The following is a 56241-nucleotide window of genomic DNA, read 5'->3' as shown; positions in this document are numbered from 1 at the left end:
AAGAAGCTCGCGCAGGCCAATCGGCAGCGCGCCGAGGCCGCGTTCGCGGAAGGCCACATGGCGAGCGCGCAGCGCAACTGGCTGCGCGCCATGAACTACTACGGTGCGGCGGCGATGCCGCTCGACCCGGCCGACGAGCGCCGCTGGGTCGCGGTGCTCGCGATGCAGGAATGTGCCCGCCGCTACCTCGCGGCGCGCGGCCCGGCCGGCGAAGTCGTGACGATCCCCTGGCTCGACGGACATGCGTTGCAGGGCTATTTCCTTCCCGCGCCGTCGGAAAGCGGACGGGCTCCGACCGTGATCTGCATCGGCGAGCCCGGCCATCGCAAGGAGGAATTCCTGTTCAAGCTCGTGCCGCATGCGCGCGAGCGTGGATTCTCGATGCTGGCGCTCGACCTGTTCGGCGACCAGCGCGACGACTATCTCGACGCGCTGTTGCGGCGCCGGGATCTCGAGAGCGCGATTCCCGGCGTCATGGACTATCTGGAGACGCGCGGCGACATCGATTTCGCCCGGGTCGGGATCATCGCCGACGGCTGGGGCTCGTCCTTCGTGGCGCGCGCGGTGTTGCAGGAGCCGCGGCTTGCCGCCGCCGTCTGCGACGGCGGCCTGTGGGACCTGCACGAGCGGGCCTTCTTTGCCAGCCGATTTGCGATGAGCGACGTCAGCATCGTGCCGGTGCCGCATGCGCCGCTGATGGCCTCCAGCGCCGACTGTCCGGTGCTGATCACGCTCGGCGAGGACGGCTGGCTCAAGGCCGACCGGGCGCGTCAGATCGTTGAGAGCTCCCGGCTCGCCACCTCGGATGTCATGCTGAAGGTGTTCACCGCGGCCGAAACCGGCGCGGCGCAGGCCCATGCGGACAATCCGAGCCTTGCCAACGAATACATCTTCGACTGGCTCGAATCGCGGCTCGGCACCGCCGCGCGGCGGATCTGAGCGCGGGGCCCTAGGACCCTAGAAGTCGAGCGAGATCCGGACGCAGGCTTTCTGAAGGCGGTTCTTCAACGTCGCGAGCTTGCCGGTGAATTCCGTCAATTCGTTCTCGTCGAACTCCTGGAAGACGAACTCGCGGATCGTCTTGTACTGCTCATTGAGGCTTGCGATGTGCTTCTGGGTCTTGTCGGTCAGGGACAGCCGGACCACCCTGGCGTCGGTCGGCGAGGGGCGACGGCGCAGCAGGCCCTTCTTTTCGAGCAGCTTGGACTGGGTGGTGACGAAGGACGGATCGACGTGGAGGAGCTTGGAGACGACGTTGACCGGGATGCCATCGTCCTTGTCGAGATCGGAGATGGCCATCAGGATCAGCCATTGCGGGCCGCTGATGCCGAGCGTCTTCGCCCAGAACTGACGCAGCTCCTCCAGATACATGTTGATCGACGATATCTCCCAGGTGAAGCGCCTGATGATATCCAGATTGCCGATCGAGCGCAGGCGCGCTCCTTCTTTCCTCGTCGCGGACACAGCGTCACTCCCGTGAACCGATTGTTCAGGCCGGTGTTCGTGGAGGGCCATAGTCCACGCAAGCCTGCTCTGACGCAAGTGCAGGGCAGGGTAATTTCGTCACTAAAACTACAAAGATGATCAGGTCAGCGATTGGCCCGGCCCCGGTGTTGCGCGCGGGGCACAGGCTTAGCGAAAACCGGAAAGCTGACTTAATAAAGTATTTTGATTAGTGAACGACGCAGGCATATTGGTCCGTGACGGTGGGGGGTTCTCGATCGTCCCGTTGCAGGTGGTTCGCTCACGTTGCTCGCGTCGAAAGCGGGTGTGTCCGAAAGCGGCCGAGCGGATTGATGGAGACGGGGATCTTGGGGGGCCTCACGGTCCGGTCTCCGTAAAATGAGCAACTTGGAGGTTTTTGAGATGAAAGTGGTGAAGAGCCTTTTGCTCGGCACTGCGGCGGGTCTGATCGCCGTCGCTGGAGCCCAGGCGGCCGATCTTCCGGTCAAGGCCAAGGCAGTCGAGTACGTCAAGATCTGCACGCTGTACGGCGCGGGTTTCTACTACATCCCGGGCAGCGACACCTGCATCAAGCTCGGCGGCTATGTGCGTGCCGAAGTGGCGCTCAACGCCGGCGGCAATTACAGCGCCCAGTACAACGGCGTGTTCGCGGCCAACAACCGCCTCACCAACTACTACTCGATGCGCGCTCGTGAAGATCTCAACATCGACACGCGCACCGCGACCGAGTACGGCGTGGTCCGCACCTATTTCGACGCGGTCTTCACCTGGACGACCGGCAGCTATGGCGGGACCGGTTCGGGCACGGGTGCGACCCAGTACAGCGGCACGATCGGCCTCAACGCGGCCGGCACCGGCCTTACCGGCTCGAGCGGCGGCAACATCAACGGCACCGACGGCAATCTCTCCGGCGGCGCGCTCGGCGTCTACTACGCCTTCGTCCAGTTCGCCGGCTTCACCATGGGTAAGGCCGTGTCGCAGTTCGACGCGCCCTGGATCAACTATCCCGGCAACAATTTCGACCAGCTCGTCGGCGGCAGCGGCACCACCAACGGCGTGACCCAGTTCACCTACACCGCCGATTTCGGCCAGGGTGTGACGGCGGCGTTCTCGGCGCAGGACCAGACGCAGGTGTTTCAGACCAACATCTGGAACACCGCGGGCATGTCCACCACCGGCGTTCTCGGCGGTGCCTACGGCTCCAACGACCTCGGCGGCACCCGCTCGCCCGACCTCGTCGCCATGGTTCGCGTCGACCAGGCCTGGGGCCTGTTCCAGGCGTCGGTCGCCGCGCATGACAACCATGTCGGCTATTACGGTGCGACCGAAGCCACCGGTCATCCCGAAGACAAATGGGGCTGGGCCGTTCAGCTCGCGTTGGGCATCAAGAACATCCCGACCGGCGCCGGCGACGTGATCAACATCTCGGGCGTCTACACCGAAGGCGCGAGCCGCTACAACTTCCAGGAGCTGGCCGCGACCAGCTACTCGATGTTCGGCAGCTCGAACGCCGCCTATCAGAGCATCGGCTTCGCCGGCGTGTCCGACGCGGTGTTCGGACCGGGCGGCCAGCTCGAGCTGACCAAGACCTACGGCTTCCGGGGTGCCTTCACCCACAACTGGAGCCCGTACTGGAACACGGCGCTGTACGGCGCGTGGGCTGCGGTCAATTACAGCGGCACGGCGAAGAGCATGATCTGCGGCAGCGCGGCGTTCGCAACCCTGACCGGCTCCTGCAACCCGGACTTCAACATCGGCCAGGTCGGTGTCATCACCCGCTGGACGCCGGTGAAGAACCTGACCTTCTCGGCTGACTTCACCTACAGCCATCTCGACCAGAAGTACTCGGGCGTGATCACGACCGGAGCACTGACGGGCGTCGCCAAGCCGGCGGCGACCTACGAGCTGAAGGACCAGGACACCTACAGCATGCTGCTGCGCGCCCAGCGCAACTGGTAAGCTTGACGTCCCTCGATGCGACAGGGCCCCGGCGGGAGACCGCCGGGGCTTTTTATTTGCGGAGATCTTCGCAATCTGACCGTCCGTGCGGCGGACGAAGACGAGCTATGCGATTCAATCGCCTCAGATTTATTTACTTACATGAGTTACTAAGCTATATATCTCCAAGCCAAATACGAAAGTTGCGGCTCTTAGCTTCACGCTAAGCCTCCAGAAACCTCCGGCGATGCCCCGCCGGAGGTTTTTCGTTTTTGGGAGGCACAGCGTTTTCGAGCAAAGTGGATACCAGTTCGCGTCAAGAAAACGCGTCAAGCAGATGCTAACTGCGCATCACGCGGGCGCGTCCGTTCGGTCGGTAGGCGAGGCGGCTGTGGCCGGCGCAATAGGGCTGAGCGTCGGGCGCGGCATTGCCGCAGAAGCAGAAATCCTCGGCGCCCGGCGTCGAGATCGGCCAACGGCAGCGGTTCTCGGCCAGCTCCATCAGCGAGCAGCGATTGGCGTCGTCGATCGGACCTGCGGCCACGGGTGCGTCGGTGTCGCCATAGATCGTGGCGAGCATCTCATATTGCAGCCGCGGCACGGCTCTCGGCGCCCGCGCCGGCCGGTCCTGAACCTTGCGCTCGTCGATGGTGCGGCCGCGCGTGAGATTGAGGCGGGACAGCTTGCCGATCACCGCGTTGCGGCTGACGCCGATATCGGCGGCGATCTCGCGGCAGGAGAGGCCGGCCTCGAAATGCCGCTTCAGAAGTTCGATGCGATCGTCGGTCCAGGTGGGTGAAAGAACAGGCATGTGTCACGGTCCCAGGTTGCAGATGTAGCCATCCGCCTTCCGAGATCCGTCCGCCTCACGTTCGGCGCGCGCTCACGTCCTGCCATTGTCGCGAATCGACAAAAGCCCGTCCTTGATGGCGAGACGGATGCCTTCCTCGATCAGGGTACGTGCGACGCCGGGAACGCTGGTGCCGTGGGTGCCCTGTCTCACCAGCTTCTCCAAATAGGTGATGGTCGAGAGCGCCAAGGTTACGGGAATACGGTCAGTCTCGGCTTTTTCGGTGGCCATGGCCCGAACGCTAGCCTCTTACTCGGGTACATAAAAGTAACGATTAAGACTCTATTTAGGTTCGGGGGTGGAAGTCAAATGCGGGCTGAGCTTGATGCTCAGCATGTTGGAATCGCACGGGAAATTAGACGCGACGAGGCGCGCCGCGCGAGAGTCCCGGCGGCGGCGTGGCGTCGATAGGTCGGGAGGAGCGGGCCGGCTCAGCCGTGCACGATCGCCTTTTCGATCATGCAGTGGATGCCCTTGGCGCCGTTGACGGTCTGGGTTACGCGCAGATCGGCCGCCAGGCTGCACAGCGTGTAGGCATCCTCGCGCGACAGGTTTCGCGTCTCGCCGAGCAGCGCGATCATGTCCCGCAGCGCGCGCACGACGCACTGGTCGAGGTCGGGATCCATCGCCATGGTCATGTAGTGGGTCGCCGTCTCGGCGCGGGGATAGTCGAACTTCAGGTCCTTGCGCAGCGTCAGGCGGAAGCGGCCCTGCAGCGCGGTCTCGATCGCGGTGACGCAGACCTCGCCGTCGCCCTGCACGCCGTGGCCGTCGCCGCAGGAGAACATCGCGCCCGGCACGAACACCGGCAAATAGAGCGTCGCGCCGGCGCCGAGCTCCTTGTTGTCGAGATTGCCGCCCATGGCGCGCGGGATCAGCGAGGAGATGCGGCCCCAGCCAGGTGGCGGCGACACGCCCATCACGCCGAAGAACGGCTTCAGCGGCAGATCGAGGCCCCACGGCATGCGGCCGACCATCCGCGCCCGGTCGAGCGGGATGTTGAGGATGCGGGTCTCGTGGAAATCGTCGGGGAGAGTGCCGGACAGCGGCTTGATCATGTTCCAGCCCCAATCCTGCCGGAGCTGGACATCGAGGATCTCGACCGCGAGCACGTCGCCGGGCTGGGCGCCTTCGACCGCGATCGGGCCGGTGAGAATGTGGCCGGGCAGCATGCGCTCGTTATTGGCATGAACCTCGAACATCTCCGGCGGAATGTGAAACTTGTCGCGATCGGGCAGCATGTCGGCGCCGCCGCTGATGGTGTCGACCGTCACCTCGTCGCCGCTTTTGATCGTCAGCACGGGCTTGAGCGCCGCTTCGAAGAAGCCCCAATGGCAGGTTTTGGGGCTGGAATGCAGGTGGTGATGGGTCATTTGCCGCGTCCGGTCGCTTTCATCAGGCCGGGCTTGACCCGGCGATCGATCCTCTTTCAAGAAGATTTCTGAAGATCGCCGGGCAGGTCAAGCCCCGCGCGGACCGGCCAGTTCATTCCAGCGAGGCTCCCCTGTTTTTCGTGCTTTCCAAGACGCTTGGCACCGCGCTGCTGCCGATCAACTTCATGGTCGAGCTCGGTATCCTGTCGCTGGTGCTGATGGCGACGCGCTTTGCCGCGCTCGGCCGCAAGCTTGCGGTGACCACGCTGGTGCTGCTGGCGCTGGCGGCGTTCTCGCCGCTCGGCAATCTCCTGATCTACCCGCTGGAGTCGCGCTTTCCGGCGTGGGATCCCTCGCGTGGCGCGCCCGACGGCATCATCGTGCTGGGCGGCTCGGTCGACACCGATCTGTCGGCGGCGCATCGCGCGCCGGTGGTCGCGCACGCCGCCGATCGTCTGTTTGCGCCGGCCGAGCTCGCGCGCCGCTATCCGAATGCGCGCATCGTCTTTACCGGGGGGACCGCGAACCTGGTCGCGACCGACGCGCGGGAGGCCGACTACTCCGCGCCGATCATGGAAAATCTCGGCATACCGAAGCAGCGCCTCATCCTGGAGCGCAGCTCCCGCAACACCTGGGAGAATGCGATCTTCACGAAAGAGCTGGTGGCGCCGAAGCCGGGCGAGCGCTGGCTGCTGGTGACGTCGGCCTTTCATATGCCGCGCTCGATGGGAATCTTCCGCAAGGCCGGATTTGACGTCGAGGCCTATCCCGTGGACTGGCGGATGGGCGGCCGTGACGATCTCTTCTCCTTCACCAATATGGGCGCGGACGGGCTGGGCCGAACCGAAGTTGCTGTGCGCGAGTGGATCGGCCTGGTGGCCTACCGTCTGATGGGCCGGACCGGCGAGTTGCTTCCGGGACCCGGCAAGGACTAGAACGAGAGCCGTAAAACAAGAACACACGGCGCACGATCGCCGGGCCGGAGGAAGCCATGCAAAAGCAGAGTGCAGACAGCATCGATCTTGGTGGCCTTGTCGCCGATCTCAACAGCCTGCTGCGGCTGAAGACGAATGTGATCGGCATGAAGCTGTTCGCCCGCGCCGCAGACATGGAGGCGATCCCGAAAATCCGGCGGCCGAATGCGATCCACACCACCGACCAGATCGTCAGCATGGCCGCCCGGCTCGGCTGGACCGTCGGCATCACCGCTGTCGACCTTGTCGGCGCACAGTGCCGCGCGGTGATCGGCCTTGCGCCGCAGGACGACAAATGGCTCGCCGGCGAGAACTATGTCGGGGTCTGGCACGGCACCGCGGAGGACGCGCGCAAGCGCCAGGAGGCGCTGGACGTGGTTCCGTTCGGACACTATGAGGCGCTTGCCGTCAGTCCGCTCGCGAGCGGACGGCTCGATCCGCCGGACATCTGCCTCGTCTATGCGACCCCCGGTCAGATGATCATCCTGATCAACGGGCTGCAATATACCGGCTACAAGAAGTTCGAATGGGGCGTCGTCGGCGAGACAGCCTGCGCGGATTCCTGGGGCCGGGCGCTCAAGACCGGGGAGCCCAGCCTGTCCTTGCCATGCTATGCCGAACGGCGCTATGGCGGCGTGCCGGACGAGGAGATGCTGATGGCCTTGAAGCCTTCGCATCTCGCCAAGGCAATTGAAGGCATGAAGGCGCTGGCCAAGAACGGCCTGCGCTATCCGATCCCGCCCTATGGCATTCAAAGCGACGTCCGTGCCGGCATGGGCGTAAGTTACGCGAAAAAGTAAAGGCCAGTCATGAGCTCTGCGAAATTCGACATCGTCGTCTACGGTGCGACCGGTTTCACCGGCCAGCTCGTCGCCGAGTATCTGGCGGCGAATTACAAGGACGACAAGGCGCTGACATGGGCGATGGCAGGCCGTAGCCTCGACAAGCTCAAATCGGTGCGCGACGCGATCGGTGCGCCCGCGGATACGCCGCTGATCGTGGCGGATGCATCGGACGCGGCCTCGCTGAAGGCGATGGTGGCGCAGACCAGATCGGTGATCACGACGGTCGGTCCGTACCAATTCTATGGCGAGGACCTGCTCGCGGCCTGCATCGCTGCGGGCACAGACTATTTCGATCTCTGCGGCGAGCCGGTCTGGATGCGGCAGATGATCGACAAGTACGATGCGGCGGCCAAGGCGAGCGGCGCGCGCATCGTGTTTTCCTGCGGCTATGATTCCGTGCCGTTCGAGCTCGGCACGTTCTTCGTGCAGGAAGAGGCCAGGCGCGTGTTCGGTGCGCCGGCTGCGCGCGTCAAGGGCCGCGTGCGCGACATGCGCGGCACCCTGTCGGGCGGCACCGCGGCGAGCGCGAAAGCGACCTTCGATGCCGTCGCCAAGGATCTCAGCCTCGTCGCCATTCTCAACGACCATTTTGCGTTGACCCCCGGATTTACCGGTCCGAAGCAGCCGAAAGGCAACAGAGCGGCCTACGAGGAGGATCTGCAATCCTGGGCCGCGCCGTTCATGATGGCACTGATCAACACGCGCAACGTCCATCGCTCCAACATGCTGATGGGCTTTCCCTACGGCCAGGACTTCGTCTACGACGAGATGGTTCTGACCGGTCCCGGCGAGAAGGGCGAGGCCAACGCCAAGCGCGTGATGGCGGTCAATGCCGAGAAGACCGGCCCGAACGCGCCGAAGCCGGGCGAGGGGCCGTCGAAGGAAGAGCGCGACAACGGACTCTTCAATTTGCTTTATGTCGCGATCGCGCCGGACGGCCGCCAGGTCCGCGCCGGCGTCACCGGCGACCGCGATCCCGGCTACGGCTCGACCTCGAAGATGATTTCCGAATGCGCGATCTGCCTGCTCCGCGACGCCGCGGACGTTCCGGCCGGGTTCTGGACCCCGGGCGCAGCGATGCAGCACAAGCTGATCAAGCGGCTGCAGGACAATGCGGGGCTGACGTTCACTGTGGAGAGCTAGCTGGGCTCTCATAGGGTGGGCAAAGCGAAGCGTGCCCACCATTGTCGCGATTAGGACGAGATCGTGGGCACGGCGCTTTGCGCCTTTGCCCACCCTACGGCAGCGTTCGTGCCGCTACGCTGCCCGCGCGTCATATGCGTACATGAAATCCATGCTCTTTGATCCCAACGGCAACAACAATTTGATCATCTGATTCCTGATCCACGCGCTGGTGGCGCTGAGTTCGCGCTTGCTGTTGCCGTTGCGGCGCGCCATGGCGACGATCTTCTCGGTGCGCGGACGACGCTCGGCCTCGAAGGCCTGGAAGGTGGCGCCGAGCTCCTGGCCCTCCTGCATCAGGCGGGCAAGCCGCATCGCGTCCTCAAGCGCCAGCGAGGCGCCCTGGCCGGCATGGGGGCTGGTCGCATGCGCGGCGTCGCCGATCAGTAGCGAGCGCTTGCGCGACCAGGTCGGAAGGGTCGCGACGTCGAGCGTGTCGGTGACCACGATGTTCTCGGCGGCCTCGATGATATCAGGGATCGGATCGTGCCAGCCGCGGTGGAAGCCGCGCAGATGCTGCTTCAGCGTCGACGGGTCGAGCGCGCGGAACATAGCCGCGTCCATGCCCTGCGCGGGCTGCGTGCTCCACCACATCACGCCGTCCGTGGGATCTGGGCTGCAATAGCCATAGCCGAAGAAGCCGCTCTGGCCGAACGTGGTCTCGACGTGCCGGCCGATCGGCCTGCCGTCGAGCACGGCGTGCGGCACGAAGCCGCCGAAGCCGATCAGTCCGGTATTGAACGGCTGCGGTCCGTCCGGCACCACCTGCCGACGTGTGATCGAGTGCACGCCGTCGGCGCCGATCAGGAAGTCACCCTCGGCCGTGGTGCCGTCGGCGAAATAGGCGATGATCGGCTGGTCGCCGCGGTCCTCGATCTTGATCAAGCGCTTCTCGAAATAGAGCGAAACGCAGGCGCACCAGGCCTTGTCGATCAGGATCTCGTTCAGCGTGGCGCGGCAGACGTTCACCGCGGGCTGCCCGAAGCGCCGCTCCATGTCGCGGTTGATCGAGCCGAGCCTCGCGCCGCCCTGCGAATAGAAGTCGAAGGATTCGGCGATCGAGCCTCGGCTGATCAATTCATTCGCCAGCCCGATCTCGTCCAGCACATGCATGCCGTTCGGCGCGATCTGCAGCCCGCCGCCGATGCCCTTGGAATAGGGCCAGGCCTCGTAGATCGCGGACTCGATGCCGGCGCGGCGCAGCAGGATCGCGGCCACGGGGCCGGCAATGCCGGCGCCGATGATCAGGGCCTTGCGGGGACGATAGGACATGGCTTGCTCCCGACGTTTCCGTGGTGCTAGGAGGAATTACGGTCGCTAAATCTCTTAGTGACTAAGATATATATCGCCTAAGATATGAGGTCGGCCTTGTCAAGGACGAAGGCGCGCAACGCGCTGCTGCAGGAGCTCGAGGAAGCGATGCGCCGGTCGTCGGCGCAGGGCGTGCTCTATGGGCAAACCGTTGCCAACGTTGCCGGAATTGCCAATTCCGATCTCGAATGCATGGACATCCTGTATCTCGAGGGACGCGTCACCGCAGGAAGGCTCGCCGAGGTCACGGGCCTGACGACGGGCGCCATCACCGGCGTGGTCGACCGGCTCGAAAAGGCCGGCCTAGTGCGCCGTGAGCGGGATGAGAAAGACCGCCGCAAGGTCTTCATCGCCGTCGTGCCGGACGCGGCGATGAAGATCGGCCAATTCTACGTGCCGATGCAGCAGGCGATGGAGAAGGTATTCGGCGGCTATTCCGACGAGGAATTGCGGCTGCTGCTGCGTTTCGCCAACGAAGGCTACAAGGGTGTGCTCGCAGCGACCGAGGCGCTGAAGGGCCTGCTCGACACGCCACCGGAAAAGCGTCCGGCTCTCAAGTTGAAGAAGCGTCGTCCCTGATCTTGTAGATCTGCGCGGCGGCGATCATGCCCCACATCGCGCCCAGCATCATCCAGAAGTGCCGCCAGTGGTCGGTGTCGATCACGAAGCTCTCGCCGACGGTGCCGACGAAGGCGGAGAACACTGCGAGATAAGCGCGCTGCCAGGGCACCGGGACGAAGATGTGCCTGAAGCCCATGATGACGGTGGTGAAGACCAGCGCGGGATAGCACACGCCGGAGAGCCAGCCGCCAGACATGAAGGCGTTGAGATAGGAATTGTGGGTGTCCTCGGGGAAGAAGCGGTGGAATTGCAGCGGGCCGATGCCGAACGGCAGGTCGAGCGCCATCTCCGCACCCAGGATGTGGCGGCCGAACCGGCCGAAGCGGCCCTCGTCGTAGCTCTGGTCGAAGCTCGCGCGCTGCTTGAACATCTCGGCGGTGGAATCGAACGACAGCAGCACCGCGATCAGCGCGAGCCCCAGCACCGCGGCCACGATCGCCATGATGATGATGCGCGAGCGCTGCGCGTTGGTGCGGCTGGTCAGCACCATCAGCGCCAGCATGAAGGCGGAGGTCAGCACCAGGCCGCCCCAGGCGGCGCGTGAGAAGGCGAGCAGGATCGCCAGCGACATGATGCCGAAGGCGATGACGTTGCGGAACGCCTTCCCCAGTCTGTCCGAAACCACGCTCTGCAGCGCAAACAGCGCGGGCAGGATCAGGAAGGCGCCGAGCACGTTCGGGTCCTTGAACGTGCCGCGCGCGCGGCCGTAGAGTGTGAGAAGGTCGTTGCCGCCGGGCACCAGGTGGAAATAGCCGGCGACCGCCAGCAGCGAGGCGATCATTCCGCCGACCACGAGGCCTCGGCGGAGCATGTCGAGCCGGGCTGCGGTATCCTCGGACGTGACCATGGCGAAGAACACCACGGTCACCGCCATGTACCAGGAGGTCGCGATCCAGCTCACCACCTCGGACTGCTCGAACAGCGGGATGGCGCTGATCGTGTAGCCGACATTGAGCAGGACCAGCATCAGCACCAGCGGCATCAGCGCGAGCCGCAGCCGCAGGCCGGTGGCGAAGAACGTGACCGCCGCGAGCAGCGTCATGATCTCGTAGGGGCTCGGCTCGATGAAGACGACCGCGCCGGAGGCGCCGACCAGCCACACCAGCGCACGCTGCAGCGCCAGCACGCCGGGCGCAGCCGGTACGGCAACGTTCACTCCACAGGCTGTCGCCGCATACGCCATCACATGCTCATACGCTTACGCTACTCACACGCCACAAACACCGCTGTCATCGCCCGGCTCGACCGGGCGATCCAGTACTCCGCGGCGGCGCTGCGGCGTACTGGATGCCCCGTTCCAGTGCGCAAGCGCGCACAAGCCGGGGCATGACGGAAGCTCAATACGCGTTCTCGTTCTTGGTCAGCAGCGAGATCGGCGTCTTCAGGAGAATGTAGAGGTCGAACAGCACCGACCAGTTCTCGATGTAATAGAGGTCGAACTCGACGCGCTTCTGGATCTTCTCTTCGTTGTCGATCTCGCCGCGCCAGCCGTTGATCTGGGCCCAGCCGGTGATACCGGGCTTGACGCGATGGCGGGCGAAATAGCCGTCGACGGCTTCGTCGAACAGCCGGCTCTGCAGCTTGCCCTGCACCGCATGCGGGCGCGGGCCGACCAGGGAGAGGTTGCCGGAGAACACCACGTTGAAGAGCTGCGGCAGCTCGTCGAGGCTGGTCTTGCGGATGAAGCGGCCGACGCGGGTGACGCGCGGATCGTTCTTGGTCACGACCTTGGAGGCGGTCGGATCGGCCTGATGGTGGTACATCGAGCGGAATTTGTAGACGTCGATGCGCTCGTTGTTGAAGCCGAAGCGCTTCTGGCGGAATAGCGCCGGACCGGGGCTGTCGAGCTTCACCGCCAGCGCCACCAGGCCCATCACCGGCAGGGCCGCGAGCAGCGCGAGGCTGCCGACGACGCGGTCGAACAGCCATTTCATCACCAGATCCCAGTCGGTGATCGGCGCCTCGAACACGTCGAGCGTCGGCACCTCGCCGAGGTAGGAATAGGAGCGGGGCCGGAAGCGCAGCTTGTTGGTGTGCGCGGAGAGGCGGATGTCGACCGGCAGCACCCAGAGCTTCTTCAGCATTTCCAGGATGCGCGTTTCCGCCGAGATCGGCAGCGCGAACAGCACGAGATCGACGCGGGTGCGGCGGGCGAATTCGACGATGTCGTCGACCTTGCCGAGCTTGCGCGCGCCGGCGCAGGTGTCGAGCGCGCGGCTGTCGTTGCGGTCGTCGAACACGCCGAGCACGTGGATGTCGGAATCCTCCTGCGCCTTCAGCGCTTCGACCAGCTGCTCGCCATTGCTGTCGGAGCCAACGATGATGGTGCGGCGGTCGAGCCGGCCCTGGCGCGCCCAGCCACGCACCAGCGAGCGCAGCACCAGGCGTTCGGCGAGCAGCGCGGCGAGACCGAGGAAGTAAAAGGCGGCAAGCCACAGCCGCGAGATTTCGCTGCCGTATTTGGCGAAGAAGGAGATGCCGATGAACAGCAGGAAGACGAACGACCAGGACGAGATCATCCGTGTCATCTGCCGGAGCTGACCGCGGAACAGCTGCACCTGATAGATGTCGGCGGCCTGGAAGCAGACTACGGCGGCGATCGATACGGCGATGACCTCCGCGGGATAGACCCAGCTGAAGCCGGAGAGCGGCATGACATAGCCGACATAGAGCGCGATACCGACGAGGCTGAGCAGCGCGAAGTCGGCCACGCGCACGAAGCCGGCGATCACGATCGGCGAATAGGCGCGAGCGACCTTCTGGTTGACGACGTCGAGGGCTGCGGGTGAGAGCCGGCGGCGGCGCTCTACAAAGGGTTGGTCAGCGGGTTTAGCCGCGGCGCTGGTCGCGGCATCGAGCATCGAGCGTGCGTTGAGCGGTTCCACGGGCTTCCACGTCCATTTCAAGCACCCGCGGGCCAATAGCGTTGGCGCCCCGGGCGGCATCCCCTGGTCCTTCGATTATCGAACAAATCGGAAGATTTTCTAAAGCGGGCTTAAGGATGGTTAATGATTGGCAAATGCGTCGCGATAGCCGGCGATCACGCCGTCGACCATGGCGGCTTGCGAGAAATGCGCCGAGATGCGTTCGCGCAAGGACACGGCGCGCTGCGCGGTGGTCTGGGGATCATCGAGCGCCGCGGCGATCGCCTCGGCCATCGCCTCGGAATTGCTCGGCGCGAACAGGGCCGGACTGTCGGAGCCGAAGATCTCGGGAATGCCGCCGATGCGGGAAGCGATCATGGGAATGCCGGCGGCGCCGGCCTCGATCACGACATAGGGCATGGAATCGCCGCGCGAGGGGACGACCAGCAGCCGCCCCTTGGAGAAGCCGTAGCGCGCCTTGACGTGACCGATGAAGCGGATCGCATGGGTGAGGCCGAGCTTCTCGACCTGCGCCTTCAGCGCCGCGGTTTCCTCGCCGTCGCCGCCAAGCGTCAGCGTGATCTTCTTGCCGCCCTCGTGCAGGCGCGCCACGGCATCGACCAGGAGATCGGCGCCCTTGATGTGCCTGAACTCGCCGACATAGGCGAGGTCGGTGGCATCGTCGGTGGTCACGACGGGCTCGAACTCCTCGGGCGTGACGCCGTTGAAGACGCAATGCACCACGCCCTTGGGCGTGCCGACGATGCGTTGATAGGTGTCGCGGGCGAACGCGCTCTCGAACAGGAACAGATCGGTCGCGTCCATCAGCGCCCGTTCCAGCCGCGCGTAAAACTCGCCTTTGAAGGTGTTGAGGGGATAGTGCAGCGAGCCACCATGCGGCGTGTAGATGCGGATAGTGTCGTCGGAGCGTCGCCGCATGCGGATGAAGGCGCCGGCCTTGGCACCGTGGCCATGCATGACGTCGGGCTTGAGCGTGGCGATCAGGCGCCGCATGCGCAACCACACAAGAACGTCGTCCGGCGACGGTTCGCGGCGGATCGCGAGCCGGTGCACGCCGAGCTTCAGCCGCGGCGCGAGCTCGGCAAGGGCCTTGTCGGCGCGCTCGCCGCCGGTGAGACTGTCGGCGAGAATGCCGACATGATGGCCGCGGTCGACCTGGCCGTTGGCGACGTCGAGGATGTGGCGGAAGATGCCGCCGACCGGAGCACGCACGGCGTGCAGGATACGAAGCGGCCGGTCAGGAGAGGGGGGCATGAGTCAAAACCAGCGCGCGACGGCGAATGCCGAACAAATCCTAGGAAAATATCGAGACGGATTAAGGGGCCTCGTGGTTAACAAACGGTGACGAGTGCGCCTGCGCACGTCGCCGCATGCCGCGATTAACCCAGCGGCAACCTTAATGGAGTGTAATCGCCACGGTTGAGGTAGCTTAGTGGCGTTGCCCCTGCGGGAGTGTTCGATGCGTTTAGCGTTCTGGCGTGCCGGCAAGGACAAGGCCGTGGTTGCGCGAGCCGTCTCTAAGGCCAAACCCGAAGTCGCGCCCAAGGCTGAGACCAAGCCTGAGACCAAGGTCGAGACCAAGACTGAAGTCAGGCTGGAAGCAAAGCCTGCGCCGATCGTCACCAAGCAGGCACAAGTCGAATCCGGCGATATCGATCTGCACGCGCTCGGCGCGGCATTGGCGCGCAAGCGCGGCTGGATCATCGTGCCGACGGTGCTGGCGCTCGTCGCCTCCGTTGCCGTCGTCAATCTCGTCACGCCGCGCTACAAGTCCGAATCGCGCATCCTGATCGATGGCCGCGAGAACGTGTTCCTGCGTCCGAGCAGCGACCGCACCGAGGAGCGGCAGGCGCTCGACGCCGAGGCCGTCACCAGCCAGGTGCAGCTGGTGCTGTCGCGCGATCTGGCCCGGGAAATCATCAAGAAGAACAAGCTCGCCGAACGCCCCGAATTCGATCCCGTGCTGCAAGGCATCTCGCCGCTGAAGTCGCTGGCCGCGATGATCGGTATCGGCCGCGATCCGTTCTCGATGACGCCGGAAGAGCGCGTGCTCGATGCCTATTACGATCGTCTCCAGGCCTACGCCGTCGACAAGTCGCGCGTGATCGTGGTCGAATTCCAGTCCGCCGATCCGGACCTTGCCGCGCGCGTCGCCAATTCGATCGCCGACGGCTATCTCGTGCTCCAGCAGGGCGCCCGCCAGGAGCAGGCCAAGAACGCCAGCCAGTGGCTCGCCGGCGAGATCGAGAGCCTGCGCAAGAAGGTCTCCGACGCCGAGGCCAGGGTCGAGGACTTCCGCTCCAAGTCGAGCCTGTTCGTCGGTACCAACAACACCACGCTGTCGAACCAGCAGATGGGCGAGGTCAACACCCAGCTCAACAATGCGCGCGCGCTGAAGGCAGACGCGGAATCCAAGGCGCGCCTGATCCGCGAGATGCTCCAGAGCGGCAAGCCGATCGAGGCCTCCGAGGTCGTGAACTCCGAATTAATGCGGCGGTTGTCCGAGCAGCGCGTCACGCTGCGTGCGCAGCTCGCCGAGCAGTCGTCGACCCTGCTTGGCAATCACCCGCGGATCAAGGAGCTGAAGGCGCAGCTGGGCGATCTCGACAATCAAATCCGCGACGAGGCGGCCAAAATCTCCCGCTCGCTCGAAAGCGACGCGCGGATCGCCGGCGGCCGGGTCGATGGCCTGACCGTGAGCCTCGAGCAGCTCAAGAAGCAGGCGACCTCGACCAACGGCCAGGACGTCCAGCTCCGCGCGCTGGAGCGCGAGGCCAAGGCGCAGCGCGATCTGCTCGAGACCTATCTGGCCAAGTACCGCGAGGCCAATACCCGCGAGACCATCGACACGGCGCCGACCGACGGCCGCATCATCTCGCGCGCCATCGTCTCGAACACGCCGGCCTATCCGAAGAAGCTGCCGATCGTGCTGATCGCGACGATCGCCACGCTGCTGCTCTCGTCCGGCGTCGTCGTCACCGGCGAGCTGTTGCGCCAGACCGCGCCCCGCACGGTGGCCGCGTTCAGCCCGGTGCAAACGCAGGCACCGGTGCGCCAGGAACCGGCTGTCCAGCCGGTCGTCCAGCCGGTTGTCCGGCCCGAGGTCGAGCCGATCACCGATGCGGTCATGGCAGAGCCCGCGCCGCTTCAGCCGGAGATGCCTGATGATGCCGACGTCACAGAATTCACCGAGATCGAACATCTGGCCGGCAGCCTGCGCGCCGCGGGCGCTGCGGCGAGGAAGGTCACGGTGCTCGGCACCGCTTCCGGTGAAGCCATCACGCTGTCGACGCTGACGCTCGCCCGGCATCTGGCCCGCGAGACGCGCGTCGTCGTGGTCGATCTCGCCGCGTCCTCGCCGACGATTGCCGCGGTGTCGGTCGACGCTTCGGCGCCCGGCCTTGCCGAGCTGATGCAGGGCGAGGCGTCGTTCGCGCAAATCATCACCCGGGACAAGCTATCGCGGCTGCATCTCGTCATGGCCGGCCGTCCCGGCTTCGACCGCAGCGTGCTGCAATCGCCGCGGGTGACGCTGGCCATCGACGCGCTGCTGCGCGCCTATGATCACGTGCTGATCGACGCCGGCAGCGCCTCCGACCTTCCGGCCGAGCTGCTGACGGCGCATGCCCGCGCCGTCGTGGTGCCCGATGCGTCGATGACGGCGGACGCGCGTACGTTGATGTGCGAGCAGCTGAGGGCGGTCGGCTTCAGCGAGGTGACGATGCTGAGCAAGCCGGTGCAGGCTTCGGATGCGGTGGATGCGCCCCGCGTGGTGGCGGCGTAGGCTTCTTCTTTCTCTCTCCGCACACGCGAAATCGTAGGGTGGGCAAAGGCGCACTTGCGCCGTGCCCACGGCGTGTCCAAGACAGCCGCAAAAGACGTGGGCACGCTTCGCTTTGCCCACCCTACGATATCGGCGTTCGCGGAGAGATATTACCCGAACGCCTGCCGCAGCCGCCTGGCCAGATCAAACAGCATCTGGTTCTGCTTCACCAGGCGCTTGCCATGGCTGAGCGATGACATCGCCATCGCCGCGAGCTTGCCGCGCGAGGTCAGCGGAACAAAACTGTCGAAGATATCTTCGTCGTCCTTGCAGAACATCCGCTTGTAGTCGTCCGAACCGATGCCGAGGTCGAGCGAGCGGTAGCCGCGCTCGCCGTAGCGATCGATGATGTAGCGCATCAGGATCAGGCCGGGGCTGTAGCGGGCGTGCTCGGACATCGTGTAGGTGTTGAACATCATCGAGAAGCGCTCGCCGTCGGCGACGCCGGCATAGATCGCGATCACCTCGTCGTCGCATTCGAGCGCGTGGATATCGATGACGCGGCCTTCGCCGCGCGGCGCGAGGCAGGCGCTGCGGATGAACTGTTCGACCCCGGGCTCGGCGAAGACGTTCGGGAGCTTCTGTTCGGCCATCCGCGCCGGCTTGACGCGGAAGAACCAGTCGAGCAGGCGGGTGACGTCGGCATCGGACGTCGCCAGATGATAGCGATAGCCGGCGAGGTGCTGGAGCTTCTTTTCCTTGCTCTTGAGGCGGCGGCGGAACGAATTGCTGATCCGCGATGGCGGCGGGCCGCCGGGCTCCATCACCAGCTGCGGGCAGCCGTTGATCGCGCTCTGTCGCGGCAGCAGCGCAAACGGGTTCCGCTGGTCGCGCCAGCGCAGCGGTTGCTGTGTCAGCGCGAGCACGTCGGCATGTTCGCGCAGCGGCGCCAGCAGTGCTTCGAGATCGGCGGCGCTGGTCTGTGCGGCGCACGCGGCATCCCACAGGCCCATGTTGAAGGTCGTGTGCTTGCCGCCCATGAAAGCGGCCGTGCGCACGCCGTGGCTCTGGCGCAGCGAGAGCGGCAGCAGCAGCACCGGCTTGCGATCGGCGTCGCGACCGATCACGACGAAGGGCCGCGCGCCCTCGCGCTCGCCGACCAGTCGCTGCCAGGGGCTCAGCAGATCAAACCGCTGATAGGGCGTGAAGAGATGGCCGGGCTCCTCGAAGGCGCGCCAGACCGCCTCGGCGGCGCCGAGATCGGTGACGATATCGACATGCGCGATACGGCTCGCTTTCGACCGCGCTGGCGCTTCTGCCGTCCGGCTTTGCATCGCCGCAGCCATGGTCATTCGCGAAACCTGTCGAGAAATCAAAATAGACGTAATTCGGCCTGTGGCCGACCTTTGCAAAGAAATGTCAACAAAGGGTAAGGACAATGGAGAGGGAACGGCGCCCTGGGGGCGCGAAGGTGGGATCTTGGCATCCGACGACAGATGGCTGGAACGGCTGCGCCTCGAGCTGGCCTGGTTCACCGGCCAGGCCGCGCTGCGCAGCCGAGGTGCCGGCGCCATCCTGCGCTTCGCGCGGGTGCGGCCACGGCGGGGCGGCGGGTTTCAGCCGCTGCGCGCGAACGAGATCACGCCGCAATTTCTCGACCGTGCCATTCGCGCGTTGAAGCGCTGGAACTACGATTTTCTCGGCATGGACGAGGTCTGCCGGCGCGCGGTGACACTGCCGGAGAAACGGCGTTTCGTGGCGCTGTCCTTCGATGGTGCCAACAAGGATCTCATCGACTTCGCCTATCCGGTGCTGACGCACCATGCCGTGCCCTTCACGGTCTACGTGCCCACCGCGTTTCCCGATGGTGTCGGGGAGGCCTGGTGGCTCGGGCTCGAACAGGTGATCGCGCGCGAGAGCCGCATCAGCCTGATGATGGGCGAGAGGGAGCAGCGCTTCACCGTCACCGGCAATGCCGAGAAGCAGGCGCTGTTCTCGCATCTCGAGAGCTGGCTGCGCTCGCTGTCACCGGCGGATCTATCGGCCGCGATCGCCGATCTCTGTACGCGCTACCGCATTGATCTTGCCACGCTCTCGCGCGAGGCGTCGATGGATTGGGAGGATCTGGCGAAGCTGGCTGCCGATCCACTCGTCACGATCGGCAGCGCGACCGTGAACTATCCCGTTCTCGCCAACATGAAGGACAGTGCGGCGCTGCGCGAGATGGCGATGGGCAGGGCCGTTGCCGAAGCCGCTTTCGGCCGCGATGTCAGGCATCTCGCCTTTCCGTTCGGCGACCGCACCTCGTTCCGGCGCAGCCACGTCGTGATGGCGGAGGAGGCCGGCTTTGCCAGCGCGGTGTCGACGATCCCGGGCATCGTGGACGCGGAGGGGCGGACCAATCTGCGCGCGCTGCCGCGGATTTCCTGGGATGGCCGCGTGCGCTCGCTGCGCATGTTGCGCGTACTGGTGTCGGGTGTTGCGTTTGCGCCGGTGAGGCCGACCGCTACAAGCCAGACTTAACGCGATCAGGTCGCTGCATCCAGCTCACGATCGGCATCGCCGGCAGCACCCAGCCCATGCCCACGACCACGTAGTAGATCGCCTGCCGCCAGCCGGACTCGGCGATCCACGGAATCTGCGCCGCCGCCATGCCGAGCAGGGCCCAGACGGTGGCCAGCACGAGGAGCAGGATGGCGCCGAGGAACTTGCGGGTGCGGATCGTCATGACGGACTACTAGCGGCTTTCGCGTAACTTGCGCTGCGGGAGCGGGGGACTATAAGGGGCACGCAGTCCGGTTCAAGCCCTGGTTTTAACCTCTGAAATGACGACGAATTTTGTCCCAACCAACCCGCATCGCGCCGTGCGCTGGTGGCTGATCTCGGTCGCCGCACTGATCGCGCTGATGGTGCTGGTCGGCGGCGCGACGCGGCTGACGGAATCCGGCCTTTCGATCGTCGAATGGAAGCCGGTTACGGGCAGCGTGCCGCCACTGTCGCAGGCGCAGTGGACCGAGGCGTTCGAGGCCTACAAGAAGATCCCGCAATATCGCGAGCTCAATGCGGGGATGAGCCTGTCCGAGTTCAAGCAGATCTTCTGGTGGGAGTGGAGCCATCGGCTGCTCGGTCGTTTCATCGGCGTCGCCTATCTCTTGCCGTTCCTGTTCTTCCTGTGGCGCGGTGGCCTGTCCGGTGAATTGAAGCGCAGGCTATGGCTGCTGTTCGCGCTTGGCGGGCTCCAGGGCGCGGTCGGCTGGTGGATGGTGGCCTCGGGCCTGACGGGACGGGTCGAGGTGTCGCAATATCGGCTGGCGACGCATCTCGTGCTCGCGCTGCTGATCTTCGCCGGCATTGTCTGGACGGTGCGGCGGCTCAAGGAGCGGCCGCAGATCGCAGCACCGGCGCGGCTGCGCTTCACGAGCGCGCTGCTGCTCGTCGTGACGTTCGTGCAGATCTATTTCGGCGCACTGGTTGCGGGCCTGCGCGCGGGGCGCGCCTACAACACCTGGCCCCAGATCGACGGCGCGTTCATTCCCTCGGCCGAGCGGCTGTGGTTCGAGACGCCGTGGTGGCGCAACATGTTCGACAATGTGCTGACGGTGCAGTTCGAGCACCGCATGACCGCCTATGCGCTGTTCGCGCTGGCCGCGCTCCACGCGTTCGACGCGGTGCGCTCGCGCGCAGGTGCGGCGGCAAGCGGCGCGCTCTGGCTGCTCGCGGCGGTGAGCCTGCAGGCGGTGCTCGGCATTCTCACGCTGCTCAACCAGGTGCCGATTGATCTCGCGCTGTCGCACCAGGCGGTCGCAATCGTCGTGCTGACGCTTGCGGTGATGCAGGTGGAGCGGCTCGCTTCGCGGCGACCTGCGGAGGCGCAGCCGCGCGCGGTTCCAGTTGGCCAGCCCGGCTGATCAGCAATAGCCGTAGATGCCGCACGAATAGGGCAGGCGCCAGAAATAATCGACCTGCTTCCCGCCGTAATACGCACCCTGATAGTCGTAGCTCCAGGGCCGGCCGTAATAGCCCGGCAGGGTGTGCGAGCCCGGCAGCAGCGGTGTGCCCGGCAGGTTGCGGATGTAGCTGCCGACGCCATAGGCCGGCGAGATCAGCGCATCCGGATCGGTATCGACATAGACCTGCGGCGGCTCCTGCGGGGGAGCTGCGGCCCGCCGCTTCGGCGTGGCCGGCAAGTCGGCGGCAACGGCGGCTGAAACCGTCAGCATCGCCGCAAGGGCAGGCACCATCCAGCGCAGCATCGTCGGCTCCGAATCAAAAGGGCGATCCAAAGACGATGTATGGGGTAGATATGGTTAATGATCGTTAACTGACGGTCGCCAAAGCGACCGTCATTCGGGGGCGGTGCAAAGCACCGAACCGGGCGTCGAGAATCCGGGCTCGCGCTGCCGCGCGCCCCGGAATGACGGCGGTGACTACGCCCCCAGCGCCTGTTCCAGATCGGCGATCAGGTCTTCCTTGTCCTCGATGCCGATCGAGAGCCGCACCACGTCGGGGCCGGCGCCGGACTTCACCTTGGCGGCGTCGTCGAGCTGGCTGTGCGTGGTCGAGGCCGGATGGATCACCAGTGAGCGGGTGTCGCCGACATTGGCCAGGTGCGAGAACAGCTGCAGTTTCGACACCAGGCTGACGCCGGCGTCATAGCCGCCCTTCAGGCTGAAGGTGAACACGGCGCCCGCGCCCTTCGGCGCGTATTTGCGCGCGAGCTGGTTGTACTTGTCGCTCGCAAGGCCGGCATAGCTGACCGACGCCACCGCCGGATGGCCGGCGAGGAATTCGGCGATCGCTTTCGCATTGTCGCATTGCTTCTGCATGCGCAGCGGCAGCGTCTCGATGCCGGTCAGGATCATGAAGGCGTTGAACGGCGACAGCGCGGGGCCGAGGTCGCGCAAGCCCAGCACGCGGCAGGCGATCGCGAAGGCGAAATTGCCAAAGGTCTCCTGCAGCCGGATGCCGTGATATTCCGGTCGCGGCTCCGACAGCATCGGATATTTGCCGCCGGTCGACCAGTCGAAGGTGCCGGCATCGACGATGATGCCGCCGAGCGAATTGCCGTGACCGCCCAGAAACTTCGTCAGCGAGTGCACGACGATGTCGGCGCCGTGGTCGATCGGGCGGATCAGGTAGGGCGAGGCCAGCGTGTTGTCCACGATCAGCGGCACGCCCGCCTTCCGGGCCACCGTCGAGATTGCCTCGATGTCGGTGATGCTGCCGGCGGGATTGGCAATAGACTCGATGAAGATCGCCTTGGTGCGCGGCGTCACCGCGCGCTCGAAGCTCGCGACGTCGTCGGGATCGGCCCACACCACGTTCCAGCCGAAGCTCTTGAAGGCGTGCGTGAACTGGTTGATCGAGCCGCCATAGAGTTTTCGCGCAGCGATGAACTCGTCGCCGGGCTGCATCAATTGCTGCAACACCACGACCTGCGCGGCATGGCCCGAGGCCACCGCAAGCGCGGCCGTGCCGCCTTCGAGCGCGGCGACGCGCTCTTCCAGCACGGCGTTGGTGGGATTGCCGATACGGGTATAAATGTTGCCGAACGCCTGCAGACCGAACAGCGAGGCGGCGTGGTCGGCATCGTTGAACACGAACGAGGTGGTTTGATAAATCGGCGTCGCGCGCGCACCGGTGGTGGGGTCGGGCTGTGCACCGGCATGCACGGCGAGGGTTGAAAATCCCGGAAGGCGATCGCTCATTGAGGGCGTCCTGTTCTCTTGGTCTGAAATCGCGCGGCATGCTGATGGGCGCCGCGCTCGCCGTCAAGGCGCCGCTTCACGTCAAGATCATTTGGGAATGATCTTGCTACGCATTGTCGCGTTGGCAAAATGAACCCCTCGCAATTGCGTCAGCTTTGCTCGGTCTTGTTTTTGGCCGCGCGATCGGAGGCCGCAGTGTCGCCGCCGCCGACACTCATCCGATTGAGGGATAGCCGCATGCCTTGCGTCGGTGCCGGCGCGCGCTTGGAGCTGAGCGTGCGCGAATTCACGCCCATCCAGGAGATCTCGGATGACAGGCGGCCATATTCGATCTTGGGGCAGCGATTCATCACCACCTTGATACCGACCGATTCCGCCTTCGCCGCCGCTACGTCATCGCGCGCGCCGAGCTGCATCCAGATCACCTTCGGCAGCGGGTCGAGCGTGAGCGCCTCTTCGACGACAGGCATGATGTGGCTGGAATTGCGGAAGATGTCGATCATGTCGATGGGACGGCCGATGTCGGAGAGCGAGGCGATAAAGGGTTTGCCGAGCAACTCCTTGCCGACATGGCCGGGATTGACCGGGATCATGTCGTAGCCGCGCTGCGCCAGATATTTGAACGCGAAATAGCTCGGTCGCACGTTGACCGGCGAGGCGCCGACCATCGCGATCGACTTCACGCTGTTGAGGATGGCGCGGATGTAATTGTCGGAATAGGTGTCGTGGTTCATCTTTTTCTTTCTCTGACCCTCATGGTGAGGAGCGCGGCACGCGCGTCTCGAACCATCAAGCCACAGTCGGGCCTCTATCCTTCGAGACGCCGCGTTCCGCGGCTCCTCAGGATGAGGAGTTGACTATTCGTCCCGCCATGTCGGCGCGCGCTTCTCGATGAAGGCGCCGATGCCTTCCTCGGCGTCGCGCGCCATCATGTTCTCGGTCATCACCTCTGCGGCATAGCGATAGGCATCCGCAAGGCTCATCTCGGCCTGGCGGTAGAATGCTTCCTTGCCGAGCTTGACGGTGTAGGCGGATTTCAGCGCGACCTGTTGCGCGAGCTCGATCGCGGCGTCGCGTTCAGTGCCGGCGGGCACCACGCGGTTGATGAGCCCGATCTCGCGGGCGCGGGTCGCCGGGATCGGCTCGCCCGTCAGCAACATCTCCATCGCCTGCTTGCGCGGCACGTTGCGCGACAGTGCCACCATTGGTGTCGAGCAGAACAGGCCGATGTCGACGCCGGGCGTGGCGAAGTGTGCTGCCTCCGAGGCGATGGCGAGATCGCAGCTTGCCACGAGCTGGCAGCCAGCCGCGGTCGCGATGCCCTGGACGGCAGCGACCACAGGCTTTGGCAGGTGCACGACCGCCTGCATCATCGCGCTGCAGGCGGTCATCATCTCGGCAAAGAAGGCGCGGCCGCGATCGGCGTCAGTGCGGCGCGCGGTCAGCTCCTTCATGTCGTGGCCGGCGGAGAAGGCCGGACCGTTGGCCGCGATCACGACGCCGCGGACGGCCTTGTCATCGCGGATCTCGTTGAGCTCCGCATGCAGGCTGGCGATCATCGCCGCCGACAGGCTGTTGCGCGCGGCGGGGCGGTTCAGCGTCAGCACGGCGATCGGGCCTACGGTCTCGCGCAGCAGGATCGGCGGTTGCGGGGAGGGGGCGCGGGCAGCCTGGGCGGACATCGAAGCGTTTCCGTTGGATTATTGCATTTGAATGACGCAGATAACTTAATGTAACAGGGCAAGTGAAGCGAGGGTGGGGAACAGCATGGCGTCAGCGAAAATGAGCGTGGCAGAGGTCGAGCAGTTCCTCCGTCACGAGTTTCCCCAGGCCTTCAGCGGCGACGACATCACGATCGAAAGCGCGGACGGCCAGACCTGCCTTTTGCGCCAGCGCTACAGTGAAAGGATGCTGCGGCCGGGCGGAACCGTGTCCGGCCCGACGCTAATGGCACTGGCCGATTTCGCGATGTACGTGGTGCTGCTGTCCGCGATCGGGCCGGTCGGGCTCGCCGTGACCACCAATCTCAACATCAACTTCCTGCGCAAGGGCCAGCCCGGTCAGGACGTGCTGGCGGAGGCTCGGCTGCTCAAGCTCGGCAAGCGGCTGGCGGTCGGGGAGGTGAAACTGCTGTCCGGCAGCTCGCCCGATCCGATCGCCCATGTCACCTCGACCTATTCCATTCCAAATGTTTGAGCTTTTCGTAGGTAATATAGCACCATATTTTCAAGCCATTGATATTGCGATGCTAATTTCGGTCCATGGGCATTGACCGTTGCGCGTCTCTTCTCTAGAAAACCGCGCAGTCCGGCGCGGTGTTCGCGCCGATGCTCCCCGTCCACGGAAACTCTGACATGAAAACCTTTTCGGCAAAGCCGGCTGAGGTGACGAAGAAGTGGGTGCTGATCGACGCCAAGGGTCTGGTCGTCGGCCGCCTCGCCACCATCGTCGCCATGCGCCTGCGCGGCAAGCACCTCCCGACCTACACCCCGCACGTTGATTGCGGCGACAACGTCATCATCATCAATGCGCAGCATGCGGTCCTCACGGGGCGCAAGCGCGAGCAGAAGACCTATTACAAGCACACCGGCTATGTCGGCCACGTCAAGGAGCGCACCGCGCGCCAGATCCTCGAGGGCAAGCATCCCGAGCGCGTGCTCGAGAAGGCCGTCGAGCGCATGATCCCGCGTGGCCCGCTCGGTCGCGTGCAGATGGGCAACCTCCGTGTCTACGGCGGCGCCGATCATCCGCACGAGGCGCAGCAGCCCGAGAAGATCGACATCGCCAAGTTGAACCGCAAGAACACGAGGGCCGCATAACATGGCCGAATCCATCCAGTCGCTCGACCAGCTCTCGCAGCTCAAGACGGCGGCGGCGCCCGATGCGCCCAAGCACGAGAAGAAGGTCGACAAGTTCAACCGCGCCTATGCCACCGGCAAGCGCAAGGACGCGGTCGCCCGCGTCTGGATCAAGCCGGGCGCCGGCAAGGTCACCGTCAATTCGCGCGAGGTCGAGGTCTATTTCGCCCGTCCCGTGCTGCGCATGATGATCGAGCAGCCGTTCTCGGTGGCCCAGCGTTCCGGCCAGTACGACGTGATCTGCACGGTTGCCGGCGGCGGCCTGTCCGGCCAGGCCGGCGCGGTCCGTCACGGCATCTCGAAGGCGCTGACCTATTTCGAGCCGGAGCTGCGCTCCGTGCTCAAGAAGGGCGGCTTCCTGACCCGCGACTCCCGCGTGGTCGAGCGCAAGAAGTACGGCAAGGCCAAGGCCCGCCGGTCCTTCCAGTTCTCGAAGCGTTAATCGCTTCGGTCACATTCGCCGCGAAAGCGGCTTCAATGAGATGCAAAAGGGCGCTGATTTCAGCGCCCTTTTTGTTGTTCGTTTGTATGCAAATTGATGGCGTGTTTCCCGAAAACTTGGCCTCCCGCGAAAACCTGAATGGAACCCGCGCGACCTAGCGTCGCATTCGGAAGGGCGCGCAAACGGCTGGGGCCGGTCGCGTAACTGCTATGTCTTAAAGGGGGCCGACATGATGTCGCTCGATAGCATCACGCTCTATTTGGTCGCCACCATGGTTGCCGCACTGCTCGGCGCCATGATGGTGTTTTTCGGCAGGCAGGAGAACAGCCCTGCACTGAAATGGTGGGGCACCGCGTATCTGCTCGGTGCCGCCTCCGTCGCGCTGTGGACCGCAGCCGGCGACAGGCTGGGCCCGCATCTTTACCTTGCGCTGAACGCGGTCGGCTTCGTCGCCTGCGGCATGGTGTGGAATGCGGCGCGCGTCTTCCACGGCCGCAAGCCGAACTGGCCGGGCCTCGTGCTCGGTGCGCTCGCCTGGGTCGCCGCCGTCACGCTGCTCGCCCCCGAGGCATCCATGTTGCGGATGATCGTCGGCGCCGGCATCGTCTCGGTTTATGCGGCACTGACCGCCAGCGAGCTCTGGACCGAACGGCGCAAGAGCCTGCAGCGGCGCTGGCCCGCCTTCGTGATGCCGGTGATGCATGGCTGCGTGTTGATGCTGCCGGTCCTGATCGGCAGCTTCCTGCGTCCGCACGATGCCGGATTCTCCCAGAGCATCTGGGTCAAGGTGTTCGCGGTCGAACTGATCCTCTATGCCGTCGGCACCGTGTTCGTGATCTTCATGCTGGTGTCCGAGCGCACCGTGACTGCGCACCGCACCGCCGCGTCGACCGATCCCCTGACCGGCATGCTCAACCGCCGCGGCTTCTCGGAAGCCTGCGGCCGCGTGATCGAGCGCGAGGCCAAGGCCGGACGTCCCGTGACCGTGATGATCTTCGACATCGACCACTTCAAGTCGATCAACGACCGCTTCGGCCACCCCGCCGGCGACGAGATGCTGAAACTGTTCTCGACCGTCGTCGTCAGCAATTTGCGCATCACCGACATGTCGGGCCGCATCGGCGGCGAGGAATTCGCAGCGCTGCTGCCGTGTTCGCTGGAGGAGGGCGTGCTGGTCGCCGAGCGCGTGCGCGAGGCGTTCGAGACTTCCGGCGTCGTGGTCGACGAAGGCCCGGTCGACACCACCGTCAGCATCGGCGTCGCCGGCGGACCTGCCGGCACCGAGCTCGAGGTGCTGCTGGCATCCGCCGACACCGCGCTCTACCAGGCCAAGCGCGGCGGCCGTAACCGCGTCGAGGCGGCGGAGGAGCTGCCGCTGTCGCTGGAGAACTGGCGCCGCCAGAGCGCCGCGCGGATCAGTGCGCCGCAGCCGCGGCCGGCCACCGCCTGAGACGCAGGGCAGCATCGCGGTAATCCTCTGTTTACCATTCGATCCCTACCATTGCGGTCATGGAATCGATCCGTCGACAGAATCCGCAAGCTGCCCTGATGTCGCTCGAAGCGGCTGCGGCCTCGGCACGCAGCGGTTTCGCCTGTCTGTTCTCCACTGCGGATGAATACGAGAGCGCGCTGATCACCGAGCGCCGCGCGCAGGGGCGTTACACGCAAGGCCGCCGCAGTTACTGGCCGCTCGCGCTGTTCATCGGCTGCGCCCTGATCGTGGCGGGCAGCGTTCTGCTGCTCATCTGAGAGACCTGCATTTTTGGACCGACCAGGGCGCCGTTTCGGCGCCTTTTTCTTTTTCGCCGGCTGCGCTAGACACGCCTATCGAACAAAAAACGGGTGGAAACCGATGATCACCGAGATCGCGCAAATCGATGTCAAGCCGGGCAGCGAGAAGGACTTTGAGGCCGCCGTCGCCAAGGCCAAGGCCGCCTTCGGCCGCTCCAAGGGCTTTCACGGCTTCGAGCTGCACAAATCGATCGAAAAGCCGCAGCGCTACCGGCTGATGGTGAAATGGGCGACGCTGGAAAACCACACCGTCGATTTCCGCGGCTCTGAGAATTTCACCGAATGGCGCGGCCTCGTTGGCCTGTACTTTGCCTCGCCGCCCGAGGTCGAGCACACCGAGACTGTGCTCACGACCTGAGGGCTTATTTCTGGAGCATGATCTTATCGGAAAACCGCTGCACACTTTTCCGGATCATGCTCTAGGCCGCTTCTGCCAGAGGCGCCGCCTCATAGGTCTTGAAATGGTCGATCATGACCTTGGCGATGGCCACTAGCGGCAGTGCCAGCGCCAGGCCCCAGATGCCGAACACGACGCCGAGCAGGATCTGGAACGCGAACAGGGTGGCCGGCGGGATGTCCAGCGCCTGCCGCTGCAGGATCGGCGTCAGCACGTAACTCTCCATGGCGTGCACGCCCATGAAGAGCAGAAAGGCCGATAGCGCCGGGATCCAGCCCGAGGCGAGGCTCGCCAGCACCACGACGACGCCGGCGATGATGGCCCCGATGGTCGGGATGAAGGCGAGCAGGCCGGCCTGAATTCCCAGGATGAACGAGCTGGGGATGCCGATGACGGCAAGCCCGATCCAGGTCACCACGCCGACCGCGAGCATGACGATGATCTGCGCGATCAGCCAGCGCTCCAGCGTCTCGGCTGTGCGGTCGATGATCAGGGCGACGCGAGTGCGGTGCCTCGCCGGCGCCAGGAACAGCAGACCATCGTGATAGACGGCCGGCTGGGCGGCGAAGGCGAAGCCCAGGAACAGCACGATGAAGATGTTGCCGACACCGTGGATGGTGCCGAGCAGCAGCTTGAAGGTCTGGCTCACGATCGCGCCACCGCTGGAGGCCAGCGCGCCGGCGCCGGGCAGGGGACCGCGCGAGGGCGCTGCTGGTGCGGGCGCCGTCTCCGAGGGCGCAGTGGCCGAGGCGTCGGTCGCGCCGTTGCCGAAATCGAAGAAGCTGGTGTCGATGCCGTGGTTGTCCAGGAACGACTTCACGTTCCCGATCTGCGACTTGATGGTCTTGCTCAGCAGCGAAGCCTGTTCGGCGATGGTGGCGCCGCCGAGATAGGCGATGCCGGCGAGCATCAAAGCGAGCGCGGTGCAGACGATCGCGAGCCGCACCGGATGCGGCAGGGGCACGCGGCGGCCGAGCGCGCCCGTCAGCGCGTTGAGGCCGAGACCGAGCAGCATGCCGGTGAAGATCAGCAGCAGGGTGGCGGCGAAATACCAGGTGAAGGCGAGCAGCGCGGTGAACAGCACGACGCCGATGCCCCCGACCGAGATCGCCCAAGCGAGGTCGCCGCGGGTCCGGGAGCGTTCATCTTTGGACGACATGGTCACATCGGGTCCTTTTCAGCGCAATGCGCGCTGCACTCTCTCGACAAACGCGCTTCGGATCAAGACCGCGTCAACGCGCTGGTTTGACGTCGACGCGCCGACGGTGCAGAGCGATGAGGAAAGAACAATGGGGGCGGTTTGAGCTTCATCAGCAAATGGGCCGGTCTGCTCGGGCTTCTGGCCGTGATCGTGGTCGGCGACCAGATCCGGATCAACCGGCCCGGCCACAAATTTCGTCTCACGGTCGAGGTCACGACACCTGACGGCATCAAGACCGGATCCGGCGTTCTGGCCGTCGTGCCCGACCGCAACTATAACCGCGGCGGCCGCACCACCACGCGCGGGGAGGCCGTGTTCGTCGACCTCGGCCAGGCCGGCGCCAAAGGCAAGAATCTGGTGGCATTGTTGGCACACCGGCAGGACGCGAAGCTGGACTTCGACGACATCAATTATAATTATGTCGCGCTCCGTGCCTATGGCGCCGCGCGCGGCAACCGCGTCTCGTTCAACGATATCCACCGGCAGGCCGGCGTTGTCCCGGTGCAGGGAGACCTCGTGCCGGTGCTCGTCAGCTTTGGCGATCCCAAGGATCCCAAGACGGCGCGCCTTGTCGCCGCCGACCACGCGGAGGCGGTTCTGGGCGAGGGTTATGCGATCCGTGGCATCACGGTCGAAGTCGTGCCCAACGGGTTCTGGCCGGTTGATTTCGGTGGGGCGCTCGGAGAGCCCGTGACGCGCGGCATCGACGCGAAACTGCCATGGCTGGCCGCGCCGGGCGATCCGGCGGCAACTGCACTGCAGGCCGCCGGGCTGCCCGCCGGGGGCGAGGCCCGGGAGGCATTTGCGCGAAAATAGCATTGCCGTCCCGCGATCCCTTCTGTTGAATTTGTTCCAGGCCAAGGGCATGTTTGGAGAATCTTCTTATCGGAGAGGCGCGGAACGACAGATGAGAAAGCCGGTCGTCGGCGTGATCGGGAATGCCCATCGCGTCGAAAATCGATTTCAGGTCCAGATGGTCGGCGAGCGCAATTTGCGCGCCGTGGCCGAGGTTTCCGGTGGCCTGCCGATGATGTTCGCAGGTGCGCCCGATATCACCGATATCGGCGCGCTGCTCGACGTGGTCGACGGGATCGTGCTCACCGGCGCCCGCGCCAATGTCCATCCGACCCGCTTCAATGTCGACCCGTGTGAGCGGCACGAGCCGTACGATATCCATCGCGACGAGGTGGCGCTGGCGCTTTCGGTCGCCTGCGTCGCCCGCGGTGTGCCGCTGTTCGGCATCTGCCGCGGCCTGCAGGAGATGAACGTCGCCTTCGGCGGCTCGCTGCATCCGGAGATCCGCGAAATTCCCGGCCGCATGAACCATCGCATGCCCCGGCTCGAGAACGGCGAGATCCACCCCGATCCGACCGTGGTGTTCGCCGACCGTCACGACGTCGAGCTGACGCCGGGCGGGGCGTTCGCAAAACTGCTCGGCTGCGAGAAGATCAGGGTCAATTCGCTGCACGGCCAGGGCATCCTCGAGCCTGGCAAGCGCGTGCTGGTCGAGGGCGTCGCCGAGGACGGCACCATCGAGGCGATCCGCATCGCGGAAGCCCCGACCTTCGCGCTCGGCGTGCAATGGCACGCCGAATACGATCCGCAGCACAATCCGATCAACCGCAAGCTGTTCGAAGCCTTCGGTGAAGCGCTGGCCGCGCGGCAGCGCGCGGCGGCGTAGGGCACGAGAGCGAAATCTGGCGCACAGCTGCGTTAAGCTCGTCATTGCGAGTGCAGCGACTTGTCCGCCGAAGCATTGGCGAAGGCGGAAGCAATCCAGAGTCTTTCCGCGGAGACGGTCTGGATTGCTTCGTCGCAAGAGCTCCTCGCAATGACAGAGAGTGGGCCGGCAGTGTGCTTCTCCAAATGACACTGTCATTCCCCGCCTTGTGCGCATTTGCGCACTGGGGCGGGGAATCCAGTACGCTGCGGCTTCTCGGTTCAATCACGATGGCCTCTGGAATACTGGATCGCCCGCCTGCGCGGGCGATGACAGGGAGTGTGTGGTGGCAGACGCGCGCTCGCATTCTCGCGGCGCGTCTCGCCCGAGGCTTGCTGTCGTTCGCGCTCCTTGAAAGCCAAAGGGCGCAGGGAAGGCCGGGCGCCGGCGGCACCCGCAAGTCCGTGCGCGACGAAGATGCACACGGGGTGGACCACAGGTGATGCCGGTCGCCCGGCCTTCCCTGCGCGGCTGGTTTTAACGGTGTCCTTCGTGCTCTCCTCGGGGAGCGATGCACTATTGCCCCCGTCGCCTTGCGGGAATGATCGATGCACGTGCCCGGTCGGACCGCCGCATCACCGCAAGCCTTGACGCACAGACCCCGGGCGTCAGGACCACACGACTTCTCCGTCCGCGGACGATCCCGCCGGAATATCCGGAGGCTTGCGTGTGCTCGCCCCCAGGCATCGACGAAACCGCTGTGACCGCGCCGGGTCGTATCGCGTCGCCTGAGGACTCACGGTTGCCCGCCCTGTCATCAGGCTGATCGCGCCGGCGCTACCGCGTCCACCGCCACCCGGCCCGCATTTCGTGACGATCGCGAAGCGCCCCTTTGGCAGGGCCGGGATGAGGCGTCTATGCCACAAATCCGAAATTCGGGAAAGAGGAATATTTTTCCGCGGAGGGCTTGACCGGGTGTTTTGCCCGACGCCTCTCGGGAGGGGCCCTGGCAGGGACGCATTGCGCTATCCCAATGCCGGGAGCCGCTTTATCGGAAAGACTTGCTTGGTGGGTTTGGCAGATACACCTTAAGTTCTGTCCCGGGACGGAGGATGACTTTCATGAGCAGACCTGTGAAGACTGAAAGCGAGCTGATCGCCATGGCCAAGGCCGAGTTGAAGGTTCATGCCGATTGTCCCGATGGAATGACGATTTCGATCCTCCGTGATGGCAATTCCTGGGAGTTTCGAGCCAGCGCAGACCGGGCCACCTCGGATCGGCCCGGCTACCCCGAATGCGTCGCCATGCTTGTCCAGATCGGCGATCATCTCTGCAAGCAGTACGACGTCGAGGGTTAGGCGGGTCCGAGAGCCGGATTGCCGGCTGCCCCGTGCATCGACCAAATTAGGCACAGTGACCCATTTTTGCGATCGCTGCGGCAAACTGTCCATTTTCCAGTTGACCACGAAATTGCTGACGGTAAAGGTGCCGTGCTTCACGCGCGGCCGAGACCCGAACACATCTCGGCGAAAACCGACAACAAGAACGAGCGGAAGCATCAGGAGGGTGAACTAGCTCCCGCGCAGACCTGGACGGTCGCTGATACAGCGCCATGGTCCTGCGCGTTCGGGGGTAGCACTCAGCGAGGGGGACCAGGCATCGATGCGCCCATTGTTGGCGGTGAGTACGGCTATCGACTGGCTGAACGAAAAGGTCGGTAGCGTCTGCAATATTCTGGTGCTCGCGGCCTGCGTGGTCAGCGCCGCAAATGCGATGATCCGGTATGCCTTCAGCTACAGCTCCAACAGCTGGCTCGAGACGCAGTGGTACATGTTCGCCGTCATCGTGATGTTCGGCTCGTCCTATACTTTCAAGCGCAACGAGCATGTGCGCGTCGAAATCCTCTACCTCATGCTGTCCGAACGCGGCCAGCTGTGGCTCGACCTGATCGGGACATTGGTCTTCCTCGTCCCGGCGTGCCTGCTCCTCAGCTACCTCTCATGGGCGATGTTCTACAATTCGTTCATCATCGGAGAGATGTCCAACAACGCGGGCGGCCTCCTGCGGTGGCCGATCAAGTTCGTGCTGCCGGCCGGGTTCTTCATGGTCGCTCTGCAGGGCGTCTCGGAGGCCATCAAACGCGCCGCCGCCTTGCGCGGTGAAGTCACGATCGACGCAAAATATGAGCGGCCGACCCAATGATCACGATTGAGATGATGCCGCCGCTGATGTTCGGCGGGCTGGTCCTGGCCATGCTGATCGGATTTCCGGTCGCCTTCACGCTGGCCGCTCTCGGGCTTTCGTTCGGATTTCTCGCGATTCACGAGGGATTTTTCGGATTCAGCTTCCTCCAGGCCATTCCGGAGCGCATCTACGGCAGCGTTCTCGCCAACGAGCTGCTGCTGGCAATTCCGTTCTTCACGTTCATGGGCGCGATCCTCGAACGATGCGGCCTCGCCGAGGATATGCTGGATTCAATGGGGCAGCTGTTCGGCCCGGTTCGCGGCGGTCTCGGCTATTCCGTGATTATCGTCGGCTTCATCCTCGGTGCGATCACGGGGACGGTGGCGGCGCAGGTCATTGCGATGGCGCTGATCTCGATGCCGGTGATGATCCGCTACGGCTACAACATGCGCTACATCACCGGCGTGCTCGCAGCCTCCGGCACCATTACCCAGCTGGTGCCTCCCTCGCTGGTTCTGATCGTGCTCGCGGACCAGCTCGGGAAGTCGGTCGGCGACATGTATCTGGGCGCCTGGGGCCCATCGATCCTCCAGATCGCACTCTTCGCCGGCTACACGTTTGCGCTGAGCGTGATCAAGCCGGGGCACGTTCCGGCAGTGCCCAAGGAAGCAAGGACGCTCACGGGCTGGGCGCTCTGGCGCAAATGCCTTTTGGGCATCATCCCGTCCGCCGTCCTGATCTTCGTGGTGCTCGGCACGATGATGCTTGGCCTTGCCACCCCGACCGAAGCAGGCGCGATGGGCGCCGTCGGCGCCATCGTCCTTGCAGTCATCCATCACAAGGATTTCAGCTCGGCTGGTCACAAGGTGCTGCTGGTCGGCGTTGCGGCGGCGGGCGCCGGCACGATCATCGGCATCTACCTCACGCCGAATCTGCCGTTCAAGATCGCCTTCGCGATTGCCTATCTCGCCGTCGCCTGGGTTTGCATCGAGGCGATCAGGATTCCGGACCTGCGCATGCTGGTCAAGCAGGGCTACGAGACCACGATGCGCATCACCTGCATGGTGACGTTCATCCTGATCGGATCGACCTGCTTCTCAATCGTCTTTCTCGGTTGCAACGGTGGGGTCTGGCTGGAGCACATGCTGACATCGCTGCCGGGCGGGGTCTGGGGCTTCCTGATCTTCATGAACCTGTTCATCTTCTTCATCGCCTTCTTCCTCGACTTCTTCGAGATCGCCTTCATCATCATCCCGATGATCGCGCCGATCGCGCAGAAGCTGCTCACCCCCATCGTCGGGGCGGACGCTGCCTTGATCTGGTTCGGTGTCATGCTCTGCGTCAACATGCAGACCTCCTTCCTGCATCCTCCCTTCGGCTTCGCCTTGTTCTACCTGCGCGGCGTGGCGCCGAAGGAGGTCAAGAGCTCGGACATCTATTGGGGCGCGATGCCCTGGATCGGCCTGCAGGCGATCATGGTTGCGGTCGTCATCGCATTCCCGATCACGGTCACCGGGCTGCTGGATGCTCCCATCAAGGTGGATCTGGACAAGATCAAGATCGAAATTCCCGACGTCGAGCTGCCGCCGCCGCTCGATTTCGGCCAGCCGAAGAATTGAGGAAGTATCCCCGCGATGACGGGGAAGCGCGCTCCCGGGTCCAGCTCACAGCCCGCAGCGCGGATCGACGTTCGCAATCTCACCGATGCTTTCGAGTTGTGTCGGATGAGCCGTGCGCGCTACGTTTCAACCCGTTCTCGAAATGGGATTGCCTTTCGATGATGCGCAGCGTCACTGCCACACTTCTTCTCCTGCTCGCATCCTCCGCATTCGCTCAAAGTGCACCGTAGGGCGGATTAGCCGAAGGCGTAATCCGCCATCTTGTCTTGATGGGGCAGCTTCAATGCCAAACTATCGCCGTGCATTTGTTCCGGGTGGTTGCTGGTTCTTCACGGTCAATCTTCTCGACCGCAAGCAGCGGCTGCTCGTCGAGCACATCGCAGCGCTGCGCGCGGCTGTTGCAGCGACGCGTCGGGACTATGCTTTCGCGATCGATGCGTTTGTCGTTCTTCCGGACCACCTTCATGCAGTCTGGACGCTTCCGGACGGCGATGCCGATTTTTCCATGCGGTGGAGATTGATCAAGACGCGCTTCGCGAAGACCTTGCCGAAGACGGAGCCTTTGACCGCGGTACAGATCGCAGGACGGGAACGTGGCATATGGCAGAACCGGTTCTGGGAGCACCTTATCCGCGACGAAACCGACTACGCACGCCATGTCGAGTATTGTTACATCAATCCCGTGAAGCATGGTTATGTGACCCGCGTGTTGGACTGGCCGCATTCGTCGTTCCACCGAGATGTCGAGGCGGGCCTGTTTCCTGAAGATTGGGCAGGAGATAGCAGCACGGACGGTGCCTTTGGCGAACGTGCGTGAGCGTCACCAGCAGTCGGCGGATTACGCCTTCGGCTAATCCGCCCTACGAGGACTGGTGAAATGGGCGCCTGTGGTGACCGCAATCGGTGTGAATTTTCCGGACGAGTGACGACGCGCGCTGGTGTGTAGGGCGGATTAGCCGAAGGCGTAATCCGCCATCTTGTCTTGATGGGGCAGCTTCAATGCCCCGAGACGTACAGTCCGGATTATTTCCGGAGGGCTGGGCAAGAGACGGCAGCACGGATGGCGACTTTGGAGAGCGCGTGACGTCACCAGCAGTCGGCGGATTACGCCTTCGGCTAATCCGCCCTGCGTAAACCAATCAGTAGGAATTGGTCCGCCCCGATTTTTGCGGCTCTGATTTGTTCTTTGAGAACGAAGTGGAGTCAGATGCGGAACGAAAGTGGATGGCTTGAAGCCGCCTCACATCGTCCGCTCCATCCGTCGCGCGCGATAGGCCTGCGGCGACATCAAGGTGAGCTTGCGGAACGCCTTGCGAAAGCTGCTCTCGTCCTCATGGCCGGTCGTGCGCGCGATCGCCTTGATCGGCTGCGTTACCGACCTCCTGGTCGAGGTCGAAGGGCAGGGCAGCCCGGATTTCCGCCGCAACGTCTGGGTCGGGATCGATGAGCAGGAGTCCTCGCACTGGTCGCTCGGCGGCCTGCAGCCGACCGCTGAGATCATCGCGAGCACGTTCGGCGCGATCGGGACGGACGGGGTGCGGATCGCGCGGCGCTAGCAGCACGGAATGCGTGGGCGGATCAGCTCAAGGCATGGTCCGCCCGCCGTCGCCCCGTGCTCAACCGATCTACGGGGCGGTTTCCATTGCATCGCACAATCAGACAGGGGCCTGCACCAGCGCACGGCTGCATTGAGGTTCGAGATACCAACACCATATGCTCTGCAAGGGAGCCCTGCCGTGCAGACCATGAAGGCGGCCCTCGTTGCGGCGATTGGCGTCGTTGCTTTGATCTGCTGCCTCCTTCCCAGCTCAGCGGAGGAGAACAGCCGCCTTGCACTGATTGTGTCGATCGAAGGGGCCATTGGCCCTGCGTCGGCCAGTTACGTGAAGGAGGCCTTGGCCAAGGCAAGCGAACGGCGCGCCGAGGTCGTGCTTCTGAGAATCAACACGCCCGGCGGTCTCAATTCCAGCATGCGCGAGATCATTGCGGATGTGCTGGCCTCGCCCGTCCCTGTCGTCGGTTACGTCGCTCCCTCCGGCGCCCACGCGGCGAGCGCGGGGACCTATATCCTTTATGCGACCCACATCGCGGCGATGGCGCCGGGCACCAATATCGGTGCGGCAACGCCGGTGCAGATTGGCGGACCGCTGCCGGGGCTGCCGGGCGGTACACCGGACAAGGGCGGCAAGGACAAGAAGGACGGCGACCAGCAGAGCGAGCCCAAGGATCAGTCCAAGGATCAGTTCAAGGATGCGATGACGGCAAAGGTGACCAATGACGCGGTTGCCTTCATCCGCAGCCTTGCGGAGCTGCGTGGCCGCAATGCGGATTGGGCGGAGAAGGCGGTCCGTGAGGCCGCCACTCTCTCTGCCAACGGCGCGCTGCAGTCCCATGCCATCGAACTCGTCGCGCGCGATCAGGCTGAGTTGCTGAGGCAGCTCGATGGCCGCGAGGTCGAGGTTGCAGGCGGCAAGACGCAGCGTCTCGCGACGAAGGATGCGGTCGTCGAAGCCATCGACCCCGGATGGATATCCCGCTTCCTGGCGGTCATCACCGATCCGAATGTGGCGTTCATTCTCCTGATGGTCGGCATCTACGGCCTGATCTTCGAGTTCATGTCTCCCGGGGCCGTCGCTCCCGGCGTGGTCGGCGCGATCTGCCTGCTGATCGGTCTCTATGCGCTCAATTTGCTGCCGATCAACTATGCCGGCCTTGCCCTGATGCTGGTTGGCATCGTTCTTCTCACCGTCGAAGCCTTCAATCCGACGGTGGTGATCGGTCTCGGGGGGATCATCGCTTTCGTGCTGGGAGCGCTGATGCTCTTCAGGGTCGAGGCGCCCGGTTACCACCTGTCGTGGTGGGTGATCGGCATCACGGCAGCCGTGTTCGCCGGCTTTGCTCTGGTCGTGCTTGGTTCGCTTCGGCGTGCCGCCCGGGCTCCGGAGCGGGTCGGCGCGCAGGCGATGCGAGGCTTGCCCGCCGAGGTTCTCGACTGGAGTGGGAGCGAAGGTCACGTCTTCGCCCATGGTGAACGCTGGCAGGCGCGTGGCGCCGAAACGTTCAAGCCCGGAGAGACGGTCGAAGTCGCGAACGTCGTCGACCTGACGCTGCTGATACGGCGCGCACCGGCCAGGACCGGTGAGGGAGGTACATCATGATGCTGGAATATCTGACTTATGCGGCGCTTCTGCTGCTTGTCATCATGTTTCTATCCCAGGCCATTCGAATCCTGCGCGAATACGAGCGTGGCGTCATCTTCACGCTCGGCCGTTTTACCGGCGTGAAGGGCCCGGGCCTCATCATCCTCATTCCGGTCGTGCAGCAACTCGTCAAGGTCGACCTCCGGGTGATGGTGCAGGTCGTGCCGCCGCAGGACGTGATTTCGCGCGACAACGTGTCCGTCAAGGTCAACGCCGTTCTGTACTTCCGCATCGTCGATCCCGAACGTGCCATCATCAAGGTCGGCGATTACATGGCCGCCACCAGCCAGCTCGCGCAGACGACGTTGCGCTCGGTGCTCGGCAAGCACGAGCTCGACGAGATGCTGGCCGAGCGCGACAGGTTGAACGCCGATATCCAGGAGATCCTCGACAAGCAGACCGACGTCTGGGGCATCAAGGTGACCGGCATCGAGATCAAGGACGTCGATATCAACGAAACCATGGTGCGCGCGATTGCCAAACAGGCCGAGGCGGAGCGCCTGCGGCGTGCCAAGGTGATCAATGCGATGGGCGAGCAGCAGGCTGCCGAAAAGCTCGTCGAGGCCGGCCGGATTCTCGCGCAGGAGCCTCAGGCGATGCAGCTGCGTTACTTCGCGGCCCTGCACGATATCGCGGGCGAACGGTCATCGACCGTGGTCTTTCCGCTGCCGACGGGCTTGCTCGACCATTTTATGCCGCGGCGGGATAATCCTTAGCGACAAGCATTGGGCTGACCCATCTTCGGCCCCATTGGGCGTGTCGAATATCGCTCCCAACTTGAACGGGAGGAGAATTCGATGACGAAGCATGCCGCCAGACCCGCAATCCACCGCCGAAATCGGCCATTGATCCTCGCCGTTCCGCTGATCGCCTTCGCACTTTGGTCGTGGGGCATCGCCACGGCGCAGGCCGCGGAATCGGGCAGCCTGCCGCGCATTCTCGTGCTTGCGACCGGCGGCACCATCGCAGGCCAGGCCGACGCGCGAGCGACCGGCGCCTACAAATCCGGCCAGATCTCGGGCGAGCAACTGATGCAATCGGTGCCGGGCCTGGACAAGCTCGCAAAGCTGAATGCCGAGCAGATCTCGTCGATCGGATCCCAGGACATGAACGACAAGGTCTGGTTTGCGCTGGCCCGCCGCATCCAGGAGGCCTTCGACAAGAACGAGGCGGATGCAGTCGTCATCACCCACGGCACCGACACGCTGGAGGAGACCGCGTTCTTTCTCGACAACGTGGTGCGGGGCGACAAGCCGGTGGTGATCGTCGGCTCAATGCGGCCGGCCACGGCGGTGAGCGCGGACGGCCCCGGCAATCTCTACGAGGCGGTGCAGGTGGCGGCCGACCCGCGCTCGCGCGGGCGCGGCGTGATGGCGGTGCTGAACGACAAGATTCAGGGCGCGCGCTCGGTCACCAAGACCAACACCACCAGCATCGAGACGTTCAGTTCCGCCAATGACGGCCCGGTCGGCTATGTCGACACCGCCGGCGGCATTCGCTTCATGGCGCAGGCTCAAGGTCTCAAGCGCGCGACCTATCAGCTTCCGGCCGGCGAGCAATTGCCGCGCGTCGCGATCGTCTACTCGCACGCCAACATGGACGCCGTTCCGATCGAGGATGCCATTTCGCACGGCGCCAAGGGCATCGTGCTGGCCGGCGTCGGCGACGGCAACACCTCGAAGCCGGCGCTCGACGCGCTCGAAGCGGCGGCGAAGAAGGGCATCATCGTGGTGCGCTCGACGCGGGTTCGCTCCGGCTTCGTGACGCGCAACGTCGAGGTCGACGACGACAAGAACGGCTTCGTCGTGTCCGAGGACCTCAATCCGCAGAAGGCGCGCGTGCTCACGCAATTGCTGATCGCGGGCGGCGTGACGGCGCCGGCCGAGCTGCAGAAGGCTTTTACGGCGACCTGGTAGTGGGCAGGTCGTACACGCTACGATTCAAACGAAAAGGCGCTCCTTGCGGAGCGCCTTTTGCTTGTCGCAGACGTCCGGGCTGCTTAGCCCGAATAGTACATCTCGAACTCGACCGGATGCGGGGTCATTTCGAAGCGGGCGACTTCGGTCATCTTCAGCTCGATATAGGCGTCGATGAAGTCGTCGTCGAACACGCCGCCGGCCTTGAGGAAGCCGCGGTCCTTGTCGAGGTTTTCCAGCGCCTCGCGGAGCGAGCCGCACACGGTCGGGATCTGCTTCAGCTCTTCCTTCGGCAGGTCGTAGAGGTCCTTGTCCATCGCCGGACCCGGATCGATCTTGTTCTTGATGCCGTCGAGGCCGGCCATCAGCATCGCGGCGAAGCCGAGATACGGGTTGGCCATCGGATCGGGGAAGCGCACCTCGACGCGCTTGGCCTTCGGCGAAGCGGTGTAAGGGATGCGGCAGGAGGCCGAGCGGTTGCGCGCGGAGTAGGCGAGCAGCACCGGGGCCTCATAGCCCGGGACCAGACGCTTGTAGGAGTTGGTCGACGGGTTGGTGAAGGCGTTGATCGCCTTGGCGTGCTTGATGATGCCGCCGATGTAATGCAGGCAGGTCTCCGACAGGTCGGCGTATTTGTTGCCGGCGAACACCGGTTTGCCGTCCTTCCAGATCGACTGGTGCACGTGCATGCCCGAGCCGTTGTCGCCGAAGATCGGCTTCGGCATGAAGGTGGCGGTCTTGCCGTAGATGTGCGCGACCTGGTGGATGCAGTACTTGTAGATCTGCATGTGGTCGGCCATCAGCGTCAGCGTGTCGAACTTCATGCCGAGCTCGTGCTGGGCGGACGCGACCTCGTGGTGATGCTTCTCGACCTTGACGCCCATCTTGGCCATGGCGCCGAGCATCTCCGAGCGCATGTCCTGCACCGAGTCCTGCGGCGGCACGGGGAAGTAGCCGCCCTTGGTGCGGATGCGGTGGCCGAGATTGCCGCCTTCATATTCGGTGTCGGAGTTGGTCGGCAACTCCGAGGAGTCGAGCCGGAAACCGGTCTTGTAGGGCTCGGCCGAATAGCGCACGTCGTCGAACACGAAGAACTCGGCCTCGGGGCCGACGAACACGCTGTCGCCCACGCCCATCGACTTCACCATGGCCTCGGCCTTCTTGGCGATGCCGCGGGGGTCGCGGTTGTAGGGCTCACCGGTGGTCGGCTCGAGCACGTCGCAGGTGATGACCATGGTGGTCTCGGCGAAGAACGGGTCGATCGTCGCGGTGACCGGATCGGGCATCAGGCACATGTCGGACTCGTTGATCGCCTTCCAGCCGGCGATCGAGGAGCCGTCGAACATCGTTCCTTCGGCGAAGATGTCATCGTCGATCATGCTGACGTCGAACGTCACATGCTGCCACTTGCCGCGCGGATCGGTGAAGCGCAGGTCGACGTACTTGACGTCGTTGTCCTTGATCGATTTCAGGACGTCTTTGGCGGTCTTCATGCATACCCCTTTTGGCTCTGCGGGTCGGTTTCCAGATGAGCAAAATTATTCTCGCTCGGGCGAGTTTTGCGCGACCGCACAAACGAAATCAGGCCGCCGAAGCAGCCTTCTTTCTAGTCGGAGTGTCGCAAAATTCGGGATAGCACCCGGCTCAGATAGCGTCCAGCCCGGATTCGCCGGTTCGGATGCGGATCGCCTCTTCGATGTTGGAGACGAAGATCTTACCATCGCCGATGCGACCGGTCTGCGCTGCGCGGCGGATGGCGTCGATGGCGCGCTCGACCAGATCGTCGCCGATCACGATCTCGATCTTCACCTTGGGCAGGAAGTCGACGATGTATTCTGCGCCGCGGTAGAGCTCGGCGTGCCCCTTCTGCCGGCCAAAGCCCTTGGCTTCGGTGACGGTGATGCCCTGAAGGCCGACTTCCTGAAGCGCTTCCTTCACCTCGTCGAGCTTGAATGGCTTGATGATGGCTTCGATTTTCTTCACTGCGCGCCTCCCGGCCTTTCGATCAAATAGCAACGTCTTCGTCAGGATGCGCTTTTCTTAACGCACGATCTTGTCTTCGCTATGCCGGGATCCCTGACCAATCCGGCAACAACGGCCGGCCACACTTTGATAAATGCCAGTGAGCACGACAAACCGAAGCGGCTTCCTCGAAAGCAGGGTCTATGCCAAGTTGCAAATGCCCTGATTATTGGAGCGTTATCAGCCTTTTAACGAGCATCTCTGAGTAGTGGTGCCGACCTGCACAAAATACCGAAGACTACGAAATAGGCAAACGGTTCAATATGTGTGCAGATCGATGTTCCCGAGGGTGGGGCGGAACGGAACGTGCCTGTTGAAAAGGCGTTTGGACCAGGGAAGTGGCATGGAAGTTCTGACCACCGCTGAAATGCAGCGCGCCGACCAGCTCACCATCGCGGCCGGCACGCCCGGTTTCAAGTTGATGCTGAGCGCGGGCCAGGCCGTCACTGATGCCGCCCAGGCGCTGGTGGAGGAGGGGCCGATTCTGATCGTGGCCGGCCCCGGCAACAATGGCGGTGATGGTTTTGTCGCAGCCGCCGAGCTCGCCGCGCAGGGGCGGGAGGTCTCAGTCATCCTGATGTGCGAGCGCGACCAGCTCCAGGGCGACGCGGCCTCCGCCGCGCGCGGCTGGAAGCACCCGGTGCTCCCGTTCAATCCGCAGGCGATCGGACGGCCGGCGCTGATCATCGATGCGCTGTTCGGCGCAGGCCTCAGCCGTCCCGTCGGTGGCGAGGCGCGCGCGATGATCGAGGCGATCAACGCCAACGGCGCCCCCGTGCTCGCGGTCGACCTGCCGAGCGGCATCAACGGCACCAGCGCGGCGGTGATGGGCGTGGCGGTGAACGCCACCGAGACCGTCACCTTCTTTCGCAAGAAGCCGGCGCATCTCTTGCTCCCCGGCCGGATGCATTGCGGCCGCGTGCGCGTCGCCGACATCGGCATCGACGCGCAGGTGCTCGACGAGATCGCGCCGCAGACGTTCGAGGACGATCCGGATGTCTGGGGCGCCGCTTTTCCGGTACCGCGTATCGACGGCCACAAATACGCGCGGGGGCATGTGTTGGCGGTCTCCGGCGATGCGGCGGCGACCGGCGCTGCGCGGCTGGCCGCGCGCGGCGCACTGCGGGCAGGGGCGGGCCTCGTGACATTGGCGAGCCCGCGCGATGCGCTCGCGATCAATGCGGCCGCGCTCACGGCCGTCATGGTTCGCCCCGTCGATACCGTCGTCGAGTTCGGCGAGCTGCTCGGCGACAAGCGCTACAACACCTGCATGATCGGCCCCGGCGCGGGTATCGGAGAGCGCACCTGCGATCTCGTTCACACCGCGCTCAGTGCGCAGCGTCGTCTGGTGCTCGATGCCGATGCCCTGACGAGCTTTGCCGCAACCCCCGAGCGCCTGTTCGAATCGATCAAGTCCTCGCAAGACAATGCGGTGGTGCTGACCCCGCACGAGGGCGAATTTCCGCGCCTGTTCTCCGACCTCAGCAACAAATTTCCGGGCCGCTCCAAGCTGGAGCGCGTGCGCGATGCCGCCGAGCGCTCCGGCGCCGTCGTGCTCCTGAAGGGCCCGGACACCACCATCGCCGCCCCCGACGGCCGCGCCACCATCGCCGCCAACGCGCCGCCCTGGCTCGCTACCGCGGGCGCCGGCGACGTCCTCGCCGGCATCATCGCAGGGCTGCTGGCGCAAGGCGTGCCGGCGTTCGAGGCCGCCAGCATCGGCGTCTGGATGCATGGCGAGGCGGGACGCGAAGCCGGGCCGGGCCTGATCGCGGAGGACCTGACCGAGACGCTGCCGGCCGTGCACCGGCGGATTTATGATGCGCTGGGGGTGGAGTACTAGTGCTCAGACAGCTCGCGCTCGCCGACATGGGCGCAGCGGCGCAAGTCCATCGGATCGCGTTTGACCAGGCGATGCCATGGCTCGCCGGGCTGCACACGCCGGACGAGGACCGCTGGTTCTATCGCGAGCGTGTCTTTCCGACGTGCCGGGTGTGGGGATGTTTTGACGGCGACGTGCTCAGCGGGATCATCGCGTTCCGCGAGGGCTGGATCGAGCAGCTCTACGTGCTCCCCCCAGCCCAGGGCCGCAGCGCCGGCAGTGAGCTCCTCGACGTCGCCAAAGGCGCCTACGACCGGCTCGAGCTCTGGACCTTCCAGCGTAATGCGCCGGCGCGGCGCTTCTATGAGGCGCGTGGGTTCGAGTTGGTCGATGAATCCGACGGCTCGAGGAACGAGGAGAGGGAGCCCGATGCTCGCTACCTCTGGGAGCGAAGACCACTTGATCGGAGATCGATTGTAGTCTAAAAACTACAGGTGGTCGAACTCAAGCAGACTGAGACGTTCCGAAAGTGGCGATCGCGTCTGCGGGATGAGCGCGCCAGAGCGTTGATCGCGTCGCGGTTGGATCGGCTAGCTCAAGGCCACGCGGGCGACGTTGAGCCGGTCGGCGATGGGGTGAGCGAACTGCGTATCCACCACGGCCCCGGCTATCGGATCTATTTTCAGCAGCGGGGCAAGACGATCATCATTTTGCTGTGTGGGGGCGACAAGGCCACGCAGGCGAAAGACATCAAGGAGGCCAAGCGCCTTGCCGAGATGTGGAGCGAATAAAGATGGGCAAGAAGCTGACGACTTACGATCCGGCCGAGGACCTTCAATCCGATGAAGCCATTGCCGTGTTCATGGAAGAGGCGTTCAAAACCGAGGACGCTGCCTATATCGCGCATGCGCTTGGCGTCGTCGCCCGTGCGAAGGGGATGGCGCAGATTGCCAAGGAAACCGGTCTTTCTCGCGAGCAGCTCTATCGCTCGTTCAGTACCGACGGCAATCCGACGCTCAAAACGACCATCGCAGTGATGAAGGCGCTCGGCATCGAACTGACGGCCAAACCGCACGCATAGCCGCAACCTCACTCCACCCCATACCAGCGCACCAGCCGCGGCGCGGCCCAGTCCGTGACGACGGATTCGAGCAGCCATTGTCCGGATGCGGTCGCCGCAAAGGCGATGCGCTGGGTCTGGCCGGGCTCGACCGCGAGCGTGTCGAGCCAGTACGGCTTCCAGCCGTCGTCGAGCTTGTCGAGCAGGCGGAAGTGGTGGCCGTGCAGATGGAAGACGGTCGACATTGGGCCGGGGTTCTTGAGGGCCAGCACGACGGTGCGGCCGGGCTTGGCGCGGAAGGCCGAGGCGGAGGATCTGGAGAAGTCGGCACACCGTGCCCACCCAGCATCGGCCGCGCCGAGCGCGACATCGAACCGCAGGGCTCCTCTGAGATCGAGCTTGTCGGGCAGGTCGTTGGAAGGAAGCGGCTGCGGCGGCAACAGCGGCGCGCGGCGCTCCAGCCTGCCGGAGACGGCAAGCGAGCCGATCGGATGCGCCTCCTTGCCGTCATGGAGCAGAATCGGGGCCGAGCTGGCCGCATCCACGATGGCATCGGCACGCCCGCCCGGGGCCAGGACCAGAGCGCCATTGCGCGCCGGAAACGGTTCGGCTGGTTGTCCGTCCAGGGCCATCACCCGGACGTCGTGGTTTTCTAATTTGATCGCCAGAACAGTGCGTTGGGAGCCGTTGATAAAGCGCAGCCGCAAACGCTCGCCAGCTGCAGCTGAGAGTTCAAATGAAGTCTGCCCGTTAAGCGTATAGAGCGGCGTCGCGTCCTTTGGAGCGCGTCCCGGGGGGAGTGCGGTGCCGTCTGACCGCAGCCGCCATTCCTCGATCAGCAGGACCTCGTCGCGATCGACGATGCCAGTGTTTGCCTCCTGCGCGATGACCGGAAGCGGGCGCGCAGGCCGCGTCAGGACGTCCTCGAACAGGCGGAAGTCCGCCAGCAGGGTTCCCGCGCTTGGTACTGAAATAATTGAGGTTTCGGTCGTCCCGGGCGGGGCGGGCGCGCGCCCGCGCAGCGGGTCGGCCGCGGCTGGGCCATTGAGGCCGTACCAGGTTGGGGCAAGCGGGACAGGCAGGTCGTTGCGAAACACCACCTCGCAGCGATCGCCGCGCTTGAGACGGACGTTCCCGAGGTGGCTTACGGCGGCCAGCTCCCAGATTGGTGTAGCGGGCTGCCCCGGCCTGAGAGCCAGGGTTTGCGGCCTTGCCTGAAGGGAAAGCTGGGCGGTCAGGGCCGGCGCGGCACTGCTGGCGACCAACCCGGCCGCCGAGGCGCCAAGCCCGGTGCCAAGCCCGGCGGCAAGGCTGGCCAAAAGCTCACGTCGGGTCGGGTCAAAGAACCGCGTTTTCATGGGCCGATCCGGACCACGCCACGCTGGATAAGTCCAGCGATCGTGCCTACGTAAAGCCTGCCTCCATCGGGCCATTTTTTTGCTGCGAACAGTCAGGCACATGTTATAAGCCCGGCCGCCCGCGGCATCGCGGCCGGTTTGGATGCAAATTCACGCGGGCGTGGCGGAACTGGTAGACGCGCTGGATTTAGGTTCCAGTGACGAAAGTTGTGGGGGTTCGAGTCCCTCCGCCCGCACCAAGCGCTTATCGCGTTTGCACGGATTACGAGACCTGCTTTCGCGCGGAGTTTGTCCGCCGGGAGCCGGTTCGATGAAGCACCGGCGTTGAGGCGTTTGCCTCGCGCCGGATCGATTGATGACAGCGTCCCGATGCATGCGCGCCGGGACCGAACGAGAAGAAGATTGGACGCCATGCAGGTCACAGAGACCCTCTCGGAAGGTTTGAAGCACGAGTTCAAGATCAGCGTTCCCGCGTCTGATCTCGACGCCAAGGCTGGTGCCAAGCTCGTTGACCTCAAGGACAAGGTCCGCATCAACGGCTTCCGTCCCGGCAAGGTGCCGGTTGCTCACCTGAAGAAGGTCTACGGCCGCTCGGTGATGGCCGAGACCATCGACCAGACCATCCGCGACACCAACACGCAGCTGTTCTCCGAGCGCGGCTTCCGCCTTGCGACCGAGCCCAAGATCACCATGCCGAGCGAGCAGGCCGAGGTCGAGGAGCTCCTGAGCGGCAAGACCGATCTCACCTACACGGTTGCGATCGAGGTGGTGCCGGCAATCGCGCTCGCCGACTTCAAGTCCTTCCAGGTCGAGAAGCCCGTCGCCGATGTCACCGACGCCGATGTCGACGAGGCGATCAAGCGCATCGCCGACACCAACCGCGGCTATGCCGCGAAGGCCGAGGGCGAAAAGGCCGCCTCCGGCGACCGCGTCACCATCAACTTCAAGGGCTCCATCAACGGCGAAGTCTTCGAGGGCGGCACCGGCGAAGGCATCCAGGTCGTGATCGGCTCCAACACCTTCATTCCCGGCTTCGAGGAGCAACTGATCGGCATCGGCGCGGGCGAGACCCGCACGCTGAAGGTGTCGTTCCCGAAGAACTACATGAACGACAAGCTCGCCGGCCAGCCGGCCGAGTTCGAGACCACCGCGACCTCGATCGAGGCGCCGCAGGACATCGCGATCGACGACGAGTTCGCCAAGACGCTTGGCCTGGAATCGCTGGACAAGCTCAAGGAAGCCGCGCGCGAGCGTCTGAACGTCGAGTTCGCCGGCGCTACGCGTCAGCGCGTCAAGCGCGCGCTGCTCGACCGCCTCGACGAAGCCCATCGCTTCGAGGCGCCGCCCTCGCTGGTCGACGAGGAGTTCAATCTGATGTGGAACTCGGTCAAGGCCGAGATGGACTCCGCCGGCAAGACCTTTGCCGACGAGGACACCACTGAAGACAAGGCCAAGGAGGAGTACCGCAAGATCGCCGACCGCCGCGTGCGGCTCGGTCTCGTGCTCTCCGAGATCGGCGAGAAGAACAAGATCACCGTGACCGACGACGAGGTCGGCCGCGCCGTGATCGAGCGCGCCCGCTCGATGCCCGGCCGCGAGAAGGAGGTCTGGGACTATTACCGCAGCAACGCCCAGGCGTTGGCCCAGCTCCGTGCACCGATCTATGAGGACAAGGTCGTCGACTTCATCCTCGAGCTCGCCAACGTGACCGAGAAGAAGGTCTCGCGCGAGGACCTCTACAAGGACGACGAAGCGGAAAAGACCGCGGCCTGAGGCCCGTTCCGATATCATCGGAATGGGGCTCTGAGGCAGCCATCCATTAAGGATGATCAGCAAAGAGGCCCAGCTAGCCAGATGGCCGGCTGGGCCTCTTTGTGCGAATCAGCTTCAACTGCCCGACGGATTAAGCCTTAATGCGCTCCGCACTTGTCAGGCGCGAATTGGGCTATATCTGTCGGTACGCCTTCTACCTCTACCAAGTTCCTGCATCACGGGACGTCCATCGGCCTTCAGCAGATCCAGCTCAAACTGGCAGTCAAGCCTGGCGATGTCCGCCTCTTAAAAACCCTAGGTGACTCATGCGCGATCCGGTTGAAACCTACATGAACCTCGTGCCCATGGTGGTCGAGCAGACCAACCGTGGCGAGCGCGCCTACGACATCTTCTCGCGCCTCTTGAAGGAGCGCATCATCTTCCTGACCGGTCCGGTCGAGGATGGCATGTCGACGCTGGTCGTCGCACAGCTGTTGTTCCTCGAGGCGGAAAATCCGAAGAAGGAAATCTCGATGTACATAAATTCGCCGGGCGGCGTGGTGACGTCGGGCCTTGCGATCTACGACACCATGCAGTTCATCCGCCCGCCGGTCTCGACGCTGTGCACGGGGCAGGCGGCCTCGATGGGCTCGCTGCTGCTCGCCGCCGGCGAGAAGGACATGCGCTTCTCGCTGCCGAACGCGCGCATCATGGTGCATCAACCCTCCGGCGGCTTCCAGGGCCAGGCCACCGACATCATGCTGCACGCGCAGGAAATCCTGAACCTGAAGAAGCGGCTCAACGAGATCTACGTGAAGCACACCGGCCAGACCTACAAGGCGATTGAGGACGCGCTGGAACGCGACAAGTTCCTGACCGCGAACGACGCCAAGGAGTTCGGCCTGGTCGACAAGGTCATCGACAAGCGTGCCGAGGAACCGGCGGCGGCGAAGACCCCGTAGCACTACTGGGGCTCTGCGGCGATCCCTTGTTCAGCCCTTGGGCAACTCCTTGGGATCGCCTCATACCGTCAGTTGGCGTTCACGCTATGGACGCGTGCGCGCGTCGCAAAACGGTATTTGCGCCCTGCGACAAGCAGAAAGTTCCGCTTTCGTGCTTGTTTTTCGTGGTAATCCAGCAACGCCGGGGTGATTTCGATCACTTCGCCCGTGCCAAGACCGGAAATCACGGTATTGTCACGGGTAGCCGGCGACCCCCGATTAGCGAATTCTTGATAGTCGGGTGACAGCATGGTTGGCTACGATTGATCGGCTATGATCGCGGAGAATCGAGTGACCGTGATTCGCACGGGATGTAACGCGTAGGGTCTTTTTTGGTACGGGATTTGCTCTACTTAAGCTTCATGCCGACCATCGTGTCGGAATGGAGCGATCGAGCGGAACGGGATCGAACCGCGGACGGAGACATGAATGAGTAAGGTCGGCACGAGCGACTCCAAGAACACGCTATATTGCTCGTTCTGCGGCAAGAGCCAGCACGAAGTCCGCAAACTGATCGCGGGTCCCACGGTCTTCATCTGCGACGAGTGCGTCGAGCTCTGCATGGACATCATCCGCGAGGAAAACAAATCCTCGCTGGTCAAGTCGCGCGACGGCATTCCGACGCCGAAGGAAATCTGCAAGGTCCTGGACGACTACGTGATCGGCCAGAGCCATGCGAAGAAGGTCCTGTCGGTCGCGGTGCACAACCACTACAAGCGCCTCAACCATCAGACCAAGCACAACGACGTCGAGCTCGCGAAGTCGAACATCCTGCTGATCGGTCCGACCGGCTCGGGCAAGACGCTGCTTGCGCAGACGCTCGCCCGCATCCTGGACGTGCCGTTCACTATGGCCGATGCGACGACGCTGACCGAGGCCGGCTATGTCGGCGAGGACGTCGAGAACATCATCCTGAAGCTGCTCCAGGCCGCCGACTACAACGTCGAGCGCGCCCAGCGCGGCATCGTCTACATCGACGAAATCGACAAGATCAGCCGCAAGTCCGACAACCCCTCGATCACGCGCGACGTGTCGGGTGAGGGCGTGCAGCAGGCGCTGCTCAAGATCATGGAAGGTACGGTGGCTTCGGTCCCGCCGCAGGGCGGCCGCAAGCATCCGCAGCAGGAATTCCTGCAGGTGGATACCACCAACATCCTGTTCATCTGCGGCGGTGCCTTCGCCGGCCTCGAGAAGATCATCTCGGCGCGCGGACGGTCGACCTCGATCGGCTTCGCGGCCCAGGTGATGGCGCCGGAAGACCGCCGGACCGGCGAGATCTTCCGTCACGTCGAGCCTGAGGACCTCCTGAAGTACGGCCTCATCCCCGAGTTCGTCGGCCGTCTGCCGGTCGTGGCGACGCTCGAGGACCTCGATGAGACCTCGCTGAAGAAGATCCTCACCGAGCCGAAGAACGCGCTGGTGAAACAGTACCAGCGGCTGTTCGAGATGGAGAACATCGAGCTGACCTTCGCCGACGAGGCGCTTGGCGCGGTTGCCCGCAAGGCGATCGAGCGCAAGACCGGTGCGCGGGGCCTTCGTTCGATCCTCGAGGCGATCCTGCTCGAGACCATGTTCGATCTGCCGGGCCTGGAAGGTGTGGAAGAGGTCGTGATTTCGCGCGAAGTCGTGGAAGGAACGGCGCGTCCGCTCTACATCTACGCCGATCGGTCCGATCGCGCCGTCGAGAACGCCAGCGCCTGATCTTTCGGCGCTGGAACGCTCCAATTGTATCCTCAAACTGGGCTGCGGAAATGTATCTCCGCAGCCGGTGTTGCGTCGCTTACCGCGTTGCGTAAGCGCCTGATGGCGCGCGTTTTTCAATGACTTGACACCCCCCGGGTCGATAGCCACCTAATGTCGGCGGCGAGCGAAAATTCTCTTCCAGATTCGCCTCAGTTCCGATCCGGCGAGCCGGTCCAACGCGAAAAACGGACCGATCGGTTTTGCGGATCACCTCGGCACCTTGTGGCGGTTGCGCATGAGCATGGCGGGCTGCGTGCAAGGGGGCAAAGCAAAAGGAAAAGGCCATGACTAATCCAAAACCCAGGCCAACCATCGTTCATGGCGAAACGCACGCCTATCCCGTGCTGCCGCTGCGCGACATCGTCGTCTTCCCGCACATGATCGTTCCGCTCTTCGTCGGTCGCGAGAAGTCGATCCGCGCGCTCGAAGAGGTGATGAAGAACGACGCGCTGATCATGCTCGCGACGCAGAAGAACGCGTCCGACGATGATCCGGCGCCCGACGCCATTTACGAGACCGGTACGCTTGCCAGCGTGCTGCAGCTCTTGAAGCTTCCCGACGGCACCGTGAAGGTGCTGGTCGAAGGGCTCGAGCGTGCGCGCGTGCAGAAATACACCGATCGCGCCGACTATTACGAAGCGACCGCCATTGCGCTGGCCGATACCGATGCGAAGTCGGTCGAGGCGGAAGCGCTGGCGCGCTCGGTCGTGTCCGACTTCGAGAGCTATGTGAAGCTCAACAAGAAGATCTCGGCCGAGGTCGTCGGCGTCGTGCAGGCGATCACCGATTTCGCCAAGCTCGCCGACACCGTTGCCTCGCATCTCGCGGTCAAGATCGCCGATCGCCAGGGTATCCTGGAGACTCTGTCCGTCACCACGCGCCTGGAGAAGGTGCTGGGTCTGATGGAGAGCGAGATCTCGGTGCTGCAGGTCGAGAAGCGCATCCGCTCACGCGTCAAGCGCCAGATGGAGAAGACCCAGCGCGAGTATTATCTCAACGAGCAGATGAAGGCGATCCAGAAGGAACTCGGCGACGACGACGGTCGCGACGAGCTCGCCGATCTCGAAGAGAAGATCGCCAAGACCAAGCTCTCCAAGGAAGCGCGCGAGAAGGCGCAGCATGAATTGAAGAAGCTGCGCCAGATGTCGCCGATGTCCGCGGAAGCGACCGTCGTGCGCAACTATCTGGATTGGCTGCTGTCGATCCCGTGGAACAAGAAGTCCAAGGTGAAGAAGGACCTGGAGGCCGCGCAGGCCATCCTGGACTCCGATCACTATGGTCTGGAGAAGGTCAAGGAACGTATCGTCGAGTACCTCGCGGTGCAGTCGCGCGCCAACAAGCTCACGGGCCCGATCCTGTGCCTCGTCGGTCCTCCCGGCGTCGGCAAGACCTCGCTCGGCAAGTCGATCGCGAAGGCGACGGGGCGTGAGTTCGTGCGCGTCTCGCTCGGCGGCGTGCGTGACGAGGCCGAGATCCGCGGTCACCGCCGCACCTATATCGGCTCGATGCCCGGCAAGATCATCCAGTCGATGCGGAAGGCGAAGTCGTCCAATCCGCTGTTCCTGCTGGACGAGATCGACAAGATGGGCGCCGATTTCCGCGGCGATCCGTCCTCGGCTCTGCTCGAGGTCCTCGACCCCGAGCAGAACGGGACCTTCAACGACCACTATCTCGAGGTCGACTACGATCTGTCCAACGTGATGTTCATCACGACCGCGAATACGCTCAATATTCCGGGCCCGCTGATGGACCGCATGGAGATCATCCGGATCGCCGGCTACACCGAGAACGAGAAGGTCGAGATCGCGCGCAAGCATTTGATCCCGAACGCGGTGTCCAAGCACGGCCTGGACTCCAAGGAGTTCTCGATCGACGACGACGCGCTGCTGCTTCTGATCCGCCGCTACACCCGCGAAGCGGGCGTGCGTAACCTGGAGCGTGAGCTCTCCACACTCGCCCGCAAGGCGGTGAAGGAGCTGATGATCTCCAAGAAGAAGTCGGTCAAGGTCACCGAGAAGACTCTGGAAGAGTTGCTCGGCGTGCCGAAGTACCGCTTCGGCGAGATCGAGAGCGAGCCGCAGGTCGGCATCGTCACCGGCCTTGCCTGGACCGATGTCGGCGGCGAGCTGCTGACCATCGAAGGCGTCATGATGCCGGGCAAGGGCAAGATGACGGTCACGGGCAATCTGCGTGACGTGATGAAGGAGTCGATCTCGGCGGCGGCGTCCTACGTCCGCTCGCGGGCCATCAACTACGGCATCGAGCCGCCGATGTTCGATCGCCGCGACATCCACGTGCACGTGCCGGAGGGCGCGACGCCGAAGGACGGTCCGTCCGCGGGCGTCGCCATGGCCACCGCGATCATCTCGGTCATGACCGGCATCCCGGTCCGCCACGATGTCGCGATGACCGGCGAGATCACGCTGCGCGGCCGCGTGCTGCCGATCGGCGGCCTCAAGGAGAAGCTGCTGGCTGCGGCCCGCGGCGGCATCAAGACGGTGCTAATCCCCGAGGACAACGCCAAGGATCTCACGGAGATTTCCGATGCGATCAAGGGCGGCATGGAGATCATCCCGGTCTCGCGCCTCGACGACGTCGTCGCCAAGGCGCTGGTGAAGAAGCCGGTGCCGATCGTCTGGGAAGAGGACACCAAGGTGACGGTGAAGCCGGATGGCGATGAAGCCGCCGGCGGCCTGACCGCTCACTGAGGCTTAGCGAAAAGATGATAAAACGGCGCCTTCGGGCGCCGTTTTTGTTTTGGGGGCAGGGGGAGGAGGCCGATGCAGATCGACGGGCAATGCCATTGCGGGACGATCACCTTCGAGGCCGAGGTCGATCCGGAGGCCGTCTCGGTCTGTCACTGCACCGATTGCCAGACGCTGACCGGCTCGCCGTTCCGGGTGACCGCCGTCTGTGCCGGCGCTGATGTCCGCCTGACCGGCGGCGCGCCCAAGATCTACGGCAAGCGTGGTGACAACGGCCGGATGCGCTTCCAGCACTTCTGCGCCGATTGCGGTTCCCCGCTGTTCACCAGCGGCGAGGGCGACCAGGCCGACGATTGGGGCATCCGTTGGGGCTCTATCCGTCAGCGCGACAAATTGCGCCCCGTCAGGCAGATCTGGTGCCAGTCGGCGGCGGTGTGGATCGACGCGGTGCCGCTGCTGCCGGGGAGGCCGCAGGATTGAGGTTGGCTTGTCGAGCCGAAGCTCGCGGCTCAGAGCCCGCCTTCACCACGAGCACCAATGCCGGCCTGCCGAGCCGAAGCTCGCGAAGCGAGCGAAGGCTGGTGGGCGGTCACGGATTCGAACCGCGGACCCTCTCGGTGTAAACGAGATGCTCTAACCAGCTGAGCTAACCGCCCCACGGCGCCTCTTTAGCGCCTCGGCGGGTGTCGGAGCAAGGGCCGAGCGCGCCCGAGGAGGCGGCGATCGTGTTCGCCGCCGCTGCGCAACGCCTCGGCCCGGAACCCCGCCTGATTGTCAGGCTGTCTTGGTGAACATCGTCAGGACGCCGTCGGCGATGTTGATCGCGACGACTTGTGACGAGCTCAAGCCCTTGGCCTTGAGCACGGAGGCTGCTTGCGGTGTGGCGTCGATGGACTGCCGGAGCGACTGGATGTCCTTGTCGCTTGTGTGCGCCACGAGTTCATCGACCTTCGCGCGCACGGCCGGCTGCAATTCCTTGACGTCCACAACCTGTATGCTCCGGATTTCCGTGCTGGACTGCGTGGACGGCTGTTCCGCGCCGGGTTGCGACGATGCGCCCTGTGCCTGCACCAGAGCCGGTGTTCCGAGACAGAGAGCTGCAACGATGACGGATGCCGTGAAGCTGCGCATGGTCATGCCTTTTCCAGTTTGAGGAATGGCGAAACCTATCGACGAAATCTGGTTGGCATCTGATTCCGATGTGGCCATTCGGTGAAACCAATGCGGCCGTAATGCGCGCGGATGAGACCGGCTACGTCGGGTCCGGAGCCCAAAGCGAAACTCAGTTGCAGACTTCCACGTTTGTGTATCCGCCCATATTCCCCTTCGCAAAGAGCGCCGGCGAATTGCCTTCGAGGCGGCAGCCGGGCCGGACCGGACGGCAGCCGGCCTGTCCGCACACGATCTGCCCGCTCGATTGCGGTTTGGACGGAGCAGCGTCGGTCTTCTTGCGTTCCGTGTCCCGTGCGGGCGCGTCGTCGCGCTTGGCGACCGGCTTCTTGTCCTGCACCTTCTCGCATTCGTTGTCGTCATTGACGCGGTAGCCAGCGCGACAGGTGATCTTCACGCAGGCATCGCCGTCGGCCTTGAAGCCATGGTCGCAGACCAGCGGGCAGACGCGTCCCGGCTTGGCCTTGATCGCATCCAGCGCATCGAAGCTCGCGAGCTTGGCATCGAACTTCGTGCCGGCGTATTTGTTGAACAGCGTCAGCGAACGTTGAGACGGAGCATTCCAGTCCCCATCCGCGGAGGCGGAGAGACAGCCGACGCGGCGCAGCTCCGACTGAACCAGCTTCGTCGTTTCCTGCGGCGACATTGTCGGCGGGGAAGAGGGCGCTATCGCTGCGACCTTCTGCTCCGCGCTGGCAGAGGCCTGTTTCTCCGCGGCCAGCTTTGCGGCCGTCTCGGCGGCGGCCTTGTCGTTCGCCAGCTTCTCGGCGAGCACCTTCTCCGCGGCCTGCTTCTCGGCCAGGGCCTTCGCGACTGCCGCCTCGGCGTCCTTCCGTCGTTGCTCCGCAGCGGCGGCCTTGGCCTCCTCGATCTGCTTGGCCTTCTCGGCAGCGAGACGCTTCTCCTCGGCCACCTTGGCCGCGGCTGCCGCCTTCTCCTGTTCGGCCTTGTTGGCGCGCTCGGCGGCGAGGCGGGCCTTCTCCTCTTCCGCCTGCCGGGCCTTGTCTGCCGTGGTCGCACGGGTTTCCTCGGCGGCGATCTTGTTCAACTGGCCTTTGGCGAGATCGGTATAGAAGCCGCTCGGAAAGCGGTTGAGGAAGGCGGTCCATCCGTCGCGTGTCCCAAGCTGAAGCGCCAATTCGTAGTCGCGCCGAATCTCGCTATCGGGATTTGCTTGGGGCCCGGCGACGACAGGCTTCGCCGCGATCAGCGGCATGTCGTCGCCGCCGAGCGAGCCGTAGACATAGGGCTCCTGCTTGTAACCGGTGCTCTTGAGCACGTCGTCACGGACGAAGCCGAACGCCTTGCGCAGGTCGAGCCCCGGCGTCGGCAGCCGCTCGACCAGGGCTGCGGCAAACGGGCTGTTCTTGGAGTCGCCGTCCGAGGCCGTTGAGCCGGCCTTGGCGGCGAAGGCGATCATGGTGTT

55 protein-coding genes and 2 tRNA genes (2 of these 57 running past the window's edge) are annotated in these 56241 nt (G+C 64.3%); 35 read left to right on the top strand and 22 right to left on the bottom strand.

Annotated elements, in window-relative coordinates:
• Positions 1-939 carry the 3' portion of a S9 family peptidase gene (locus GGD65_RS04075; RefSeq protein ID WP_018320072.1) on the top strand. Its footprint begins 177 nt before the window's first position, so only the last 939 of its 1116 coding nucleotides appear in the window; its start codon lies beyond the left edge, outside the window; the stop codon is at positions 937-939.
• An 18-nt stretch (positions 940-957) separates the two neighbouring features.
• Here the strand turns inward: GGD65_RS04075 and GGD65_RS04070 are convergent, their stop codons facing one another.
• A complete protein-coding gene (locus GGD65_RS04070; RefSeq protein ID WP_026202299.1) occupies positions 958-1464 on the bottom strand; it encodes a MarR family winged helix-turn-helix transcriptional regulator in 507 nt (168 codons plus the stop codon).
• A 402-nt stretch (positions 1465-1866) separates the two neighbouring features.
• Between GGD65_RS04070 and GGD65_RS04065 the strand changes: the two genes are divergently transcribed.
• A complete protein-coding gene (locus tag GGD65_RS04065) occupies positions 1867-3423 on the top strand; it encodes a porin (protein ID WP_183234456.1) in 1557 nt (518 codons plus the stop codon).
• 319 nt (positions 3424-3742) lie between these two features.
• On the opposite strand, the gene GGD65_RS04060 is transcribed toward GGD65_RS04065, so the two are convergent.
• The 3 genes from GGD65_RS04060 to GGD65_RS04050 form a co-directional block, all read right to left on the bottom strand.
• Positions 3743-4213 carry a GcrA family cell cycle regulator gene (locus GGD65_RS04060; RefSeq protein ID WP_183234455.1) on the bottom strand — a complete coding sequence of 157 codons (471 nt, stop codon included), beginning with the start codon at positions 4211-4213 and terminating at the stop codon, positions 3743-3745.
• A 72-nt stretch (positions 4214-4285) separates the two neighbouring features.
• Positions 4286-4483: a hypothetical protein gene (locus GGD65_RS04055; RefSeq protein WP_007603456.1), complete on the bottom strand. Its 198-nt coding sequence runs from the start codon at positions 4481-4483 to the stop codon at positions 4286-4288.
• 200 nt (positions 4484-4683) lie between these two features.
• The gene (locus tag GGD65_RS04050; RefSeq protein WP_183234454.1) at positions 4684-5625 is read right to left on the bottom strand and encodes an acetamidase/formamidase family protein; all 942 of its coding nucleotides are present in this window, start codon (positions 5623-5625) and stop codon (positions 4684-4686) included.
• A 185-nt stretch (positions 5626-5810) separates the two neighbouring features.
• On the opposite strand from GGD65_RS04050, the gene GGD65_RS04045 reads away from it, so the two are divergent.
• The 3 genes from GGD65_RS04045 to GGD65_RS04035 are packed head-to-tail and all read left to right on the top strand — an operon-like array spanning position 5811 to position 8587.
• Positions 5811-6560, top strand: a complete 750-nt coding sequence (locus GGD65_RS04045) for a YdcF family protein (RefSeq protein WP_210316885.1) — start codon at positions 5811-5813, stop codon at positions 6558-6560.
• 56 nt (positions 6561-6616) lie between these two features.
• Entirely contained in the window at positions 6617-7399 is a 783-nt protein-coding gene (locus GGD65_RS04040; protein ID WP_183234453.1) for a DUF169 domain-containing protein, read from the top strand.
• Positions 7400-7408: 9 nt separating this feature from the next.
• On the top strand, positions 7409-8587 hold the full coding sequence (locus tag GGD65_RS04035; protein WP_183234452.1) for a trans-acting enoyl reductase family protein: 1179 nt from the start codon (positions 7409-7411) through the stop codon (positions 8585-8587).
• A 114-nt stretch (positions 8588-8701) separates the two neighbouring features.
• Here the strand turns inward: GGD65_RS04035 and GGD65_RS04030 are convergent, their stop codons facing one another.
• Entirely contained in the window at positions 8702-9898 is a 1197-nt protein-coding gene (locus GGD65_RS04030) for an FAD-dependent monooxygenase (RefSeq protein ID WP_183234451.1), read from the bottom strand.
• A 147-nt stretch (positions 9899-10045) separates the two neighbouring features.
• Here GGD65_RS04030 and GGD65_RS04025 point away from each other — a divergent pair, with 147 nt between their 5' ends.
• Entirely contained in the window at positions 10046-10516 is a 471-nt protein-coding gene (locus tag GGD65_RS04025) for a MarR family transcriptional regulator (protein ID WP_049814971.1), read from the top strand.
• Here GGD65_RS04025 and GGD65_RS04020 read toward each other — a convergent pair.
• The 3 genes from GGD65_RS04020 to GGD65_RS04010 all read right to left on the bottom strand — a co-directional run bounded on the left by GGD65_RS04020 (position 10491) and on the right by GGD65_RS04010 (position 14697).
• Positions 10491-11741 (bottom strand): O-antigen ligase, encoded by a 1251-nt coding sequence (locus GGD65_RS04020; RefSeq protein WP_183234450.1) that lies wholly within the window; start codon positions 11739-11741, stop codon positions 10491-10493. The two genes, GGD65_RS04025 and GGD65_RS04020, sit on opposite strands and share 26 nt — an antisense overlap.
• A gap of 154 nt (positions 11742-11895) precedes the next feature.
• Positions 11896-13443 (bottom strand): undecaprenyl-phosphate glucose phosphotransferase, encoded by a 1548-nt coding sequence (locus tag GGD65_RS04015; protein ID WP_177237148.1) that lies wholly within the window; start codon positions 13441-13443, stop codon positions 11896-11898.
• A 120-nt stretch (positions 13444-13563) separates the two neighbouring features.
• A complete protein-coding gene (locus GGD65_RS04010; protein ID WP_183234449.1) occupies positions 13564-14697 on the bottom strand; it encodes a glycosyltransferase family 4 protein in 1134 nt (377 codons plus the stop codon).
• 205 nt (positions 14698-14902) lie between these two features.
• Between GGD65_RS04010 and GGD65_RS04005 the strand changes: the two genes are divergently transcribed.
• The gene (locus tag GGD65_RS04005) at positions 14903-17227 is read left to right on the top strand and encodes an exopolysaccharide transport family protein (protein ID WP_183234448.1); all 2325 of its coding nucleotides are present in this window, start codon (positions 14903-14905) and stop codon (positions 17225-17227) included.
• A 149-nt stretch (positions 17228-17376) separates the two neighbouring features.
• On the opposite strand, the gene GGD65_RS04000 is transcribed toward GGD65_RS04005, so the two are convergent.
• Positions 17377-18558 (bottom strand): GNAT family N-acetyltransferase, encoded by a 1182-nt coding sequence (locus tag GGD65_RS04000; RefSeq protein WP_183234447.1) that lies wholly within the window; start codon positions 18556-18558, stop codon positions 17377-17379.
• A 127-nt stretch (positions 18559-18685) separates the two neighbouring features.
• Between GGD65_RS04000 and GGD65_RS03995 the strand changes: the two genes are divergently transcribed.
• On the top strand, positions 18686-19729 hold the full coding sequence (locus GGD65_RS03995; RefSeq protein ID WP_183234446.1) for a polysaccharide deacetylase family protein: 1044 nt from the start codon (positions 18686-18688) through the stop codon (positions 19727-19729).
• Here GGD65_RS03995 and GGD65_RS03990 read toward each other — a convergent pair.
• Positions 19713-19934, bottom strand: coding sequence for a DUF2842 domain-containing protein (locus GGD65_RS03990; protein ID WP_183234445.1), 222 nt, complete (start codon positions 19932-19934; stop codon positions 19713-19715). The two genes, GGD65_RS03995 and GGD65_RS03990, sit on opposite strands and share 17 nt — an antisense overlap.
• 97 nt (positions 19935-20031) lie before the next feature.
• Between GGD65_RS03990 and GGD65_RS03985 the strand changes: the two genes are divergently transcribed.
• Positions 20032-21114: a COX15/CtaA family protein gene (locus tag GGD65_RS03985; protein ID WP_183234444.1), complete on the top strand. Its 1083-nt coding sequence runs from the start codon at positions 20032-20034 to the stop codon at positions 21112-21114.
• Here the strand turns inward: GGD65_RS03985 and GGD65_RS03980 are convergent, their stop codons facing one another.
• From GGD65_RS03980 to GGD65_RS03965, 4 genes are all read right to left on the bottom strand, one after another.
• Positions 21115-21459 carry a hypothetical protein gene (locus GGD65_RS03980; RefSeq protein WP_018320090.1) on the bottom strand — a complete coding sequence of 115 codons (345 nt, stop codon included), beginning with the start codon at positions 21457-21459 and terminating at the stop codon, positions 21115-21117.
• A 174-nt stretch (positions 21460-21633) separates the two neighbouring features.
• Positions 21634-22914: an O-acetylhomoserine aminocarboxypropyltransferase gene (locus GGD65_RS03975; protein ID WP_104462877.1), complete on the bottom strand. Its 1281-nt coding sequence runs from the start codon at positions 22912-22914 to the stop codon at positions 21634-21636.
• 149 nt (positions 22915-23063) lie between these two features.
• Entirely contained in the window at positions 23064-23648 is a 585-nt protein-coding gene (locus tag GGD65_RS03970) for a CoA-binding protein (protein WP_183234443.1), read from the bottom strand.
• Between the two features lie 123 nt (positions 23649-23771).
• Positions 23772-24596, bottom strand: a complete 825-nt coding sequence (locus tag GGD65_RS03965) for an enoyl-CoA hydratase (RefSeq protein ID WP_179738848.1) — start codon at positions 24594-24596, stop codon at positions 23772-23774.
• 85 nt (positions 24597-24681) lie between these two features.
• Between GGD65_RS03965 and GGD65_RS03960 the strand changes: the two genes are divergently transcribed.
• The 6 genes from GGD65_RS03960 (at position 24682) to GGD65_RS03935 (ending at position 28363) form a co-directional block, all read left to right on the top strand.
• Positions 24682-25110, top strand: coding sequence for a PaaI family thioesterase (locus tag GGD65_RS03960; protein WP_018320094.1), 429 nt, complete (start codon positions 24682-24684; stop codon positions 25108-25110).
• A gap of 158 nt (positions 25111-25268) precedes the next feature.
• Complete coding sequence (gene rplM, locus GGD65_RS03955) at positions 25269-25733, top strand: 50S ribosomal protein L13 (RefSeq protein ID WP_011087726.1); 465 nt, start codon at positions 25269-25271, stop codon at positions 25731-25733.
• A gap of 1 nt (position 25734) precedes the next feature.
• Positions 25735-26214 (top strand): 30S ribosomal protein S9, encoded by a 480-nt coding sequence (gene rpsI, locus GGD65_RS03950; protein WP_018320095.1) that lies wholly within the window; start codon positions 25735-25737, stop codon positions 26212-26214.
• Between the two features lie 229 nt (positions 26215-26443).
• Positions 26444-27664 carry a diguanylate cyclase gene (locus GGD65_RS03945; RefSeq protein WP_018320096.1) on the top strand — a complete coding sequence of 407 codons (1221 nt, stop codon included), beginning with the start codon at positions 26444-26446 and terminating at the stop codon, positions 27662-27664.
• A 59-nt stretch (positions 27665-27723) separates the two neighbouring features.
• Positions 27724-27963 carry a hypothetical protein gene (locus GGD65_RS03940; RefSeq protein ID WP_018320097.1) on the top strand — a complete coding sequence of 80 codons (240 nt, stop codon included), beginning with the start codon at positions 27724-27726 and terminating at the stop codon, positions 27961-27963.
• Positions 27964-28066: 103 nt separating this feature from the next.
• The gene (locus tag GGD65_RS03935; protein ID WP_018320098.1) at positions 28067-28363 is read left to right on the top strand and encodes an antibiotic biosynthesis monooxygenase; all 297 of its coding nucleotides are present in this window, start codon (positions 28067-28069) and stop codon (positions 28361-28363) included.
• A 61-nt stretch (positions 28364-28424) separates the two neighbouring features.
• Here GGD65_RS03935 and GGD65_RS03930 read toward each other — a convergent pair whose 3' ends face one another.
• Positions 28425-29561, bottom strand: a complete 1137-nt coding sequence (locus GGD65_RS03930; protein ID WP_085964141.1) for an AI-2E family transporter — start codon at positions 29559-29561, stop codon at positions 28425-28427.
• A 141-nt stretch (positions 29562-29702) separates the two neighbouring features.
• Here GGD65_RS03930 and GGD65_RS03925 point away from each other — a divergent pair, with 141 nt between their 5' ends.
• From GGD65_RS03925 to GGD65_RS03880, 10 genes are all read left to right on the top strand, one after another.
• Entirely contained in the window at positions 29703-30419 is a 717-nt protein-coding gene (locus tag GGD65_RS03925; protein WP_183234442.1) for a hypothetical protein, read from the top strand.
• Positions 30420-30510: 91 nt separating this feature from the next.
• Complete coding sequence (locus GGD65_RS03920; protein WP_020508730.1) at positions 30511-31284, top strand: gamma-glutamyl-gamma-aminobutyrate hydrolase family protein; 774 nt, start codon at positions 30511-30513, stop codon at positions 31282-31284.
• Between the two features lie 1100 nt (positions 31285-32384).
• The gene (locus GGD65_RS03915) at positions 32385-32621 is read left to right on the top strand and encodes a hypothetical protein (protein WP_026202304.1); all 237 of its coding nucleotides are present in this window, start codon (positions 32385-32387) and stop codon (positions 32619-32621) included.
• A gap of 304 nt (positions 32622-32925) precedes the next feature.
• Entirely contained in the window at positions 32926-33465 is a 540-nt protein-coding gene (locus GGD65_RS03910) for a TRAP transporter small permease subunit (protein ID WP_092257388.1), read from the top strand.
• Positions 33462-35066, top strand: a complete 1605-nt coding sequence (locus GGD65_RS03905) for a TRAP transporter large permease subunit (RefSeq protein ID WP_183234441.1) — start codon at positions 33462-33464, stop codon at positions 35064-35066. Before GGD65_RS03910 ends, GGD65_RS03905 begins: the two co-directional genes overlap by 4 nt.
• A gap of 283 nt (positions 35067-35349) precedes the next feature.
• Positions 35350-35883, top strand: a complete 534-nt coding sequence (locus tag GGD65_RS03900) for an REP-associated tyrosine transposase (RefSeq protein WP_183234440.1) — start codon at positions 35350-35352, stop codon at positions 35881-35883.
• A 481-nt stretch (positions 35884-36364) separates the two neighbouring features.
• Positions 36365-36622: a tautomerase family protein gene (locus GGD65_RS03895; protein WP_409362733.1), complete on the top strand. Its 258-nt coding sequence runs from the start codon at positions 36365-36367 to the stop codon at positions 36620-36622.
• A gap of 180 nt (positions 36623-36802) precedes the next feature.
• On the top strand, positions 36803-38224 hold the full coding sequence (locus GGD65_RS03890) for a nodulation protein NfeD (RefSeq protein ID WP_183234944.1): 1422 nt from the start codon (positions 36803-36805) through the stop codon (positions 38222-38224).
• The gene (locus tag GGD65_RS03885) at positions 38221-38982 is read left to right on the top strand and encodes a slipin family protein (protein WP_018320108.1); all 762 of its coding nucleotides are present in this window, start codon (positions 38221-38223) and stop codon (positions 38980-38982) included. Before GGD65_RS03890 ends, GGD65_RS03885 begins: the two co-directional genes overlap by 4 nt.
• An 81-nt stretch (positions 38983-39063) precedes the next feature.
• Positions 39064-40182 (top strand): asparaginase, encoded by a 1119-nt coding sequence (locus GGD65_RS03880; protein WP_183234439.1) that lies wholly within the window; start codon positions 39064-39066, stop codon positions 40180-40182.
• A gap of 83 nt (positions 40183-40265) precedes the next feature.
• On the opposite strand, the gene glnA is transcribed toward GGD65_RS03880, so the two are convergent.
• Both glnA and GGD65_RS03870 read right to left on the bottom strand, forming a co-directional pair.
• Positions 40266-41675: a type I glutamate--ammonia ligase gene (gene glnA / locus GGD65_RS03875; protein ID WP_018320110.1), complete on the bottom strand. Its 1410-nt coding sequence runs from the start codon at positions 41673-41675 to the stop codon at positions 40266-40268.
• 151 nt (positions 41676-41826) lie between these two features.
• Positions 41827-42165 carry a P-II family nitrogen regulator gene (locus tag GGD65_RS03870; protein ID WP_007603495.1) on the bottom strand — a complete coding sequence of 113 codons (339 nt, stop codon included), beginning with the start codon at positions 42163-42165 and terminating at the stop codon, positions 41827-41829.
• Between the two features lie 382 nt (positions 42166-42547).
• On the opposite strand from GGD65_RS03870, the gene GGD65_RS03865 reads away from it, so the two are divergent.
• From GGD65_RS03865 to GGD65_RS03850, 4 genes are read left to right on the top strand one after another with little or no spacing between them, the layout of a single operon-like run.
• The gene (locus GGD65_RS03865) at positions 42548-44047 is read left to right on the top strand and encodes an NAD(P)H-hydrate dehydratase (protein ID WP_183234438.1); all 1500 of its coding nucleotides are present in this window, start codon (positions 42548-42550) and stop codon (positions 44045-44047) included.
• Positions 44047-44511, top strand: a complete 465-nt coding sequence (locus GGD65_RS03860; RefSeq protein WP_183234437.1) for a GNAT family N-acetyltransferase — start codon at positions 44047-44049, stop codon at positions 44509-44511. The genes GGD65_RS03865 and GGD65_RS03860 overlap by 1 nt, the downstream gene beginning before the upstream one ends.
• A 9-nt stretch (positions 44512-44520) precedes the next feature.
• Positions 44521-44817, top strand: a complete 297-nt coding sequence (locus GGD65_RS03855) for a type II toxin-antitoxin system RelE/ParE family toxin (RefSeq protein WP_179738831.1) — start codon at positions 44521-44523, stop codon at positions 44815-44817.
• A gap of 2 nt (positions 44818-44819) precedes the next feature.
• The gene (locus GGD65_RS03850; protein WP_018320114.1) at positions 44820-45107 is read left to right on the top strand and encodes an addiction module antidote protein; all 288 of its coding nucleotides are present in this window, start codon (positions 44820-44822) and stop codon (positions 45105-45107) included.
• 8 nt (positions 45108-45115) lie between these two features.
• On the opposite strand, the gene GGD65_RS03845 is transcribed toward GGD65_RS03850, so the two are convergent.
• Positions 45116-46444, bottom strand: coding sequence for a multicopper oxidase family protein (locus GGD65_RS03845; protein WP_183234436.1), 1329 nt, complete (start codon positions 46442-46444; stop codon positions 45116-45118).
• Positions 46445-46598: 154 nt separating this feature from the next.
• Between GGD65_RS03845 and GGD65_RS03840 the strand changes: the two genes are divergently transcribed.
• The 3 genes from GGD65_RS03840 (at position 46599) to GGD65_RS03830 (ending at position 49158) form a co-directional block, all read left to right on the top strand.
• Positions 46599-46683 (top strand) — tRNA-Leu (locus GGD65_RS03840).
• A gap of 172 nt (positions 46684-46855) precedes the next feature.
• Complete coding sequence (gene tig, locus GGD65_RS03835; RefSeq protein WP_092257370.1) at positions 46856-48217, top strand: trigger factor; 1362 nt, start codon at positions 46856-46858, stop codon at positions 48215-48217.
• A gap of 305 nt (positions 48218-48522) precedes the next feature.
• Complete coding sequence (locus tag GGD65_RS03830; RefSeq protein ID WP_018320117.1) at positions 48523-49158, top strand: ATP-dependent Clp protease proteolytic subunit; 636 nt, start codon at positions 48523-48525, stop codon at positions 49156-49158.
• A gap of 68 nt (positions 49159-49226) precedes the next feature.
• Here GGD65_RS03830 and GGD65_RS03825 read toward each other — a convergent pair whose 3' ends face one another.
• Entirely contained in the window at positions 49227-49448 is a 222-nt protein-coding gene (locus tag GGD65_RS03825) for a hypothetical protein (protein WP_143109056.1), read from the bottom strand.
• A 178-nt stretch (positions 49449-49626) separates the two neighbouring features.
• On the opposite strand from GGD65_RS03825, the gene clpX reads away from it, so the two are divergent.
• The 3 genes from clpX (at position 49627) to GGD65_RS03810 (ending at position 54125) form a co-directional block, all read left to right on the top strand.
• Positions 49627-50898: an ATP-dependent Clp protease ATP-binding subunit ClpX gene (gene clpX / locus GGD65_RS03820; RefSeq protein WP_018320118.1), complete on the top strand. Its 1272-nt coding sequence runs from the start codon at positions 49627-49629 to the stop codon at positions 50896-50898.
• 326 nt (positions 50899-51224) lie between these two features.
• On the top strand, positions 51225-53648 hold the full coding sequence (gene lon, locus GGD65_RS03815; protein ID WP_018320119.1) for an endopeptidase La: 2424 nt from the start codon (positions 51225-51227) through the stop codon (positions 53646-53648).
• 72 nt (positions 53649-53720) lie between these two features.
• A complete protein-coding gene (locus GGD65_RS03810) occupies positions 53721-54125 on the top strand; it encodes a GFA family protein (protein ID WP_018320120.1) in 405 nt (134 codons plus the stop codon).
• Between the two features lie 99 nt (positions 54126-54224).
• Here GGD65_RS03810 and GGD65_RS03805 read toward each other — a convergent pair.
• From GGD65_RS03805 to GGD65_RS03795, 3 genes are all read right to left on the bottom strand, one after another.
• Positions 54225-54301: transfer RNA gene (locus GGD65_RS03805), tRNA-Val, on the bottom strand.
• Positions 54302-54419: 118 nt separating this feature from the next.
• Complete coding sequence (locus GGD65_RS03800) at positions 54420-54782, bottom strand: hypothetical protein (protein WP_018320121.1); 363 nt, start codon at positions 54780-54782, stop codon at positions 54420-54422.
• Positions 54783-54927: 145 nt separating this feature from the next.
• Positions 54928-56241: the 3' portion of a caspase family protein gene (locus tag GGD65_RS03795; RefSeq protein WP_183234435.1), read on the bottom strand. 540 nt of this gene lie beyond the right edge of the window; 1314 of the gene's 1854 nt are visible here — the last part of the coding sequence; its start codon lies off the right edge, out of view; it ends in the stop codon at positions 54928-54930.

Source organism: Bradyrhizobium sp. CIR18 (assembly GCF_014198295.1).
Classification (GTDB): Bacteria; Pseudomonadota; Alphaproteobacteria; order Rhizobiales; family Xanthobacteraceae; genus Bradyrhizobium.
Note: the sequence above shows the minus strand (reverse complement) of the source record. Positions and strands in the feature narration are given on the sequence as shown.

Bases quoted from the DNA above. Each gene is read 5' to 3' on its own strand.
- GGD65_RS04065 (WP_183234456.1), top strand. From the start codon at position 1,867: ATGAAAGTGGTGAAGAGCCTTTTGCTCGGCACTGCGGCGGGTCTGATC.
- GGD65_RS04060 (WP_183234455.1), bottom strand. From the start codon at position 4,213: ATGCCTGTTCTTTCACCCACCTGGACCGACGATCGCATCGAACTTCTG.
- GGD65_RS04055 (WP_007603456.1), bottom strand. From the start codon at position 4,483: ATGGCCACCGAAAAAGCCGAGACTGACCGTATTCCCGTAACCTTGGCG.
- GGD65_RS04050 (WP_183234454.1), bottom strand. From the start codon at position 5,625: ATGACCCATCACCACCTGCATTCCAGCCCCAAAACCTGCCATTGGGGC.
- GGD65_RS04045 (WP_210316885.1), top strand. From the start codon at position 5,811: ATGGTCGAGCTCGGTATCCTGTCGCTGGTGCTGATGGCGACGCGCTTT.
- GGD65_RS04040 (WP_183234453.1), top strand. From the start codon at position 6,617: ATGCAAAAGCAGAGTGCAGACAGCATCGATCTTGGTGGCCTTGTCGCC.
- GGD65_RS04035 (WP_183234452.1), top strand. From the start codon at position 7,409: ATGAGCTCTGCGAAATTCGACATCGTCGTCTACGGTGCGACCGGTTTC.
- GGD65_RS04030 (WP_183234451.1), bottom strand. From the start codon at position 9,898: ATGTCCTATCGTCCCCGCAAGGCCCTGATCATCGGCGCCGGCATTGCC.
- GGD65_RS04025 (WP_049814971.1), top strand. From the start codon at position 10,046: ATGCGCCGGTCGTCGGCGCAGGGCGTGCTCTATGGGCAAACCGTTGCC.
- GGD65_RS04020 (WP_183234450.1), bottom strand. From the start codon at position 11,741: ATGGCGTATGCGGCGACAGCCTGTGGAGTGAACGTTGCCGTACCGGCT.
- GGD65_RS04010 (WP_183234449.1), bottom strand. From the start codon at position 14,697: ATGCCCCCCTCTCCTGACCGGCCGCTTCGTATCCTGCACGCCGTGCGT.
- GGD65_RS04005 (WP_183234448.1), top strand. From the start codon at position 14,903: ATGCGTTTAGCGTTCTGGCGTGCCGGCAAGGACAAGGCCGTGGTTGCG.
- GGD65_RS04000 (WP_183234447.1), bottom strand. From the start codon at position 18,558: ATGACCATGGCTGCGGCGATGCAAAGCCGGACGGCAGAAGCGCCAGCG.
- GGD65_RS03990 (WP_183234445.1), bottom strand. From the start codon at position 19,934: ATGACGATCCGCACCCGCAAGTTCCTCGGCGCCATCCTGCTCCTCGTG.
- GGD65_RS03985 (WP_183234444.1), top strand. From the start codon at position 20,032: ATGACGACGAATTTTGTCCCAACCAACCCGCATCGCGCCGTGCGCTGG.
- GGD65_RS03980 (WP_018320090.1), bottom strand. From the start codon at position 21,459: ATGCTGCGCTGGATGGTGCCTGCCCTTGCGGCGATGCTGACGGTTTCA.
- GGD65_RS03975 (WP_104462877.1), bottom strand. From the start codon at position 22,914: ATGAGCGATCGCCTTCCGGGATTTTCAACCCTCGCCGTGCATGCCGGT.
- GGD65_RS03970 (WP_183234443.1), bottom strand. From the start codon at position 23,648: ATGAACCACGACACCTATTCCGACAATTACATCCGCGCCATCCTCAAC.
- GGD65_RS03965 (WP_179738848.1), bottom strand. From the start codon at position 24,596: ATGTCCGCCCAGGCTGCCCGCGCCCCCTCCCCGCAACCGCCGATCCTG.
- GGD65_RS03960 (WP_018320094.1), top strand. From the start codon at position 24,682: ATGGCGTCAGCGAAAATGAGCGTGGCAGAGGTCGAGCAGTTCCTCCGT.
- rplM (WP_011087726.1), top strand. From the start codon at position 25,269: ATGAAAACCTTTTCGGCAAAGCCGGCTGAGGTGACGAAGAAGTGGGTG.
- rpsI (WP_018320095.1), top strand. From the start codon at position 25,735: ATGGCCGAATCCATCCAGTCGCTCGACCAGCTCTCGCAGCTCAAGACG.
- GGD65_RS03945 (WP_018320096.1), top strand. From the start codon at position 26,444: ATGATGTCGCTCGATAGCATCACGCTCTATTTGGTCGCCACCATGGTT.
- GGD65_RS03940 (WP_018320097.1), top strand. From the start codon at position 27,724: ATGGAATCGATCCGTCGACAGAATCCGCAAGCTGCCCTGATGTCGCTC.
- GGD65_RS03935 (WP_018320098.1), top strand. From the start codon at position 28,067: ATGATCACCGAGATCGCGCAAATCGATGTCAAGCCGGGCAGCGAGAAG.
- GGD65_RS03930 (WP_085964141.1), bottom strand. From the start codon at position 29,561: ATGTCGTCCAAAGATGAACGCTCCCGGACCCGCGGCGACCTCGCTTGG.
- GGD65_RS03920 (WP_020508730.1), top strand. From the start codon at position 30,511: ATGAGAAAGCCGGTCGTCGGCGTGATCGGGAATGCCCATCGCGTCGAA.
- GGD65_RS03915 (WP_026202304.1), top strand. From the start codon at position 32,385: ATGAGCAGACCTGTGAAGACTGAAAGCGAGCTGATCGCCATGGCCAAG.
- GGD65_RS03910 (WP_092257388.1), top strand. From the start codon at position 32,926: ATGCGCCCATTGTTGGCGGTGAGTACGGCTATCGACTGGCTGAACGAA.
- GGD65_RS03905 (WP_183234441.1), top strand. From the start codon at position 33,462: ATGATCACGATTGAGATGATGCCGCCGCTGATGTTCGGCGGGCTGGTC.
- GGD65_RS03900 (WP_183234440.1), top strand. From the start codon at position 35,350: ATGCCAAACTATCGCCGTGCATTTGTTCCGGGTGGTTGCTGGTTCTTC.
- GGD65_RS03885 (WP_018320108.1), top strand. From the start codon at position 38,221: ATGATGCTGGAATATCTGACTTATGCGGCGCTTCTGCTGCTTGTCATC.
- GGD65_RS03880 (WP_183234439.1), top strand. From the start codon at position 39,064: ATGACGAAGCATGCCGCCAGACCCGCAATCCACCGCCGAAATCGGCCA.
- glnA (WP_018320110.1), bottom strand. From the start codon at position 41,675: ATGAAGACCGCCAAAGACGTCCTGAAATCGATCAAGGACAACGACGTC.
- GGD65_RS03865 (WP_183234438.1), top strand. From the start codon at position 42,548: ATGGAAGTTCTGACCACCGCTGAAATGCAGCGCGCCGACCAGCTCACC.
- GGD65_RS03850 (WP_018320114.1), top strand. From the start codon at position 44,820: ATGGGCAAGAAGCTGACGACTTACGATCCGGCCGAGGACCTTCAATCC.
- GGD65_RS03845 (WP_183234436.1), bottom strand. From the start codon at position 46,444: ATGAAAACGCGGTTCTTTGACCCGACCCGACGTGAGCTTTTGGCCAGC.
- tig (WP_092257370.1), top strand. From the start codon at position 46,856: ATGCAGGTCACAGAGACCCTCTCGGAAGGTTTGAAGCACGAGTTCAAG.
- GGD65_RS03830 (WP_018320117.1), top strand. From the start codon at position 48,523: ATGCGCGATCCGGTTGAAACCTACATGAACCTCGTGCCCATGGTGGTC.
- GGD65_RS03825 (WP_143109056.1), bottom strand. From the start codon at position 49,448: ATGCTGTCACCCGACTATCAAGAATTCGCTAATCGGGGGTCGCCGGCT.
- clpX (WP_018320118.1), top strand. From the start codon at position 49,627: ATGAGTAAGGTCGGCACGAGCGACTCCAAGAACACGCTATATTGCTCG.
- lon (WP_018320119.1), top strand. From the start codon at position 51,225: ATGACTAATCCAAAACCCAGGCCAACCATCGTTCATGGCGAAACGCAC.
- GGD65_RS03810 (WP_018320120.1), top strand. From the start codon at position 53,721: ATGCAGATCGACGGGCAATGCCATTGCGGGACGATCACCTTCGAGGCC.
- GGD65_RS03800 (WP_018320121.1), bottom strand. From the start codon at position 54,782: ATGACCATGCGCAGCTTCACGGCATCCGTCATCGTTGCAGCTCTCTGT.